We start from the raw sequence: 57,671 nt of genomic DNA on the forward strand, positions 1-57,671 counted from the left end.
TCGATTTGGAATGGACGACTCATAACAAAATTACTAAATGCACCCATCTATAAGTTTGACGTAGTTTGGCGCATCTTCATACAGAATTGGTATAAGCGCTAGTTAAAAAGCAGGAATTTTCTAGGCGAGTTTTAATTTCGCATTTCTTACCTCTAACAAATATGGGTTTAGAAGTGCTTATGCTCCTCTAAACCCATGTATTTAAGACCCTTCCTACTAAAACTTAGCTGTGCGGTTTAAGTTTAGGAAAGATTTTTTTTGTTTTTCTTCTGGAGTCCGAAAACACCCAAGCCTAATAATCCTAATGCTGCGGTTGTGCTAGGTTCAGGTACTTTTTTCGGTTGAGGTGCAGGGGGTTGATAGTAAGGCGGTACTGAGGGTGCTGGTGCTGGCGCGGGTGCTGGTGCAGGTGCTGGTGCAGGTGCTGGTGCTGGTGCTGGTGCAGGTGCTGGTGCAGGTGCAGGTGCTGGTGCAGGTGCAGGTGCTGGTGCAGGTGCAGGTGCTGGCGCTGGTGCAGGTGCAGGTGCAGGCGCAGGTGCAGGCGCAGGTGCTGGCGCTGGTGCAGGTGCAGGTGCAGGCGCAGGTGCGGGCGCTGGTGCTGGCGCAGGTGCTGGCGCTGGCGCAGGTGCTGGCGCTGGTGCAGGTGCAGGTGCAGGCGCAGGTGCTGGCGCTGGTGCAGGTGCAGGTGCAGGCGCAGGTGCGGGCGCAGGTGCAGGCGCAGGTGCTGGCGCTGGCGCAGGTGCTGGCGCTGGCGCAGGTGCTGGCGCTAGCGCAGGTGCTGGCGCTGGCGCAGGTGCGGGCGCTGGCGCAGATGCTGGCGCTGGCGCAGGTGCGGGCGCTGGCGCAGGTGCTGGCGCTGGCGCAGGTGCGGGCGCTGGCGCAGGTGCGGGCGCAGGTGCTGGCGCTGGCGCAGGTGCGGGCGCTGGCGCAGGTGCGGGCGCAGGTGCTGTGGCAGGTTTTATACTAGTTTCGCTTAGTGATGTACCGTACTGAAAACGGATGTTGCCAATCTTAGTGATGTCAAAGTCGGAGGTTAGCCCTGATAGTAGGAAAGTAGCTGAACTTTGAACAAAAGTCCCCGAACTCACAGCTGGATTTGCATCATTAGCGTAACCACTAATGATGCCGTAATTAAATTGCTGTCCACCACCACCTTGGAAAATGCCTAAGCCAGCAGTACCCAGACCGTAGTGTTGGTCAATGCCAGGAAGTCCTCCAGTATTACTAGTATTTGGCAATTTCCATTCATTTAGAGCTAGAAGATCAACATTCTTTGTAGTGGTAGAGCCTGCGCTTGAGGTCACTGTCGGAGCTAAAGCCGAAACCAGCGATAAGTTATTTAGGGGAGAACCAGCATAGTCCCAGAAGACTGATGTCAGAACATCAGAAGGGTTTGAGATTCCTACAGAAGATTTGTTAGTCAGGGTCAGTGACAATAAACCATTGTCTAGGAAATTAAAGAGGACTGACGCTGCCAGAGGATCATTAGATTTGTCGTAGGTATTGGTTCCTGTAGCTGAAAAACTTATAGACCCTAAACTCTTGGGTGCTGGTGCTGGCGCAGGTGCTGGTGCTGGTGCTGGTGCAGGCGCAGGTGCTGGTGCTGGTGCAGGCGCAGGTGCTGGTGCAGGTGCCGGTGCAGGCGCAGGTGCAGGCGCAGGTGCTGGCGCAGGTGCAGGTGCTGGCGCAGGTGCTGGTGCCGGTGCTGGTGCTGGTGCTGGCGCAGGTGCTGGTGCTGGCGCAGGTGCTGGTGCTGGTGCTGGTGTATTTTTATTGCCGTTGCCGTTGCCATTGCCGTTACCGTTACCGGCATGTGCTTGAGGTATTTGTGACCCTAAAGCTAAGGTGAATGATAGTAGACCACAACTTATATAACCTATTATTTTTTTTGAATATGCTTGAGACATGTAAATCAAACCTCTTTGTCTTAAACAAGATATGGAAAAGCTTCCTAATAATGATGTTTATATGAGCATCATTGACATCATTTGCTGATCTAAATTGACACAAAAAAAAGAGATATAGTACTGTTTTATTTAAGCTTTATCAAAAATTTAATAGAGTATAAATAAATGACATTAACGCGATCAAATTACGATAATTAAGTGTTTATACTATGAAAATGATTTTTATTTAATTACGTAATATCTCTAGTTTTAATTAGTTAGCTAAATCTTTATTTTAAACTTATAAATAAATTGCTTAAGTAATATTGACAGACTATTTATAATGCAATGAAATATATTACTCAGAAAGTCTATTGGCTATGAGTTTGCAATAAATTAGGTAAGGCGATCGCCTTACCTAAAGTTAAATATTCATGGTGGTAGTATACAGTAATTATACTGAATTTACTTATCGACGTACCCAGCCATTGATAGTAAATCGACTATCTCCAAAAGCTTGAGAGGGACAATTCACAGGCAGTACTTCGTGCATATAACGGCTAAGGAAAAATACAATGCTGTTGTTGCGAGGTTCGACGGTTTTGAATGTCTCAGCATTGACATATACGTTATTTTCAATTTTGCTGTCATATATCAACAACTCACCACCAGAAAATGATTTTGGTTCTTGATAAAAATAATAAACGTATGTTAATTCTCTAGTAGCAGTATCTGGACTGCCATTATCATTATGAAGTTTGTAATAGTTACCATCATTATGTGCAGTGAGTTGACTTTCAATTTGTGATATAGGAAATAATGGTAAGTTTAATTTGCTCATGATATCAGGAATCATTGCTTGAATTCTCTGTAATATTAGTTCAGAAAATTCAGGGAATGAGTAGATAACCATTGATTGGCGATAGTTAATATCCTTTGTAGAAGTATTGCTTGGCAAGAATTCCGACTCTTTATCTAGGACGTATTTGAGTAAGTGTTTGTGTTCTTCTGGTTGAAGAAAATTATCTATTTGTATATAATCAGAATCCAAAATATAATCATTTTGCAATTGTATTTTCTCTGATTGATGTACAAAGATTGGGGGTTCTGTAACCACCCCTATAAGATGTTCGCCAGGAAAACACAAAACCGAGCGACCTTCATTGATGGGAATTTGGAATAAATTCTGTAACTCAGATTCTTGTTTGTAAGCACGAGCCACAACTGTTGTTAAAAGGCTATGCAGTAAAGGTGCATCCGATTTTAAATAAACAGTATATTGATGTCCTCCAGTTAAAAGAAGCTGTACTTTGACATCTTTCGACTCAAATGGCTGTGAAGCTAATTGCATATACCTTTCTTTATATAATGTTGATAAATGAGATAACTCTAAAAGTCATGCTGAAAGGTTAATAGAGTACTTACAGCAGATTTAAAGTTGTGAGATACACAAGCTAAATCTGTTACCCAGAAATAAATCATGTTTTACTGCTAAATTCTAAATTCTGCTGTATAAAATTAATTAAGAACAAGTTCAATGCTTAAATCTTTATACGTAATTGAATTTATTTAGTGAATAAATTCAATTACTGTATCAGCTAGAAACAGAAAAATACCATTAATCAATTGTTCTAGCATGTCTTTTATAAAATTGTCATTCAGCAAATTCCACATAAACCGATAAAGCTTTAATAAAGTAGAAATATCTATTATTTTCAATAGAAAATGCCATAGTTACTATTAACTACGGCATTTTCAACTAGAAAATTAAAAATTTATTTCAGTATTTACTGAGAATCAACGGCGTATTCAATCAGCTTGGCAAGGCGCTGACGTAGGGTTTCTAATCCCAAACGCTGACTCGCAGAAATAAATACCGCAAGGGGGAATTCTTCTCTAGCTAGAGCTAATGTCTCACTATTGGCTTGATCGATCTTGTTAAAAATCACTAGCGCTGGGCCAGGAGTTATTGGCATTTGTGCCAAAATTTCTCTGACTGAGCGAATATGACGCAACCAAGCAGGGTGAGACAAATCCACCAAGTGTAGTAGGGCATCGGCTTCTGTGACTTCCTCCAAGGTGGCGCGGAAAGCATCCATTAACGATGCAGGCAGTTCGTGTATAAACCCTACTGTATCTGTAATCAGAATTTCCTGATGTTCATTGGTTTCGCCATAAGGAATCGCCAGACGGCGCGTGGTGGGATCGAGAGTGGCAAATAACTGGTCGGCTGTATAAACTTCTGCATTCGTGAGAGCATTCAGCAAAGTAGATTTACCAGCGTTGGTATATCCAACTAAAGCGACTGAAGGAACTTCTCGATGCTGCCGTCGCTGCCGTAACCGCGAACGATGGGCCTGCAACTGAGTTACTTCTTTTTGTAGTCTGGATATGCGCTGCCCAATGGCACGGCGTTCAGTTTCCAGTTTGGTTTCACCAGGGCCACGAGTCCCAATACCACCACCCAATCGGGACATGGTGCGACCTCTACCAGCTAATCGCGGTTGCATGTATTCTAACTGTGCTAGTTCTACTTGCAATTTTCCAGCGCGGGATTGAGCGCGTTGGGCAAAGATATCCAAAATTACTTCCGTGCGATCAACTACCCGGATACCAATCTGCATTTCTAAGTTGCGGACTTGGGAGGGTGAGAGGTCACGGTCGAAGACAACGAGGTTGACTCCTAGTGTTTGGGCAGTTAGGGCAATTTCTTGCACCTTACCTTCACCAACTACGGTTTGGGGATGAACGCGCGATCGCTTCTGCTGTATTGTCTGTAATACATCTCCCCCAGCTGTATCAACTAAACGTGCCAATTCCACTAGGGTGTCTTGGAATTGTAGGGGAGTCATCTCACTGGTCATCAGCCCCACAATCAGCACGCGATCGTGGTCAGCATCTACTTCCTGGGCGATAAATTCGCGCTGGAATTCCGCTTCCAGATTTTCTACCAAGTCTACTAAATCCTGGTCTGCCAGATCATCCAAATCCAAAGGTGGCGATATATTCCAACTTGGGGATTGGATTTGTTTAGAGTGAGCGAAGCCGAATTGGCTTTCCTCTACTTTGACAGCAGCAGGACTAGGAATCAGGGTGCGAGAGTCTTGGGGTGTGAGATGAGCTAAATAAGCTTCTTTGACATACCCAGTCGCACCGCCTCCGCGCCGTGTAAATCCGGTTCCGGTAATATTGAGGACAACTAGGGCATCTAAGCGTTGTAGTGCCATCGCCGTGAGCGCCGCTTCATTGGGCGGTTCTGGCTTGAGATGGGTGGCAATACAACGAATACCACTGAGTCGTTCTGCACCGTAACGGGGCAATTCCATCGGTGGTATTTGCGTTTGACGCGGTGTGCCTACCCCGACGCGAATCACTTGTCCGCGACGGTTGATGTAAGCGCACACAGGCTGATTCACTTCTGTGCTAATTGCTGCCAGACGCTGGGAAAACTCAGGCGTGGTGATGCGATCGCCTGGTATGCGCTGGTGGTACAGCCGCTGTAGTTGCTTTAGCTGGCTGGACTTCAGACCTTGGAGATTTCCAAAAATAGTTTCTATAGGCGTTTATGACCAGTAAAATGGCCCCCCGAATCCTTATATGTCTATTTTACAACAGGGTTTAGGCTCCTATCTCTCTCCTTTGAGGGATGCGTTAGGAATTTGTTCACGGTGGGTATTTATTTGAGGCTATTTTGATGGTTTTTAGTTGAGTGAAATAGTGACCTAACCCCCAACCCCTTCCCTACAAGGGAAGGGGAGTAAGATTCAAAGCCTCTCTCCTAAAAGGAGAGAGGTTTTGAGAGAGGTCACAGTGTATTTGCAAAGTTTCAAGCATTCGCTAAATCAGATATAAGTTCTTCTTCAGTTAAATCAATCATCGCTACACCATAACGGTGTAAATTAAGTAAAAAAGTTACCCTATCTATACCTGCTAACTGTGCAGCTAAACCAGAATAAATGCGTTTCATTTCAAATAGTTTAACTGCCATCGCCATTTTTGCTTCTTGTTCAAACTGTTCTCGCGTTTGCTGTAAGGCATCTGGTAAAGTTTCTGAATAGTCAATTTTAAGTTGTGACATGATTTTTATCAGGATGTTCCCTTTTAATTTTCAGTCGTCATAAAGTCCTTCGTCTTCTGGTGCGTAGCCGTTCAAAAAAGCGTCATAATTGCGGTTGCTTTCGGGTTCTTCTACATGAATTATGTTGTCATTCTCAGTTTCCCAATCTTCACCACCTAAAACTGAGAATTCTGTTAATTCAGGGTCATTTAAAAAATCTTTGGCTGTGGCGGCGATCAAAGGTTCTAGTATTTTGTGACGTTCTGCCAAAGATAGGCTAGCAATTTCTTTGAGAGATAGCTGTTTTTGCTCTTGGGCGTTTTCTGACATTTGATTTATGTTCTTGAAGATGGGTTAACTTTATATTTAGTAATGTATCGTATCGCTTTTAATTTCAGTTAGTATTTTTAGTGGAAGTGTGAAGGCGATCGCTAAATTAATCGCTACATTATTTTAGTATTTATAAGGGTTATTGAATCAAGGCTTGAAAGCGTTCATTTTCCCTAATACTATCAAAGTCTGAGTCAGATTTTACCCATTCACAACATTTTTCATGACTTAGATTAATTGCTTTTTGTAGGTTTTCTAGTGCCTTTTCAATATTACCTTGGAGAGCATAACAACAAGCTTTGTTGTACCAAGCTAGGTGGTAATCTGGTTTAAACTTCAGTGCTTGCTCGTAAGATGCGATCGTTTCTTCAAAGCGCCCTAATTCATCTAGCGCATAACCCCGATTGTTCCAAGCTTGGTGATCATCAGGTTTAAATTTCAGTGCTTGGTCGTAGGATGCGATCGCTTCTTCATTGCGTCCTAAATTGCCTAGTGCATCGCCCCGATTGTACCAAGCTTGGTGGTAATCTGGTTTAAGTTTCAGTGCTTGGTCGTATGATATGACCGCTTCTTCAAAGCGTCCTAATTCATCTAGTGCAATGCTCCGATTGTACCAAGCTAAGTGGTAATCTGGCTTAAATTTCAGTGCTTGTTCGTAGGATATAATCGCTTCTTCAAAGCGTCCTAATTCATCTAGCGCAATGCCCCGATTGTACCAAGCTTGGTGGTCATCAGGTTTAAATTTCAGTGCTTGGTCATAGGATGCGATCGCTCCTTCATATTCATTAGCAGTAGATAATAAATTTCCCAGTTTAAATAGTAAACTTGGCTTCTGATTCTCTAGCTGATGTTTTTCGGACAGCAAGTCTTGAATTCCTATAACTTTTTCAATTTTTTGTTCAGGAGTGAGTTTTAAATATTCTTCATAGTTTCCTTCCAACAACAAGCGATTTGATTCTTCTTCTACTACTTCTGGCGTTGTGGGTAATTCAAACACCCCAGAACGCCAATCAAAAAAATCTGGGGCGCGGTGAATAAAATAGTTGATTGAAAATGAACGCAAAAGAAAAACAAAGCTAATGGGAAAATCATCTCTAAAGCGTTCTCGCTGTTGGTTTAAGTGATTTAAAATATGCGGAACACTGGTTAAATTGCTAAACTGCCCTTCGGTAATTTCCCCAAAACTTCTTTTTTCATATTTATATAAAGAATACTCCAGACCTTTAATCAATAAAATATCAACTTGCTTGTCTTTAACAAACTCTGCCACTGGCTGATATAAATTATCAATCGCCTCAACAAAGCGCAAAACTGTAATCTTTTTCTGGGGAATCTCCTGGGGAAGTTTGACAATAAACTTGTCTGCTTCCATAGGTGTACATTGCACAAAAAACAAACCAAATCCTGATTTACGCTTCAGTGCGCGAAGTAAGTCTTGATAAGCTTCTTCTGGTTCTGGGGGTAAATCATCATCCCAATCACTTAAATTTGGGTTCATGAAAGTTTCGCTACAGCTTCTTTAAATTCTGGAATTCCTTGAATCAATGGATGAATATCATACCAACGCTGCATCTCTCCATCATCATCCAAATAGCGGTATTCTAAAAGACAACGGTTATACATCAAACTCCGATACAAGTCATCATTAATAATGCGTTTAGAACAAGACACTTCTGCTAACAGACACCATTGATGATTTTCCACAGCGCGGCGATAAGTATCTCTAGCTTGAGTAATTGCTCGTCGCACTGCCTTTTCTGAAACAGGTAACTCTTCAGTGCGTCCAAAGGCATCTTGAGTTAACAATAGCAAATTCCTCACATGACCTCCACTCATTAAACAAAGTCTGTCTAAGGTTTGGGGACTGTCGAAAATTTCTGTTTCTAGTGATAGTTCGGGTGCAATTTGCCGGACTCGCTTGTTAATTACTTCTTTAACTTTCTTAAGTCCTGGCTGGTAAACTTCGCCTTTGAGAGTGTTGACCATAATCATCGGCAAAATTTGGGGGTCGCCGTAGATATCTCTGAGGTCTGTTGCCCTTGTAGAATAGACCATTGAAATGGGGACAGTGTAAATCAAATGGCAATCTAAAGCTTGGAGTTGTTCGCTGCGGTCTAAAAAGACTTCCTCATAATTGGTGCGTTCTCCGTCTTTGACTAATACCATCCGGTCTAAATTATCGACAATTACCGCCAGTTGAGTTTTACCCGTAGGTAAGTTCTTTTTTGCATCCGCTAGAAACTCATTCAACACCTGAATTAAAGTGACAGTGTAAGGATCAATTTTTTGGCGAATCTTCTGGCGCAATTCAGGAACAGCTCTTAAATTTGCGGTCAACTTGGCAAACTGAGCAAGTTTGGCTTCTACTCCCAGACTCTCAAACTCTATGGGAGTCTGCGCCAAATCTTTTAAATCTTCCCAACGGCTTTTTAACCAGTTGAGTATAGGATCAGGACTGGCAATTTCTTTTAAATCTTTGAGCAAACGGCGGGTACAGGCGAGAAGAATATCTGTATATTGGGCATCTTCAGAATCGATATCCTCTTCATCAGCCGCAAAATAGACAACATAAAATTTCCGATTTTCTAAATACTTCTTTAATCTGAGTAATTCTGTAGACTTCCCCGCACCCCGATGACCAGAATACAATTGGCAAGTATTTGTATTTGCCAATTGCATCCGATTTCCCAACTCTTGCAAAATATCGGCATCTCCTCGCACATCCTGACAATCTACATATTTTGGATCGCCTGCGGGTAAAGGTTCAAAGGGGTTAAACGCGTTGTAGAGGTTTGCAAGTAAGTCAGTACTATTAACCATAGGTAAAAAATATAGCAATGATGCTCATAATAATCGAGATCATACAGAATTGAGGTAGATGAATCCAGTTCAAACACTCGTCAACGGAGTTCAAAGGTGGATTCATCCAGTTCAAAGACTCGTCAACGGAGTTCAGAGGTGGATTAATCCAGTTCAAATACTCATTAACGGAGTTCAGAGGTGGGTTAATCCAGTTCAAATACTCATTAACGGAGTTCAGAGGTGGATTAATCCAGTTCAAATACTCATTAACGGAGTTCAGAGGCGGATTAATCCAGTTCAAATACTCGTTAACGGAGTTCAGAGGTGGATTAATCCAGCCAGTTCAAATACTCGTCAGCAAAAAAACTACTACGAGATGGGAAATCTATACTTCCCTGTTCTTACAAAAGAGAAACTGGGGTTAGAGTCTTGCGCCAGCGCTTCACTGCTGTTTGCAACTCCCCCGACAACCAACTATCAAATTGCGGATAAACTGGCAAACGGGGCATCAATTCCCACCCCGCAGGCTGTAAAATTTCTCTCAATGTTTGCTCCTGAACATGAGGATAATCGGGATTCACTTCATCTTTTGGCCCAATTCCACCCAAATCTCGCGCACCAGCTTCGATACAAGCGAGTAACCATCGGTCATCTTTAACTAAATTCGGCGGAATTTGAATAGTAATATCTGGCGGTAAAATCTGACGTGCTTTAGCAATTACTTCTGGTAACTGATGAGGGTTAAAAGGTGGTGCATCAAAGGTTTGCTGATATCCTGGACTATGAGGTTGCAGGATAACTTCTTGAATATGGTGATAACGTTGATGCAATTGAGATATAGCTGTTAATGTTTCCCACGAATCATCTACAGTTTCCCCAATTCCCAACAGTAACCCAGTTGTAAAAGGAATCTGCAACTCTCCCGCCCATTGCAATTGCTGTAAACGAACTTCTGGTAATTTACTCGGTGCGTGCCGATGTACACTATTTAACAATGTTGGCGTTAACTGTTCCAACATCAGCCCCATCGAAATATTCACACGCTTGAGCTTTTGCATTTCTTCAAAACTCAGTGGCCCCGCGTTTGTATGAGGTAAAAACCCCATTGAAAGCGCTAATTCACACAAATCATAAATCCGCCCAAACCACGCCTGACGCTTTGGCGAATGGGGATGTACTTCACCGCTAAGTATGAGAATTTCACAGACTTTTTCGTTTTGAAGTGGTTTTAAAATACTGTCTGCATCTGAAAGACTCATCCAGGGACTTTTACCCGGTTCGCTGCGAAAGTTGCAGTAACTACAGCGATTAAAGCACTCGTAAGTGGGAACGATGGTATAAGCAGGGCTATAAGTGACAAGACGAGAATTATTAATTGACATAAGCAGAATAAATTTGCTCTTAGTAAGCAGCCCCAGACTTATTTTAAGGGCTGGAGACGCTGACTACAAACCTTTAATTATTCACGCCCACTTACTTATTAGATAAACAAAAACTATTTTGCTTTGTAAATTTCTGGTAACTGCCACCAAGGAATATGGGGATACTCGTGGTGTTCTTCGTGGTAGCCGAAATGATAGCACGTAATAAATGACCACCAAATTGGACGGTTAATCGTTTGGGCACAATGAGGCTGAATATAGCCTCCGATTGGTTCACTATGTGGGAGGAAAGTACCAAAATAAAATAATTGTAATGAACTTAGAAGTGAAGGAAATACCCAAAAATAGTTTAGATTATCACTCGGTATATGAAGTATATATTTTGCAAAGTTATAAATAATTGTTAGAGCAATTATTTGTCCCCAACTCCAGTAACCTTTCATAAAATGTAAATACCAAGCAAAGAAGTTTTTGTATTTACCATTATGAAAATCTGGGTCTATTTGAGTTGCTGGATTATGGTGGTGTAGCCAATGCTTTTTCAATAATTTTTTATATGGTAAAAGACCATAAAGAGATAGGGTTAATGTTCCAATCAAATGATTAATTTTGCTGTTTTGGGGAAAGACTACCCCATGCATAGCATCATGAGATGTAATAAATAATCCTGTATATAAAAATGTTTGCCAAGCTATGCTAGGCAATAGCATCCAAAGTTTTAACTTGGAGATGTCAAGGGGAAGTAATAAACTCAAGCTAATAACCCATGCACTCACAATGACAATAGCGATGAAAAGTCCTTTAAACTGAGATTTACTTTTTACTGCTGGAGTCAATTTTGTCTGATGACTGGGTGGTTGTTCTAATTGAATCACGCTTTTACTCCGCCTAGTATTCAAGTGAAAATTCCTAAAATATAATCACCACAAAAATCACTAACCACCAGACAGAAAGCTCTATTAGTGGTCAGCGTTTTACCTTGGATAGTGCCAACACTTTAAGATATTTAGAAATATTAAGATACTTGAACTATTATTACACATACAACCGCCATACCAACAACTGTTTTTGGTATGGCGGTTGGATTATGTAAGTTATAGTACTGGTAGCTTTGGTGATTATAAAAACTAGTGTTTTTAATATGGGGCTTTCTAAACAGCCGAAGTCTGGGGAAAAATCGGTAACACAATTAGCGGCAAAAGTAGGGAATGAAGTGGAGTAATTCGTGCATGACGCTGTAGCCGTTGAGATCCCAAACTAATGTAGGCTAGAAAGCGATCGTTGCCAAGCGATCGCACCAAAGTTCAGACTAAAGATTAAACTTCAACTCTGAGGATGAGATTTTCAAGCTTTTCAGGAAACACTTTGAAATTAGCGAAATAGTATTTATATTGTTAAAAAATCTAATGTCAATTAGAAAATTTACTGATTTTTATTATCCAAACTAACAAAGATAAAATAATAAACATGGCTCCTAGTAAGCTCAAAATCTGGAGCCACTTACTACAAGAGAATGCTCATAATTACTCGCATTCTCGTTTAGTCACATAGTGGCGGTAGCGAAACATCGCTTCTAATTGCGCTTGCACTAGCCAACCACTGACAAATTCAACTCCTCCTCCACCAGGCATAGAGAAGGAAATAGCGTCAGTTAATCTGGTTTTGCCATTTTCTGATTCAAATTCATGTCGATGTACCCAAGATTCAAAGGGACCAGATATCTGTTCGTCAGTAAACAGGCGATATTTTTCACATTCAGTATGACGCGCTAGCCAAGTTAAGGGTAATGGGCCGAGAAACAAGCGAAATTCGGTGATAGCGCCCACGTTCAACCCTCCTTCACGACGAACCACTTGGACTGGCTGCCAAGGTGGATTCAACAGTTGCAAAATATCTGGCCTTTCGTGAAATTTCCAAACTACTTCTGGTGAGGCATTAATGATTGAGGAATGTTTAAAGTGCAGCATGGAAAGAAAAACCTAAAATTCAGCTTTCAGATTCAGTATCAATTTCGATATCTAGGGTATCTTCATCAACCCGCACATACAAAATATTTGGGTTACAACAAACTTGACAATCTTCAACGTAAGATTGCTGTCCTCCAGCACTCAAATCAATAAAAGTTAAGTTAGGTTCGCCGCAATAGGCGCAGTAATACTCAGCTGTGTTTTGCATCAAGTTTTCAGCTATGAATTCAATGGCTGTAGTTCTTTGGGGGATGGATTAATATAACTTTTAGCATCAGCCAAATGCTTTAGTAGTGTAGACTGTGGCAGAGGCCCTTGCAAGTGGCTCCAGGGTAATACTTGTTCTGTTGACCATTCGGCGTGGACGTAGAAATCTAAGTCGGGGATTTGTCCTTTGAGTTGCTTGAAAGCACGTTTGTAGCTACCCAAGGAATCGCCAAAGTCACGAGTAAGTTCAAGAAGTTGGGAGAGTCTGCGATCGCCTCTCGATAACAAAGCCTGTATAATCGACCAATTATAGCTTTCTGGGCGAAATTCTATCCCCTGCGGTTTTAGCTGTTTTTGCAAAAACTGCAACCGCTTTTCTGCTTGCCGATTCACACCAAACCATTGAAACGGCGTATGTGCTTTGGGTACAAAGGTGCTGCATCCGTATGTTAAGCGCAATCCTGGCGCAGCTTTTTTGATATTACGCATCATCATCACAGTTTGCTCTAAATCTTCTGCTTCTTCACCAGGAATTCCTGCCATTCCGTAGAGTTTCAAGCTTTTTAATCCGCCAGCTTTGGCATTTATGGCTGCTTGGATAATTTCATCGTTATGCAGCTTTTTGTTGACGATTTGGCGGATTTTCTCGGAACCACTTTCTACTGCAATGGTAAGCGATCGCGTGTCTCGTTTCGTCAAAGTTTCTGCTAACTGGACTGTAACAGTATTGGTTCGCACTGAGGCAATACTGAGACGGACATCATCATACTTTGGCTGACTAAGATAATCTAGCAAAGTCTCAAATTCTGGATGTTGAGTAACTGAAGCTCCTAATAATCCTAGTCGATTTGTGACTTCTAAACCTTTTGCGATCGCTGGAATTAATGAATCTTCCAGACTGGCTGTTCTAAAAGGTAGTGTGAGATAACTCGCCAAACAAAAGCGGCACATTTCTGGACAACTTCTCACCACTTCCACCATGTAGATATTTTCCCATGCTGCTTTTTCGGTGACTACAGTAGAAGCCGAGAGAGTATTTCCTCTGTAAGTCTGCTTTTGCACCACTGCGGGAATTTCGGGAGAAATTGGTTTAATTGACTTTACTTCGCCATCTCTTGTGTGATATTCCACCTCATACAAACTGGGTACATAAATTCCTGGTATTTGTGCAAGTCTTTTTAGTTGAGTTTGTCTTGAGGCATTTCTTACTTCTTTATAAGCCTCAATAAAATTCCCTAACAAGATTTCGCCATCTCCCAGCAAAATTACATCAAAAAAATCTGCAAAAGGTTCGGGGTTAGCAGTGAGAACGGGGCCACCACCAAAAATTATCGGATGAGAATCATCACGATAGGTTCCTCGAATGGGAATTTCTAAAGATTCCAGTAAATTTAAAATATTCACATAATCCAGTTCCCACGAAATAGAAAATCCCACAATTTCCGGTGTTCTGGGGAGTTGTTCGTGAGTATCGGTAAACAGGCGACTCACCTGCACATCATCACGCATTGCCAAGGTTGCCCAAACTACCTGATAGCCAAGGCTAGTGATACCTACGCTGTACTCGTTGGGAAAGGCGAAGATTATGGGGATAGCGTTGGTGTCTGGGGTAGTGGGTGTAAAGAGAAGGCGTTCAGAGTCAAATACAGATGATGTCACAGGTGTTTGTTAGAGGCAAGTTTATCTATATTTAATTTTAAGCCATAGAATAATTAAGTTAAAAATCAATGTTATGGCGTTAGCAAGAATAATTGGCAAGGATTGTAAATAAATTCCATAGATTAGCCACAAAAAAACACCACTTATGAATGTAATTAGCGTAACTAAAGAAACATCTTTTGCTGATTTCGTTTGCCAAGTTTTAAACATCTGTGGCAAAAAAGAGATTGTGGTTATTGTGGCGGCAGCTAATCCTATAATTGTCAGAAAATCCATGCGATGCAAACCTATAAAATAAAGTTTTCATTGGTTAAAAAACTTATAAACTGATTTTGATTATCCTGTATCAATGTCTTTTATTTTACATTTTAACGTGAGGAAAAAAGTATAAAAAAGAAAAAAGGAAAAGAGTTTGACTCTGTTCCCTTCTGCTTTAAGCTCTACGCTAATCATTAAAGGATATATAATTGACACTCGTAAAAGCGATTACTTAATTCTTCACGGAATAACTGCAATAGTAAGCTGTAAACTCTTCTGGTGATAATTTGGCAAATTGGTTTTGAATAAATCTAGTCATGTTGGTAGTTTGTAGATGCAACCAGTTTATTTACAATTGTCTGAGGATTTTTTGAGATAAGACTTAGCCCAAGCATATCGTTGTAAATCTTTTTTCAGTAAATATTCTGCTGCTTCATGTCGTTTATTCTCATTTTTTGTACTCCTGACTACTCGTTTTCTTTCGTCATCTATATCTTCAGGTTTAGCACCGCGTTTTATTGCTTGTTCATACCAATAATCTCCTTTTGGATAGTTACTTTTGTCATAACATATAGCACCAATTAAGGTATAAGGTTGATGACTATCAGGGTGATATCCCATAGCTTTTTTCGCGCAAATCTCTGCATCAGCTAGGTTATCCATATCTCTGAATCCTGCACCTCTAGTAACTGAAATTGCTGACTTTAGCTTGCTTTCTTTGATTTGGCTTAAGTCTAAGTTAGTAAGTTTTAATGCCTGTTCAGGTTCATCTGCTTTGCGCCAATAACTACTAGCGGTGGGAATATCCCATTTATTTCCGGTGCGGTGAAATTCCTGCTCATAAAACTCTGCTTCTAGCCTGTAATGTGCAAGAGCAATTTTCCCACCAGGAGATAATAGTTCTTCTTCTATAAGCTGCAAAACCAACTTAGGATCTAGCCGTTCTTTTTTGTCTAATTTGACCATGATCGCGTAAAATGGCTCTAGCACAAGTGAAAGATATATCAATCCATATTTTCTCTTGAGAATAGCGAAGTGCTTTTGTTGAGCGAGAATAATAATATCTTCACGTCTATTATTTTGTAGCCAATCAATTTCTGATTCATTAAGTAGTTCTCCCAAATCTATCTTAGATTTTAGGGTAGAGGCGTATTTTTCATTTGCGATTTCTATAATCTCAGTCAGCTTGCGTTTTTTGAGAAAGTTAATATCCTGTTCGCCTAACTGATTAGAAAACTCAAGCCTTTTGAGAATTTTATACAGGTGACTCTTGGGCGATGAATCCTGATATTCAGTTGCTTTATACTTAAGTCTCAAGGCAGCAAATTCTCGTGTTTGTTCCAACTCTTGAGCAATGGCAATTGTTTCGCTCAGTTCTTGCTGTGCCAACCAGTTAATCTCGGAATCACTCAAATTATTTTTGGCATCAATATTTTGCAGTATTGGATATAGTGGACTCGACAATGAGAAGTTTAGGTGTTTATTTGCCTGGTATTTATCTCGTAATTGAGCAAAGTGAGTTTCTTTTACTGACTCTTGTTGTTGAAAAATTTCTGCTGTTTCCAAGAGTTGGTTATTGAGCAGCCAATTATATTCAGAATCACTTAAACGTTCTGTAACCTCTAACTTTTTTAGTATTTGATACAGGAAACTATCAGGATATGAGTCTTGATATTGAGTAGCTTTGTATTTAAATTTAAGTTGAGTAAATCGATTTACCTCTTGAGCAATTTTATTCGTCTCATGTAAACCGTTAGCTGTAAGCCATTTAATATCTGAATCAGTGACTAAATTTCCTGATTCAAGTTTCAAAAGTATGAAATACAGATGACTAGATTGCCAAGAAACATCATGCTTTGTAGCTTTATACTTAGATTGTAATTTGGTGAATTCAAATTCTAGATTTCCAAATTCTTGGAATCTATGTTGCTGCTCTTGCTTGATAGCTTTTAAAGTCTCAACAAGCTCACACTCTTTCAACCAATTAAATTCTAAGTGACTGAGTTCAATTCCTAAGTCAACTTTTCGCAATATGAAATACAACAGACTAGTAGGTGATGAATCTTGATATTGAGTTACTTGGTATTTGGACTTTAAAGCAACAAAGTGTTCTAAGCGATTTTGAGACTTTTTATCCATATTGATAGTAGATGCGATCGCACGTAGTCAAATGTGTTATCCGCTACTATAGCAATACAGATAAAAAAGGGCGAGTCAGACACCCACCCCCGAAGCATAAATATTTTCTGAAAGTCTTATAATCCCTACAACACCTTACACTGTCCATGATGTCGTAACAAATGGTCACACAATACTAGCGCCACCATCGCCTCTACCATTGGAACTGCACGCGGTAGCACACAAGGATCGTGTCTTCCTTTCGCAGCTAATAGCGTTTCCTCACCTTCACGAGTTACTGTCTTTTGCTCTTTTCTAATTGTCGCCGTTGGCTTAAATGCAACTCGTAAAATGATATTTTCCCCGTTGGAAATTCCCCCCTGAATACCACCAGAACGGTTAGTTACAGTGCGAATTTCACCATTTTCATCAATATAATATTCGTCATTATGCTCAATTCCCGTTAACAGCGTTCCGCCAAAACCGGAACCGATTTCAAAGCCTTTGCTAGCAGGGAGAGACATCACACCCTTAGCGATATCAGCTTCCAATTTATCAAATACTGGTTCGCCCAAACCTTTTGGTACATTACGCGCCACACATTCTACGACACCACCGATAGAATCACCAAGTCTCCCAACTTGCTCAATTAATTCAATCATGCGATCGCTACATTCAGCATCGGGACAGCGAACGATGTTGCTTTCCACTTGTTCTAAGGTGACGGTATTTGGATCGACTACACCTTCCAAGTCTTTGATGCGCTTGACGTAAGCGATAACTTCAACATTGGCAACTTGACGAAGAATTTTTTTTGCGATCGCACCTGCTGCTACTCTGCCAATTGTCTCACGCGCTGACGACCTACCCCCGCCTTGCCAATTGCGAATGCCATATTTTGCATCGTAAGTTGCATCCGCGTGAGAAGGGCGATACTTCTCGGCCATCTCGTCGTAGTCTTGCGAACGAGCATCTTTGTTCCGTACCAAAATTCCTATAGGCGTTCCTAGTGTTTTGCCTTCAAATACACCTGATAAAATCTCGCAAGTATCTGCTTCTTTGCGAGGTGTTGTAATTTTACTTTGTCCTGGACGCCTTCTATCTAATTCCACTTGAATTTCTTCTGCCGAAATTTCTAGTTGTGGAGGGCAACCATCAATCACAACCCCCACACCGCCGCCGTGAGATTCACCAAAAGTAGTTATGCGAAATAGATGACCAAAAGTGTTGCCCATGATCTTAAAGAAAAAGGATGAGGCTTATGTATTTTAACTAGAGTTTGTGCAAAAGTTAATTTATATGCTTTGGCACTGGGAATGTTTGACGTATAAACTATCTTTTACCTATACAAATAAGAAAGCGCCCTCCGTTACCAGAGGGCGCTTTCTCATTTAGTTAAACTTCAGAATTAACCGTTGATAGCAGGAGCGGTTAAAGCAACAGGAGCAGAATCGCCAGCAGCCAAATCCAGAGGGAAGTTGTGAGCGTTACGCTCGTGCATTACTTCCATACCCAGGTTAGCGCGGTTGATTACATCCGCCCAAGTTGAAATCACACGACCTTCAGAGTCAATGATTGATTGGTTGAAGTTGAAACCGTTCAAGTTGAACGCCATTGTGCTGACACCCAAGGCGGTGAACCAGATGCCGATTACAGGCCATGCTGCGAGGAAGAAGTGCAGTGAACGGCTGTTGTTGAAAGAAGCGTATTGGAAGATTAGACGACCGAAGTAGCCGTGTGCTGCAACGATGTTGTAGGTTTCTTCTTCTTGACCGAACTTGTAACCGTAGTTTTGTGACTCGGTTTCAGTTGTTTCACGAACCAAGGAGGAAGTTACCAAAGAACCGTGCATTGCACTGAACAAACTTCCGCCGAATACACCAGCTACACCTAATTGGTGGAAGGGGTGCATCAAGATGTTGTGTTCTGCTTGGAACACGATCATGAAGTTGAAGGTTCCTGAGATACCTAAAGGCATACCATCAGAGAATGAACCTTGTCCGATGGGGTATACCAAGAATACTGCACTTGCTGCTGCAACTGGTGCTGAATATGCGATCGCAATCCAAGGACGCATTCCTAAGCGGTAGGATAGTTCCCATTCACGACCCATGTAGCAGAATACGCCAATCAGGAAGTGGAAAATTACTAATTGGTAAGGACCGCCGTTGTACAACCACTCGTCTAAGGATGCTGCTTCCCAAATTGGGTAGAAGTGCAAACCGATAGCGTTAGAGGAAGGAACAACTGCACCAGAGATGATGTTGTTTCCGTAAATCAAGGAACCTGCAACTGGTTCGCGGATACCATCGATGTCTACTGGAGGAGCAGCGATGAAGGCGATTACGAAGCAAGCGGTGGCGGCTAGCAAGGTGGGGATCATTACTACGCCGAACCAACCGATGTAGATCCGGTTATTGGTGCTGGTGATCCATTCGCAGAATCGATCCCATACATTGGCGCTTGAGCGCTGTTGTAAGGTTGTTGTCATTGTTTTATAAATGCGATTATTTGCAGATGAATTTAGGTAGGTTTGACTACCTGTTACACATCTTAAAGAATTTATTGCGTTTTGTAAAGTACTTTCAGAAAAAACTTTCTCTTGGGATTTACGCACCGACAGAAAATCCCCAAACCTTTGAAAAAGTGGGGACTTTGGGTGATATGACTTTGGATTTTAGACTTCAGCTATGCTTAGTCGAACGATTTTGGATTGTGAAAAATGCACTTTATTCTTCAATTCGTTGCTGGCTGCTTGGATATGGACTCTATACCCACTTCTTGTAAAGGTGGACGCACAGATAAATAAATCAATGGGCCAAATAGCGGTATCAACGCTATTAACCAAAACAACTGGGGATTTTTCCAACCGCGACGCGCCATATCATCCCCCAGCAATGTGGGAAATAATAGGCAGAGTAAACAAAAATCTAAACTCATCACATGGATGAAGCGGTTAGTTTGCCACTCTTGCACAAAATTGCTCCAATCTCCACCTCTTATGCCGTAGGTAACTAGAATAACCGTGGCTACTGTCAATACAAAACCAGTCACACGAGAATCTAGTAATTTGAGCAAGATATTCTTTTTACCGACAAACTGATTATTTGGTTCTCTAAAGGCTAAGTACGGTAACAAGGCAAAAGCACCAACTCCGAAAGAGACAGTCGCAAACAGCCAAGCAGGTATTTTTTGTCCTCTACCATCAATAAAGACTACTGCACTGTAAATAAGAGGCCAGATGCCCATGAGGTTGAATAGTGCTACGACTAACGGGTTAATGCCTTGCCACTGCCCAATAGAAAGGTTTTTAATTAATTCGAATGTACCAGGTTGCTCAGGAGGCGCGAGGAAAAAGGCATAGACAACAAATCCCAGCCACAGTAGACTAAAGGCAATTTTTCTAAGCATGAAAGATTTAAGTAGTATTAATTATCGATTTTGCCGTTACAAATCCGGCTATCAGCTTGCTATGGTATTGTTTGCTCGCCTAGAGGCGTAGCGGCTTGTTCCTAAAGATTAATCGCTAATTAAGGATTGAAATAACTGAAAGCTTCTGAGAGATAATCAGCAGCAGATGCTACTACTGCGATCGCACTTTCATAATCTAGGCGCGTTGGCCCCAAAACTCCCACACTTCCTACGGGTATCGAACCTCGGCGATAGTTAGAAGAAATCAAGGTGCAGGTGCGTATCGGTTCTAATGGATTTTCTGCGCCAATGCGAACCGTTACTTTTGGTTTTCCACCATCCTCTGGTTCTGGTTGTTCAAATATTAATCGCCACAGTTGATCTTGTTCTTCTTCCAGCAGGTGGATAATTGTTTGTACTTGCTGTAACTGGGAAAATTCTGGCTGGCGCAAAACTTCTGACACACCCCGAACCATAATTTGGGTTGCAGTCGGTGCAAGAGTGCGACGAGCCAATTCGGCAACTGAGTTTTTCAAAAATTCCCCGTAGCGTTGAAATTCTTGATCTAGTTCGCTCCAGTTGAGGTGGCCTAATTCCAACAGACTTCGCCCCCGCAAGTGACTATTCAAAAAGTTAGAAACAATCTGCAACTCCCGATCGATTACCTCTGAATCCCGTTGTGTTTCTTCTGGTGTTGGCGACAAATCCATCAATTTAGAATGTGTCTCATAACTATCAGTCACCACAATCAGCATGATCCGCCCAGCCTCAATTTGCACTAATTGCAGATGTCGCAATAGCGCTGTAGTCGTCTGCGGCATAGCGATCAAGCTAATGCAACCACTCAATGTTGCTAAAATCTGCGCGGCTCCTTGCAGTAGGGTTTCTAAACTTCGATCTTGCCACTGTAGCTGCTTTTGCAATGCCACCTCTACTTCTCGCCCTAAAGTTTCCGTTCGCGTAGCATCTCGCAGAGAAGGAATTAGCTGGTCAACATAAATGCGATAGCCTGAATCTGAAGGTACGCGTCCAGCAGAAGCGTGTGGTTGGTAGAGCAATCCAGACTTTTCTAAAACGCCCATCACATTGCGAATTGTCGCCGAGCTTACACCCAGATCGTACTCCTCAACCAAAGCCTTTGAACCAACTGGCTCTGCCGTAGCAATATAGTGACGTACCGTTGCCCAAAGTATATGCTGTTGTCGATTTGTTAACTGAACTTCCATTATGGTATGTTTTGCTGAAGGCAAATTTTAATCAAACTCTCAAGAAATTTTTGGATTTAATCGAAAACAGAGAATATTAATAATTTTTAAGGTATCAAATTATATAACTATATTATGATAAGTATTTTTAAAGTTTATGTACAAAGGATTTTTTAAGAGTAGGGTTAGAATAGTAGCTCAATTTTTTTGCAAAAGCTGCTAGTTATAATGTACCCTTGTGATGCTTTTTCCTAACAGGACTTTTGCATAAATTTCTGCTTGCAACAGTATTATTAGATACTTATTCTCTTCAGAGGCATACTACCGAACTATAATTTAGAGCAATCCAACATTTTTGTGCAGATGTACTTGATGCCCAAATTTCAGGCTCTCCGGCAAGCCTCTAAATTGATGTACTTATATCTTTAGCATAGCAAAAGTCAGATGGAAGAGTAAGTTCCATCTGAATGATCTATCCGAGCAGAAGCTAATACTGGGGAATTGAAGGGTCTACTAATTGGGAATAGGCATCAATACCACCCGAAATATTTTGCACATTTGTAAAACCTTGAGCAATCAACCACTGGCACATTTGGGCAGAGCGGATGCCGTGGTGGCATAACACTAAGGTTTCGGCTTCGGGATTGAAGAGGGTAGGTACTTGATCTCCCCATTCGGCAAATTGACTTAAAGGTAGGTTGACAAAGCCCTCAATGCTAGCAATTTCCAATTCTCCTGGTTCACGCACATCTACTAGCTGAATACTTACATCACTAGAAGAAAGACGTTGCGCCAGTTCTTCTACACTAATTTGGTTCATGGGTTGACTAAAAGAATTCCCGATAAACAGTCCTAATCCTATTTATGGTGACAGAAAATCTCTGCCTTTGCATGAGTATCCATTCTCAAGGGGGTTGATTAATTCTGCTAGGCTTTCTGCTTAAATGGCTGTAAACCGTCTTTTTTAATAGGTTTAATGTGAATAGGCAACGTTCATTTATCGGTTTTATCGTCGCTGGGGCGATCGCACTGCTAGTAATGGCGATCGCAGGCTTTTACTGGTTTTTCGCTAAAAGTCCGGCTGGCCTCATTGCTTCTAGCTCTGGGCCTGGTGCAGCCATATTCGTGTCGAAACTTTCCCCTGCAATGGTTTCATTATTGACGAATCCTGACCGTTTGCAGGCGTTGGAGCGCGAAGAAGAATTATCTAAACTCAAAACCAGTTTATTCGCCAAGAGTGGCATAGATTACAAACAAGACATTCAACCCTGGTTAGGGGACGAAATTACATTAGCGATCGCAACCTTAGATATCGATCGCGATCCAGAAAACGGACAACAGCCAGGGTATTTGTTGGCACTAGCAACCAAGCAACCGGAGAAAAGCCGCGAGTTTGTCGAATTGCTGTTTTCTAAACGAGCTTTAGCTGGTGCAAACTTAGCTGTTGAACAATATAAAGGTGTAAAACTGATTTCTGACAATTCCCAGCCAGAACAAGATTTGCTTGCTGGTGCTGTTGTCGGTGAAAGCTTCGTCTTATTTGCCAACGATCCGAAAGTACTAAAAGATGCTATCAATAACGTCCAAGCGCCCGATCTGAATTTGACTAGCTCACCCGAATACCAAAAAGCTACCAAAGAAAGGCTCAAAGGGGGATTAGCTGTAGCTTTCTTGAATCTTCCCATCGTGGCAAAATGGCAAGGCTTAGAGTTACCAGAACAACTTTATAACAGCCAAATTATATCCTTGGTGTTAAATCCTAAAGGATTACTGGCAGAAACCAGTATTTTGACTTCATCGGAAATTGTCCCTCCATCTGCACCACTATCTAAACCTGTGGGAGCATTGCAATATGTTCCAGCATCCGCAGGTTTAGCAATTTCCGGCTCGAATTTGAGTAATTTGGCTGACAGTGACTTAGCCAAACTCTGGAGACAAGCCACAGCTACCATATATGGTTCTGGGGAAGATGTGGTTTCTCGGTTAGCAAAACCTTTGGCAGATGTTCAAAAACGCTGGGGTATAAACTTACCAGAGGATATTTTTAGCTGGGTACAAGGAGAATATGCCATAGCATTGTTACCTGATAAAGAGCAAACAACCCCACATTGGATTTTTGTGGTAGAAAAACCCGAGAGTGTAGAAAAAGGTGTTGCTCGATTAGATGCGATCGCCTCATCTAACGGACTCAGCATCAATACCCTGAATATAGACAAGCAAAAAATCTCCGCTTGGACAGAGTTAACCACAGCTACAAAAAAAAGTGATATTAAAGAAGGAGCATCTTTCAGCATTGAAACAAAAGTGCGGGGATTGCACACAACTTTCGGAAATTACGAAGTTTTCGCATCTGACTTGGAAACGATCAATGAAATTCTCACAACTAAGGATCATTCCATAATTGACAATCCCAATTTCAAAGATAGTATCGCTGCAATTCCTCTACCAAACCAAGGTTATGTATATCTCGACTGGACAAAGAGCCAGAATTTGTTAGAGCGTCAAGTACCGATTCTCAAACTAGTGGAAGTCTTAGGTAAACCATTTTTTAACAACCTGCGATCGCTCACAGTTAGTAGTTATGGAACTGACACGCGATCGATCAAAGGTGGCGTTTTCTTCAAACTCCATAATTCGTGAAATTTTCATAGAAGCTGAAAGTACAGAATGTAAAAAATTCTTTTATCTTCTGTGCTTTTTTGCCTCATGATATTTACTTAAATTTTATGTAGCATTTCCTAATCAATGGTTTGATTGCCAAAATGCTCCACTATCAACGAGCGCGATTTAATGCTGCTGTCTAGATCGAGAAACAACCTAGCAATTCGCTGTTTACTTTCCAAAACATTAACTGTGGCACATTTGAATGTGGCACAACCAACTGAAATTTCACTGGAATTTTTTCACTAGAATATGTATATATCATCACTAATTTAAAAGCCTGTTGGAGGGCTACTATGAAATACTGTTGCCCCCGACTTCAGTTTCGCGGCGGTTGGCTGTTAGCTATACTTACCGCCATCACCGCTACCCCTGCGATAGCACAGACAGCAAACTTTGCCAATTTGAATTTATCAACAAACTTTGATTCGTCCCAAGGAACAGTGCAGGGGTTTACAGGTGGTTCTTACTCATTGTCTGCCATAAGTAACCGCGATCGCGATCAAAAAGCCTGTATTGGCTTTGCCGATCCCAAACCCGATCACATTATGGTTTTGGAAAAGGACTTTCCCCAGCTAACAATCCAAGTTGATAGCAACAACAATGACACCACTTTGCTAATCCAAGGCCCGGATAAAACTACGATTCGTTGCGGCGATGACACTGGTAAAAGTAAAGATGCTAGCGTTAGCGATCGCAACTGGAAAAAGGGCACTTATCGGATTTGGGTAGGTACATTTAACCCTGGAGTCAAGTGGGATTATACTCTGAAAGTGGAACAGCAATGAATTAAAGAGTGGGGAGTGAGTGGGAAGCAGGGGGAAAACTCCTCTCCTCTGCACCCTTCCCCCTGCCCCTCTGCCTCTTATACCCAATCCCCCATTCCCAATTTTTAGGTGTAACACCTGAGAGGATAATATGGGAGAGTAGCTTGTTGTGCTTTCCGAGGGTGCTATCTCGTGCTATCTATACTGCGTGCTGACTTTCGTATCATATTTGAACGTGACCCAGCTGCCCGTAACTGGTTGGAAGTTTTATTTTGTTACCCTGGTTTGCAAGCCCTGTTATTCCATAGGCTGGCTCACTGGCTGTATAGTGTTGGTCTTCCCTTTATTCCGCGCCTGATTTCTCACTTGGCTCGGTTTTTGACTGGAATTGAAATTCATCCTGGTGCAACAATTGGGCAAAGTGTATTTATTGACCACGGGATGGGTGTAGTAATTGGTGAAACTGCGATCGTGGGAGACTATGCTCTAATTTATCAAGGTGTCACCCTTGGGGGTACTGGTAAAGAATGTGGCAAGCGCCATCCTACTGTGGGTGAAAATGTTGTAGTCGGGGCTGGAGCGAAGGTACTGGGCAATATCCAAATTGGCAATAATGTCCGTATTGGTGCTGGTTCTGTTGTTTTAAGAGATGTGCCTTCAGACTGTACTGTGGTAGGTGTGCCTGGGCGCATTATGTATCGTTCTGGAGTTCGGGTTTCTCCTCTTGAACACAATAACTTACCAGATTCAGAAGCTCAAGTAATTCGTGCTTTAGTAGACCGGATTGAAGCGTTGGAAGAACAAATACAAACTCTTCAGCGCACCAATTCTTCAGAAAAAACTCCTGTTTTAGTAGGTGGTTTAGCAACGAAAGAGGATGAGCTAACTCACGATACTCGCTGGTGCAACCTCAAAGATAAGACTATCCAGGAATTTCTAGATGGGGCTGGCATTTAAAAAAGTGAGAAGTTAAGAGTGAGGAGTGAAGAATAAAAATCATAAATGCAGGTTTGCAGTTTCCAACTCCTAACTCCTGTAGAGACGCAATTAATCGCGTCTCTATTCCAATATTTAAAATATTTAAGGATTAATCGCTTGGCTAGACCACTCTTGTTGGTTATCACGGTGGTAAAGACATCGATTTTGTGGTTCGCCGCGTAATTCTAAATGATCTACCTGCACCGGATCGAGTAGCAGTAAACAAAAATTAGGCACTGGCTGCACGGGTTCGGGTGATGGTGGTGCAAAAGCTTCTGGGTTTTCAACTCTGAGTTTTCCAGGATGCGGCCAAGCAAACTGTAAACGCGCCGCATCACTTAATTCTTGCCACATTGCAATCCTTGCTGGCTGTAAATCCCGGTCAGAATCATCACCGCTTACTAGGGTTAAACAGCCAGTGATGCGAAATTGTTCTCGTGTATTGGGGAAGTACCAGCAAACTTCTGCCCAAGGTTGTTGCTGTATCTGATCGGCTTTGGCGCTACGGTTATCGGTAATAAATTTTAGCTGGTTTGTATCTTCCAGAAAGCCACGAAAGACTAGGGTACGATTAGCAGGGCGACCATTCGCTTGTACCGTTGCTAGTTGCAGGTAACGGGCATAAACAAGGCTGCGGTTGCGATGGAGTGCATGAGCGATCGCACCTCGCCAAGGAGCAAGAGACATATCAATTAAAAATTAAAAATTAAAAAAGTCAGATTAAATCTGGGTTTTCAGGTTTGGGTCTGTCGTCTTATTTTAGACAATTGGTACAACACTAAGTAAATAATTTTGCAATCGTCTCTGTGTCTTTGCGTGAATATTATCCTCAATTCAACGCAGAATATACAGTATGTTGTATAAATTTGCAGATGAGCTATGGCAGAAATTCAAGTGGGAATTGAAGGGGAAGGCGCACCAGCCGCAGCCGAGGCTTTGCTAGAAATTCCTGGAATATCGGGAAGCTATGAAGTTCCGACGCAGAGAGAGGGAACTTTGGCGGCGATCGCTACTATTATTGGCATTGTGGGTGGTGTTGCGACTTTAGCTGAACAAATTCGCAAATGGTATCAAGAATGGCATAAATCTCATCCAGGGAAGCAATTTGATGTGGTAATTCTTGACCCTGATACTGGAAACAGGATTTTACTCGAAGAAGCTACCATAGAGGAAATCACGGAAATCCTCAAATCTCTCAGCAAATAAAGTGCAAACTATCCGCATTCAACTTCGGGAAAGTACGCAGGAAACAGTTGAACTCAGGTATTGGCTACCTCAAAAAAATCACTATGAATCACGTCGCCTGAAATTGGCAGAAATCGCTGATTTCCTCAAGCAAGGTGAACGAGATTACTATAAACTGCTGCCCAATTTACCAGGAATCGGGCAGCAGTTATTTTTTTGGTTGGATGGGGATGGACGGTGGTTGAGTCGGGGAATTGCTAACTGTCGCGGTGAGGGGTTGGTAATTGCCATTGATACCGATCAAAAATTGGCACATCTACCTTGGGAAGTGCTGCATGATGGTGAGGATTTTTTGGTGAAGCGGGTTAATCCAGTGGTGTTACCTCTGCGCTGGATTGAAAAAGAAACGGAACCGTTTTCTGTGGAAGCACGACAATTGCGAGTATTGTTTATGGCAACCGACCCGGAAGATTTGCAACCAAAGTTAGAGTTTGAACAGGAAGAGGCGAGAATTCTGGCTGATACGCGAGATTTTGCTGTTGATTTGCGGGTGGAAGAAAGCGGTTGCGTTAGCGAGTTGGGTAAGGTGTGGAGTCGCTATTTTAATGACTTTGATGTGTTTCACCTCACAGGACACGCGTCAATTAAAGATGAAGCACCTTACACGCCTTACTTTATTACTGAGACGGAAATCGGGGAACGCCACGAAACCACAGCCGCAGAACTCGCCGAAGTCTTCCGGTTTCGCTTTCCCAAATTGGTGTTTTTATCTGGGTGTCGGACTGGACAAGCAGCAGATAAAGGCGCTGTCCCTTCAATGGCTGAGGCGCTAATTGAACAAGGGGCGAGGGCGGTTTTAAGTTGGGGGCGGCCTGTGGAAGATCGGACAGCTACAGCCGCCGCCGCCCACCTATACGGCGAATTGGCAGCCGGATATCAATTAGCCCAAGCACTCGCTACCACCTACCAGCAGTTGTTTCAACAGAATGTGCGTGACTGGCATTTGTTGCGGTTATATGTCCAGGGAGAATGTCCCGGTGCGTTGGTGGAAGTGTTGAGAGATTTGCCACTCTCAGCGCCGGAACCTGCATACCAACAGTTTTTAGATCCCGATACCCAACAGGTGCGGGTGGCGAAACCCTCTGAGTTTGTTGGCAGACGGCGGACTTTGCAACGTTGTCTCAAAGCTATTCGCACTTCATTAGGGGTACTAATTCACGGACTGGGGGGTGTGGGTAAGAGTACTGTGACGGCGCGACTTCTGGAAAGGATGGTTGGCTATCACAGGCTGGTGAACTTTCGGCAACTGGATGAGGACAAACTGCTCAAAACCCTTGCTGAACAATGTACCTCGGAACGAGGGCATGAAATTCTCAATGGCAAGTTACCGTTGATGCAGCGCCTCACCAAGTTTTTCATAGAAGGACTGAATACCAAAGAACAGCGCTTTGCCTTTGTGCTGGATGACTTTGAGGCTAATTTGGATTTACGAAATGGGGTTTATGTCTTGCAACCACAAGTTGTGGATGTACTGCTGGCGTTGCTGAAGGCGATGCAAAATTCCCAACTTCCCCACAAGGTAATTATTACCTGTCGCTACAATTTCACTTTGTCGGAACTGAATCATCGTCTGTACCGCGAACCTCTGGGTGCTCTGGGTGGGGCAGATTTAATTAAAAAGTATAATCGTCTGGATTCGTTTAATGGCAGTTGGCAATTTCAGCCAGATTTGCCGGAACGTGCCAAAAAAGCAGCAGATGGAAATCCTCGGCTGTTGGAATGGTTAGATCAGATTTTGCAAAATTCCCCGAAGTCGCCGGAAGCGGAGAGGGGAGTTGAGATGATTCTGCAAAAGATGGCTGATAAGGAAAAGGAATTTCGTGAGGATATTTTGGCACAGGAATTGCTGAAGCAGCAAACTCCAGCTTTGCGTCTTATGCTGGGGAAGTTGTTGGTGTATGAGTTACCTGTTCCTCTAGCTGCTATTGACCCGATTTGTGAGGATATCTCAAGTTGGGAAAGTCATAAGCAACGCGCTGAAATTTTGGGTTTGTTGGAAGTTACCCTCACCAACAACACAGAGAGGTTGTATCGTGTTCCCCGGATTTTGTCACCGTTGCTAGAGTTTCCAGAAAACCCCAAGGGTGAAGAGTTGTATAAACAAGCTGCACAAATTTTGTATCGGCTGTGGAGGGAAGAGGCGGAAGGTGGCACGGAAGCACAAAAGTTAGAAATTCATCGCTTGGCGTTGTTGGGGAAGGATGAAGAAATTGCTGGGAAAATAGGTAATTCATTGGCGGAACACTTGCGGAATCAAAGTCGATTTCGGGAAGCAATACATCTATGCAAATCAACTTTAGAAATTACCAAAAACCATAGTGTTCTTAAAGAAATTGCTTATTGTGAACGCCAAATGGGTGAGATTGATCGAGCATTAAACTATTATCAACAAGCTTTGAATCTTTGTCCCGCAGAAGACGAAGCAGAATTAGCTTCAATTTATAATCATTTTGGGATGCTGAAAGCCAACAAAGGGGATGTGGATGAAGCGATCGCACTCTACAATCAGTCTTTGAAAATAACTGAACGCATTGGTAATTTCCAAGGGAAAGCGTTGACGTTGCACTGTCTGGGAAATATCTACGCTAATAAAGGGGAATGGGACAAAGCGATCGCACTCTACAATCAGTCTTTGGAAATAACTGAACGCATTGGTAATTTCCAAGGCAAAGCGGTGACGTTGCACTGTCTGGGAAATATCTACGCTAATAAAGGAGAATGGGACAAAGCGATCGCACTATTGAATCAGTCTTTGGAAATAAAAGAATGCATTGGAAATGTCCAAGGTAAAGCGGCGACGTTGCACCAACTGGCAGGTATCTACGCCAACAAAGGGGATGTGGATGAAGCGATCGCACTATTGAATCAGTCTTTGGAAATAGAAGAATGCATTGGAAATGTCCAAGGTAAAGCGGTGACATTGCACGAACTGGGAGTGATCTACGGCAACAAAGGGGAAGTAGATAAAGCTATCGCACTCTACAATCAAGTCCTTGAAATTGATGAACGCATTGGTTATGTCCAAGGCAAAGCGGCGACGTTGCACCAACTGGCAGGTATCTACGCCAACAAAGGGGATGTGGATGAAGCGATCGCACTCTACAATCAGTCTTTGAAAATAAAAGAACGCATTGGTTATGTCCAAGGCAAAGCGGCGACGTTGCACGAACTGGGATATATCTACGCCGACAAAGGGGAAGTGGATAAAGCGATCGCACTTTTCAATCAATCTTTGGAAATAGAAGAACGCATTGGTAATGTCCAAGGCAAAGCGGCGACGTTGAACCAATTAGGACTTATCTACGCCAACAAAGGGGAAGTGGAGCAAGCGATGGCACTCTACAATCAGTCTTTGGAAATAAGTGAACGCATTGGAGATGTGAAAACTAAAGCGGCGACGTTGCACAAACTGGGAATGCTCTACGCCGACAAAGGAGAAGTGGATCAAGCGATCGCACTTTTCAATCAGTCTTTGGAAATAGAAGAAGGCATTGGTAATGTCCAAGGCAAAGCGGTGACGTTGCACTGTCTGGGAAGTATCTACGCCAAAAAAGGGGAAGTGGAGGAAGCGATCGCACTTTTCAATCAGTCTTTAGAAATTGATGAACGCACTGGTCATGTCCAAGGCAAAGCAATGACTCTGCGGAGGTTAGGAGATTTGGCAGAACAGCAGGGTGAATACACTAAAGCGATATTCTATTTGCAACCAGCTTTAGAGATTTTGGAGCGATTGAAGTCACCGGATGCTGAAGGTGTGAGTGCAAGTCTTGATAGGATAATTCGTAATTCGTAATTACAGCACCAAAAGATTTTTTATCTCACGCAAAGGCGCAAGGACACAAAGAAGAACGCGAGAGTGTTTTCTAAATAAATGAAAATTGCTGTAATGAGTCTTTAATACTCGTAGACGAGTCTTTTATACTCGCGCAAGAGTTTTTGATACTCGTGGACGAGTCTTTGATATTCGTGGACGAGTCTTTTATACTCGTGAATGAGTCTTTGAACTCCGTTAATGAACCTCAGAGCTTCGTTCGTGAACCTTTAAGCTTCGTTGATGAACCTCGGAGCTTCATTTGTGAACTTTAGAGCTTCGTTAATGAACCTCAGAGCTTCGTTCGTGAACCTTTAAGCTTCGTTTGTGAACCTTTGAGCTTCATTTGTGAACCTCGGAGCTTCATTCGTGAACCTCGCAATGTTGTTCCATTAAGGCAAGAGACGCGATAAATCGCGTCTTCGTGATTATGGGATTTATTTCATTAATGAATTTTGATAGCAATTCAGGACAGAGAATCAGGATTTATGCCAAGCGATCGCTAACGATAAAAATATTTAAATGTTTGGACTCTACAACAAATCTCAATGTGTCGCGGTGTCCAGATCCCCGACTTCTTTAAAAAGTCGGGGATCTTTTGCTCATTGGGTATTAGTTTTCCACTTGTTTGAGTTTTTGAAAAATTTCATCAAGTGGTGACTCAGATTCATCAGGACAAAATTCTAAAGCAAGTCGAACTTTTCCTTTTTTCCATCCCAAAGTACTAAATTGCAAAACTTCACAAGTTAAGCCTTGGGTATATAAATTTACTTCGTCTGTTTCTTCTGCTCCAACATATTCTTTAATTGCTGTAATCAAATCACGGACTTTAAAAGTTTTGGCAATATTTAACTTATTAAAAGTGTCCGGCTCTATAGACACAACTTCATCATGGTTTAGTATCTCGAATCCATCTTCCATAAAAATCTCCTGTCAATAAATCTATATTTTCTAGAGATATAACAGTTCATCCGAAATAAAATGATAATTTAGTCATTGGTTATTGGTCATTAGAGGGTGTTTGAAAAGTGGTTGGCTGTGATTTGAGGCACTAACTGATCCCCCCTAACCCCCCTTAAAAAAGGGGGGAACCGGAATCAAAGTCCCCCTTTTTTAAGGGGGATTTAGGGGGATCTAGAACGTTTTGTTACCGAGAAGAAAACTTTTCAAACATCCTCTTAGTCCTTGGTTATTATCGTAATAATTTGTGTATTGCACAAAGGGGCGAAGAAAAACTCTTCACCCCTCTGCGTTTCAACTTAAATACTTAACTCACCATAGTTTTACGCGGGATTTTACTAAGTCCTGAGTTATGAGTAAAAATAAAGTACTCAATACTCAGTACTGTCTTAGTGAGGTTCTTAAAAAAACCAACCGTAAGAATGCAAACCTTTACCCAAAAGATTCACACCAAGATAGCAAACCCAAACCACAAGCAAGCCAGTGGAGGCTAAAATTGCGGGACTGCGCCCTTGCCAACCGCGAGTAATTCTGGCGTGAAGGTAGGCGGCGAACACTAACCAGGTGATTAATGCCCAAGTTTCTTTCGGGTCCCAACTCCAGTAGGAACCCCAGGCTTCGTTAGCCCAAACGCCACCGGCAATGATGCCAATTGTCAGCAGGGGAAATCCTAATCCAATGATGCGATAGCTGATGTTGTCGAGGGTTTCGGCAAGGCTAAGGCGCTGGGGTGAAAGAGGTTCAGCAGATGCAACGGCTGGAGATTCAGGGGTGGTTACTAAATTCAAAACAGCAGTGTTACCATTGCCGTTGCCGTTGCTACTAGTTTCAAAACGGGCAAAACCGTTATTTTCGATAGAGGGGGCTGGTGGTTGAGAAATTAGTTCAGATGCTTTGTGCAAGCGGTAGCCGTTGCTGCGATAGCCACCAGTACCGACGGAACTACCTTGTAGTTGAATATTTTGACCGCGAGTGACAATTAAGAAAGCGATCGCTAATAACGAACCCACCATCAAAGCAGAATAACTCAACATCATGACGCTGACATGCATCATCAGCCAATTTGACTTCAAGGCAGGTACTAGGGGTTCTGACGCTTGCATCTGGGATGGTAGTGTCATAGTAGCAAAAGCAGTAATAGCCATTGCCACCGGAGCTGTTGCAACTCCTACTAAGCGGCTACGGCTACTATTTTCAGCAATTAGATGGACGGCGGTAATTCCCCAAGTTAAGAAAAACAGGGATTCATAGAGATTACTTAAGGGAAAGTAACCAGCTTCAATCCATCGTGCCCCTAATAGAGTAGCAATGCCCAAATTTGCGATCGCCATTCCAGCTGTCCCCAAAGCGGCTAGATAAGGCAGATTCGGAAAAGCCGCTCCTCCCCAATACACCAGCATTGTCAGGAATAATATGGCAAAGGACGCATTGTCCAGCCAGTTCTGGAGTACAACCAAATTCATAAAGTCTTCTCTCCGTGGATAATTTAAAATATCGATTCTGACTGTTTTGATCCTATATGTTTAGAGGGGAATCGGGAATGGGGGATTGGGGATTGGGAAAGGGGTAAGGGGAAAAGGGTAAGGGGAAAAGGGGAAAGATTAAATTTATTCCTTTTCCCTTTAACCTTTAACCTTTTACCCTGCTCCCTACTCCCCATTCCCTATTTAACAGAATTACTCTTACTCCCCTCTGGACTAGGCAATGTAGTCGCGTTAGTAACTTTTTTAAGTTCGATAAAAATATCGTAACGGTTACTGCGATTGTCGCTGACAGCAGATGTCATCCCAATTGTGCGCGTTGCATCTAGCAAAGTTTGTTGATTGGGAATTAAAGTTGGTAAAGGGAAATTTTTCACAGTTCGTTCCACATCCAGGAAAAATTGACCGTTTGTCGGATTGGGTTCTGTAGGAACTGTTTGTTGAAAGGGAAGAGTACCAGCTAGTGTGTAGTTAGGTTTGGGAACAATTTTATCCGCGATCGGAGCGCCCACTATCAAAAAAGCGACATCTCCATCTAACCAACCGTGGGTAGCAGTTAACGTGCCATAAGGTGATACCCAGTTAACAACAGATTGACCTGCGACTTTCCCAGGTTGCACTTGGAACTGGTATTGATTTTTCATCACTTCATCCAGCTTACTGATGGATGCTTCAGCTGATTTGCGTAGGCTTTGCCCGCTGTAGTCATCGTTTGTCTGTACCATGAACAGCAAACCCGCACGAAAATCATTTGGTGAACCTTCTTTTGGAGTAGCAGGAATTACTGATAACGAAAACTCCCCTTTCATCCAACTAAGCAAATCCTTCTCTAAATCGAGATCGGTAAGAGATTTTATCCCACCTCTAATCTGTTCTGGTGCAATGGGTGATAAAGGATTTCCCTGAGATGTTAAAACATAGTCTCTCCACAACTTCTGTAAGTTACCGCCAGTAAGCATCATTAAGGTTTCCGCTGGTATGCGGCTTTGCATTTTCCCAGCTTTGTTTTCCACCACCAGCACACGTTGACTATTAGGATTTAACCAAGAAACGCCCTTGAAGCGGATTCCTTCTGACTCTAAAGTTATTGTCCCTGCTAAACCTTGGTTGTTTTGCAGTTGAGCCAAAACTTGAGCAGGTAAAGGACGGTTTGGAGAAACTGCGGCTATTTTTGCTGCTGTTGGCACATTTACATAAAACTGGGCAAAGGGTTGGTAGTTGGCAATTTTCGGGAAATTCTCAGTAAAGCCTCCTGTTGTGGCTAGAGATGTTTTATTTTTATAAGCATCGATCGCTCGTTCTGTGGCTTTGGGACTATCAGTTATGACTAAAAAACGCCCATCTAGTAATGCAGCTGAGAAGTTTTGCGCTGTTTGTCCCTCACTTTGTTTGATGGTAATCCCTTGATAAATACGGTCAATCCATTTGCCTTGTTTAAGGGTTTTAGGTTGTGCCAAAATGTTTTTGGCGATTTCTGAATTTTTTACTGGCAATACCATTACCATCGACTGCTGATCGCTAGCAGCATCTTCATTGGTGGTCACTGGTTTGGGTGCAGGTTTATTTCCTGTAGTTGGGGCAAGAATTGCGATCGTCACCTCATCGCCTACCCAAGGAGCGATATCTTTCTGGAAGTCGTAACCATTATTAGTCAGAAAGCGATCGCGTAACTGGACTAAATTTTTGTCCAGTTCTGTCTGGGTTTCTTTTGTCCCAAACTGCCGCAATTTCTGCCACTGTTGGGGATCTGTTGTTAAGGAAACTGCAAACAGGGCATCACCAGGAATAATATTTGCACCTACTAGCAAATTGCTAGAAGATATTTGTCTCTGAGCTAACAACCAGTATGCTACACTCCCCACACCAATCAATAATCCAGCAGCCGAGAGCGTCAGCACCAGAGACGGTTTCTTCTTTTTCTTCATCTGAACAGACACAAGAGGCGGTGCCATTGAAACCTGTACCTCATATTTCCAAACTCATTACTTACTAAATTGGTTAAGTCAACCAAAAAGTTTCTTGCGATCTAAGGTAGTTAATTTCATAAATTTTTCCACCATAGACATTGATGATATTTCCGTAATCAACCTTCTCTACTGTTTCAAAGCGGTGTTTTAGTGGTTAGTTACCTTTTTTAACACGCTTTGTTGAATTTCGCAGGACACTTCCTTTAAAGGGCTGTCTTTTTCGGAAAGTCTCCGAAAGTTAACATCCTTCATTTCAAGCACTTTGAGGATATAACTAACTTGAAAAAGCTGCAAGTAATTTGTAACCCAGACTACCTTCTATTTATAGAGCTTCCATCTGTGGTATTGACTCCATCTAAGCAAGATCAATTCAGTGTCCGGGATTTTACATAGATTACTCATCTTCAAAGTCATTAATGCAAAATTCCCATACTCTGGGGCACACTGTAAAAGATGCAAAACTTTTAAATAATACTATGTCTCAGCATTAACAGCATTCAGTTGCATAGGCCCCAAATATTTGGTTAAATAAGGCGAAAAAACTTCATAAATTAATGTCAGTGGCTGTCCATGATGCCAAAACAAGTAGTGGCGACCCCAAAAAGGCCCAGTTACACCAAAACCGGACTCTAGTGCCAATGAGTCACCGTAGTAAATTCCTCGAACATCTCGATACAATTCTGTGCGAAGACGAGCTAAACTTGCCCAAATTGGTAATGAACGGTTTTGTAAATACTCATCGACATGACTGGCTTCCCACCAAGAAGTAGCATAGGCTAATCGTTGCCCAGAAGCGGTACGCAGCCATACTTGTCGCCGTAATCGCGGTTCTGGGACAGCTTGGATTAACTCAGGAGCAGCATCCAAGTCGATGCCAATCAATGACATATCAATAACATCTACTTCTACAGGCTCACCTGTGAGCAATTCTAAGTGACGTGTTGGAGAGCCATCACCCAAGAGCATTAGCTGCCATGCAGGTGCTAGCTGAGTGTGAGGTAAACTTTGTTGAATTATTTCCTCCCCTCCTTGCCAAATCGGAGTGAGGCGATGCCAAGCTGGTGGCGATGTTAGGTTGTTTGTCGGCGTAAAAGAAATAGTCAATGCTTTTTACAAAACTTCACCTATTTCTATAAAAGCATAAAGAACTAGTACTTTGACAAGACAACTTTGCTTAATATCTAGTAACCACTGAAGTGCTTCCGAAGCAAACTTAATATTTAAGGGTCAATAGTCTAAGGTTTTTTGACCTATAACTATTGACCCTATGCTTAAACAAGCAAAAATGCGGATGGGGAGACTCGAACTCCCAAGGCAAAGCCACACGCACCTCAAGCGTGCGCGTATACCAATTCCGCCACATCCGCATGGTTTGTCTAAGAATAGACTATAGCATAAGAAAATAATTATAGTAAGGTGATATCTAAATTCAGTTGCTCAAAAATATAAATTTTCTCAAGGCGGTATCAGACTGACAGAAATTTAGCAGCTGTACAAGTGATATTGAAAAGGGTAAAGCTACTGTGTTCGGCGGGGTGCGATCGGTGTAGACGACGGACTATGACGCTCGATAGCGCAGCATAAAGCCTTCTCTACGAGAGGCTTCTCTTTCAGAGATGCTAAAGCGAACGCCAACGGCATAGCTTCGCTTAGAGTGAGAGCGACGTAGGAGCGTCTGACTCGCTATCGGCTTCGCAAAAGCCCAGCTTGGTAGTCTAGCCAAGACTTACAGCAGCAATGTTGTTAGTGTAGTAAGACCCGTAGAGGCAGCAAGCCTGCAATATGCAAGTTTGCTTAGAATCAGGGTGGCGAATCTCCTGCAATAATTTGAAATAATGTAGAAGCATTGTTTCAAGTTGGATCGGAGAAAATGTCAATCTACTGGTAATGATATCGAAACTAAAAAATGAAGTTTGACAAAATATTAATTGCCAATCGGGGAGAAATCGCCCTTCGCATTCTCCGCGCCTGTGAAGAAATGGGAATTGCCACAGTTGCGGTTCACTCCACCGTTGACCGTAATGCTCTCCACGTCCAACTTGCTGATGAAGCGGTTTGCATTGGCGAACCGGCTAGCGGTAAAAGTTATTTGAATATTCCCAATATTATTGCTGCTGCACTGACGCGCAATGCTACTGCCATTCATCCAGGTTATGGTTTTTTGGCAGAAAATGCCCGGTTTGCGGAAATCTGTGCCGACCATCATATTGCTTTTATCGGTCCAACTCCAGAAGCTATGAGACGGATGGGCGATAAATCCACTGCCAAAGAAACCATGCAAAAAGCTGGAGTACCGACGGTACCAGGTACTGAGGGATTGGTAGAATCCGAGCAAGAAGGATTAGGATTCGCCAAGGATATCGGCTATCCAGTGATGATCAAAGCTACAGCAGGTGGCGGTGGACGGGGTATGCGCCTAGTTCGTTCTGAAGACGAATTTGTTAAACTTTTTCTTGCAGCCCAAGGCGAAGCAGGAGCAGCTTTTGGGAATTCTGGCGTTTACATAGAAAAATTTATTGAACGTCCCCGCCACATCGAATTTCAAATTTTGGCGGATAACTATGGTAATGTCATCCACTTAGGCGAACGAGATTGTTCAATTCAGCGCCGGAATCAAAAGCTGTTAGAAGAAGCTCCTAGTCCGGCTCTCGACCAAGACCTACGTGAGAAAATGGGCCAAGCTGCTGTTAAAGCTGCCCAATTTATTAACTACAGTGGGGCGGGTACTATTGAGTTTCTCTTGGATAGATCCGGTAAATTCTACTTTATGGAAATGAACACCCGGATTCAAGTAGAACATCCTGTAACAGAGATGATTACTGGGATAGACTTAGTTGCCGAACAAATCCGCATTGCTCAAGGTGAAAGACTCAAGCTGACCCAAGACCAAGTAGTATTACGAGGTCATGCGATCGAATGCCGAATTAACGCCGAAGATCCCGATCATGACTTCCGCCCTTCTCCTGGACGCATCAGTAGCTATCTGCCCCCCGGAGGCCCTGGTGTGCGGATTGATTCCCACGTTTACACAGATTACCAAATCCCGCCCTATTACGATTCCTTAATCGGCAAGTTAATCGTTTGGGCGCCAGACCGACCCACTGCTATTAACAGGATGAAACGCGCGCTGCGGGAATGTGCCATTACTGGATTACCTACTACCATTGGGTTTCATCAAAAAATTATGGAAACTCCACAGTTTTTACAGGGTAATGTCTATACAAATTTTGTGCAGGAAATGAACGGGTAGGAGAGTAGGAAAGGAAAAAGGTTATAGGTTACAGGGGACAGGGTATAACCTGTAACCTGTACCCTAATTCACACGAGATAGCATAGTCAGCAATCCTTGTTGACCTAACAGAATTTCTCGCAGCAGGCTGAAGATACCAACCCAAATAATAGGTGTAATATCTACCCCACCTATAGGTTGCACCAGCTTTCGCAACGGGATTAAAAATGGCTCAGTGGGCCAAGCTATTAAATTAAACGGCAAACGATTCAGATCCACTTGCGGATACCAAGTGAGAATGATACGAAATATAAATAAGAATGTCATCACCCCTAACACAGGGCCAAGAATCCAAGCAGTCAGGTTAACACCAGTCATCGGTTTCAGGTACTATCTATCTGTAAAAAAAGAAAAAACTTAGGCAACGGCTATGTGCATTTTGCGACGCCGATTAGCCCATCGTAGACATCGTTAAAAAGTTTTAAGCTTTGTAAAGCACTCCGATCATCATTTTAACTAAATGCTGTCACTTCTTTCTGAAATAGAAAAGCGAACTCGCCCATGTGGTTAACTCAATAACTGGTGAAAGAAGTTACCAAGTTTGGCAGTTCAGAGTTAGAGGCTTCTCAAGAAAGTAATACACTATTAAAATTAGGATGAAGTGTGTAAAAAAAGGTTGAGAAGTATGACGCCTTCTTTAGCAAATTTTCTTTGGAGTCTGCTATGGGGTACAGCAATTGTTGTAATACCCGCTACTGTTGGTCTAATTTTCATTAGCCAAAAAGATAAAATACAGCGTTCATAATGCTTATGAGAGTTAAATTAGCTCTCGTAATCAATTGTCTGTCAGCTATCTACTTAATTGCACTAAAAGCAGCATAAACTGCGACTGGTGGCAGTTTATGCTGACAGACATAGACGTTTTTACTTTTCGGTGAATAGCTTCAGAGCTTCTTTGCCAGAGGCTTTGAAGCTTCAATATATCGTGACTAATTAGAGTAGTGATTTTAATTGTGACTCGCTAACATAGATGTGATATTGGGAAAATAGCAATGATAAATTTTGGGCTGAACTCAGCCAGTTTTCTGGCTCAGGTTAATTTTGGGGCAAACTCAGCCAGTATTCTAGGAATTTTCCTGGCTGTGGCTGGGGCAGCACTGTATTTTCTCCGCACTGTGCGTCCAGAATTGTCACGGGATCAAGATATCTTTTTTGCGGCAGTGGGCTTGCTTTGCGGCTTCATTCTTGTCTTTCAAGGATGGCGGCTTGACCCGATTTTACAATTTGGTCAACTGCTTTTAGTTGGTACAACTGTGTTTTTTGCAGTTGAAAGTATTCGCCTGCGGAGTATAGCTACCCAGCAAGCAAAGCGCAACACTCCGATTGTGGACGAAGATCGACCAGTTAGCGATCGCTATTCCTACAACGATCGCAGAAAGTATCAAGCTGAAATGGATGCAGATTTAGAGCCACTGCCTTATGAAGACGAGGAGGAACGCCCAGTGCGCGCCCGGATTCGGGGTAGCAGGGATGAGATTTCCACTCGTGATAACTACTACGAGGAGCAACCCCCCCGTCGTTCAGAACGCCGCAACAGCAGCAGTAGTGAAAGACAGGCTCCATCTGATAGAACGCGTCGGCGGACTTCTGGTCGTCCTGTAAACCGCCCTTCTGAAAGTTCTGAAGATGAAAATTGGGGTTCTTCATCTAGGCAAGTTGATGATTGGGAAAGTTCGGGTGGGGAAGTCAGAAAACCTTCTCGTCGTAGTAATAACGGGTCTGGGCGTCCTGAAAGTCGTGAAGATGATGTTTCTCCCAGACCAAGAAGGCGTCGCCCACCCGCTGACTCAACTCCTCGAAGACCCCGCGAAGATGATGATGCGATCCCAACTGATTATGTGCCGTACAATCCAATTGAAAAACCAAATGAGGGATCAGATAATTTGACCGATTTTGATGACGATGTTTAAAACAGTTGGCGTGCAAGTAGGTTTAGAGGCGACGGAAAACAGTTGAGGTGGAAAAATTTACGCCTACATTTTGGCTCCAAAGACCAATTCATTGGAGCCTGGTTTTTGGTTTAACAAGTTTGCTTGTATCTTGTGGTACTAGCGATATTCCCATAGGGCCTACTTCTCTTAACAGTCGCTACACCGAGGAGCAACCTGCTTTGAGTGGAAATGGGCGCTTTTTAGCGTTTGTATCTAATCGCAATGGTAATCAGCAGCTACTAGTGTACGATTTGGAGAGGCAAGTTTTTATTGGCACACCGGGGATAAACCGACAGGAGACAATTGCCGAAAGTCCAAGTTTGAGCTACACAGGGCGTTATATTTCTTATCTTACTAGTGACCAAGGTAGACCAGTGGTGGCACTTTACGATCGCGCTACGCAACAGTCGCAAATTGTCACACCAATTTATCGCGGCTGGGTCAGAAAACCAAATATTAGTCCAGATGGACGTTATGTTGTCTTTGAAACCGCCACTCGTGGTCAGTGGGATATTGAAGTTTTAGACCGGGGGCCAAATATTGAGTTAGATATTCCCAACGGTGCAACCGTAGGTTCACCTCCGTAGGGGAGAAAGTTAGGAGTTAGGAGTTAGGAGTTGTGAGACTATTGACTAATTACTAATGACTAATTATATGAAACGTGTTTTTTTTATACCTGTATTTTTCTGTTTAAGTTTATTGACTGGATGTTTTGGCTACCCTCGTATTTTGAGTTATCCATTTGATCCGGGGGGTCGGAGTCTCAATAGTTTAGCGTCGGAATTAAACCCCGAAATTTCTGGGAGATACATTGTTTTTATTACTGACCGACGCGGTAGCCAAGATGTTTATATGTTTGATACGGTAAATCGTGATTTGGTTGATTTGCCAGGTTTAAATTCCTTTGATGCGATCGCAAATCATCCTAGTGTTTCACAAGATGGTCGTTATATTGTGTTTGCGGCTAGTCGTCAGGGGCGATCGGCTATTTTTCTCTACGACCGAGAAACACGCCAATCGCGGAATTTGACCAATAACCTGCAAGCGGAAGTCCGCAACCCTACAATTAGCGCTGATGGTAGCAGGATTGCTTTTGAATCCAGTAACAACGGGCAATGGGATATTTTAGTATATGACCGCTATGGACAGCCATTGAATATACCTCAAGAGCCACGTTGAAGAATGAGAACTGGGGACTGGGGAAAGAAAATAATAATTCCCCCAATGCCCAATGCCCTATTCCCTATTTCCTTCCACCTGTTGAACAGATTCAATGAGCGATCGCACTTGTTCCGTCCCCTCAGAAGATTCAAATGATAGGGGAAACTTACCTCGGAGGATCATCCGCAAGCCGAGGGGTGCAAGACTGAGTAATCCTTTTAAATCCCGAAAGTAGTTACCAACTACTTGTAAACCAAATTGACGTTCATCAATCCAACCACCTTCTTTAACTAAATCTATCAATACTTTCCGGTGACGAATTGAACGACTATCACTGGTTTGTTTCTGGGTGAGAATTTCTTGTTTAACTTTGGTGATTTGTTCTAATGGTGCAACTTCCATTGGACAAACAGAATCGCAGTACAAACAACGGGTGCAACCCCATACGCCTTTAGTGCCTTCGTTATAGCTTGCTAAACGATTTTCGGTATCGCTATCGCGGGAGTCTGCTACCATTCGGTAAGCTTTAGCAAGGGCATGAGGGCCTACAAAGTCTGGGTTAACTTCACGAGCGTTACATTCAGAGTAACAAGCACCGCACATAATACAGTTACCAGTTTGATCGAGGCGCGATCGCTCTTGTGGTGTTTGCAAAAACTCTCTTTCTGGTACTTGTCGTGCTGCCGTACTCACATAAGGGGCAACTGCCTCTAGATTATTCCAAAAGCTGCTCATATCTACAACCAAATCTTTAATCACGGGCATATTGCCAAGAGGCGCGATCGTGATTTCACCAATAGCATTTACTTTACTTTGGGATGATGGTATTTGTTGTAATCTGGCAAGTTCGCTCCCAACATTTTCCTTACAAGCTAAAGCCGAACGCCCATTAATTCGCATAGCACAGCTACCACAAATAGTATTGCGGCAATTTTTGCGAAATGCCAAAGTTCCATCTTGCTCCCACTTAATCTGATTGAGGCAATCCAAGATTGTATTACCTGGTTCGGCCTCCACAAGATAGGTTTGCACAACAGGGGAGGAATTTTGTTGCTGTCGAATGACCTTAAAAATAACTTCCATAACTACTAACCAAAATTTTAAAATTACTTCACCAGCCTCAACAATCATGAGTCAAAGCAGGTAGTAGCGAAAAGTGAGTTATACTTTTTGCCCCTAATTCAAACCCTGGTGTTAATAGGCTGACGATTAAAGGGCGACTGATTCTAGTTTAAGGATAACCATTAAAATTTTACTTGTAGTAGCGTTGTAGGCAAGATTTTTGTCAAATTCTGAGTTAAAACGCCAAAAATGTAATCGCAGCTTTGCATTGAATTTACCTATTTGGCAATGTAAAGGAAAGAGAGTTTGCTTAAAAAGTAACTTAAGTTGATCTTTGACCTAGCGATCGTATCCAAATGAAATACATATGAAGTTAGCAACATGTCTTGATGTCAACTTGAGTCAAGCAGTCCTGACAGTAAAATTCCGCCTTCGCTACCACTTGAGGTAATTTTTTGATTATATAGAAGTCTGAAAGCTCATGTTTAATATATAGTAGTGGCAATCAAGCACTAGGCAGATGTTAAGAGATTTGTTCTTCCTATAGACAGACGTGCAAAATCCTTTAACCGCTTTTGACCTGAAGATAATAAACCGAGGAAAAAACCTCACCACTTTCAAAGAAAAGTTAGAGCGCCGCGAAACGCGGATGTGCGAGACTTTTCGCTTTTTGGCTTGCTCTCAATCAACAAAATATGGGATTGAACTCATTGGTCAAAACTGCTCGTATCAATTATATAAATTTTTATAAAAGCTAGATAGCAATGCTCGCGCTTGCAATAAAGGGTTAAGAAAATCGTCACTGCTTTTTTCAACTTTCAAGTCCAGGAATTTAAATAAAAATTTACCAGCAACTTTAATTCAAAATTAAACAACTATTTTGCTATTATTAGTCCATGCTAGTATTTAATATAAAATTACGAAGTAGCAAAACCAGAATCAATAGCCGTATCAGCGCGGTTACTACTGCTTTGTTGATTCGTAATGTAGAGACAAGAAAAATCGCGTCTCTACTGGTAGGACAAAAGGGTGTATGCCCGTAGGACTCTATTGAAATACTATGCTGTCCTAAGCTTGAAAAGACGAGTGGAGAAAACTCTACTTGCGCTTTAGCAAGAAAGGCAAGCACTGAAAGTGAAAAACCTGCAATTTTTTAGGTCTACGATTTATTTGCAGTAGAACCTAACCCCATTTGTAAAGGTGGCTGAAAGTTACACCGCTACAGTAGCGCCAAAAAAGAAAATAGTTTTCTTTCTGATGGCGAATAATGGTTAAAAGTGCCGTAACATCACCAAAATTAATGTCTGTGGCAACTATGGCCTCTAGTTGGTTGTAGACAACCATATATAGAAGTGCTTTTGGCTCCTATCGGCAGGAATTCACCCGTTACACTAGGGTCTTCAGTAGCTCTATGCGAATGCTAAAAAATTAAATGCTGGCATGAGACTACATAGTTTATCAGTTTGGAGAGAGTAAGGAAAATTTGAGCATAATGACTGAAACTGCAACCGCGCCATTAACTGGAAAAGCACTACTTGCTAAAGTAAAAGAACTTTCCACATTACCACGCCGAGAAAGAGCTAAACAGTGCGGCTATTACACTGTTACTAAGAATAATCAAGTTCGGGTCAATCTCACCGATTTTTATGACGCTTTGCTATCTGCTAGAGGAATTCCTCTAAGTCCAGAAGCACCTAAAGATGGCCGCGGTCGTGAACCGACATATCGGGTTAGTGTCCATCAAAATGGTCAGATTGTAATTGGTGCTACATATACCAAAGCAATGGGCTTGAAGGCTGGAGATGAGTTTGAAATTAGGCTGGGATACAAACATATTCACCTGATTCAACTAGGTGAAAGCGATAAAAAACTAACCTCACAAGACATAGATTCTGAGGAATCAGACGAAGATTTAGAAGACGAAGAGTAAATTTGCTGATGGTAAGGATAAGTTTCAGGTGATGATAACTTGTCCTTACCCCAACAGCAAACTGGTAGCTAGGTAAAAAATACGATCAGACCCCTTGCAAAAGTCACCAAATTTAGTAGAGTCTTGATTAATCAGCAAGAAATCTATAATGCAAGAAGTCTATCGTGTTTTTTTTGTTTATTTTGATAACTTTCTTTGAGTCTTCGGTCAACGCCTTACTGGCATTTATAGAAAATGCACCGTCACTAGTTATAGTGACGGCATTTTTTGTTTGTTGGATAGTTTGCTGGTTGCCAGTAGCAACAGTATCAGCAATATTGCTTAATTGGCAACCTCCTAAACCTTTACAGCCAGAGCAAAAAATGCCGTTATTGGTGTCACTTTACCTATTAGCTCCCCCGATCTTGTGGGGAGTTGTTTGGTTGACTAATAAATCTTTTTCAGATTACGGCTTTGTTGGCAATCTTTCAACTCTTGGTTTTTTAGCACTAGGTTTTGGTTTGGGAGTGCTGAGTCTAGCTATTGTATTTGGTGGGCAATTCGGATTAGGTTGGTGTTCTTTTGAAAAGTCTAATTTCAAGTTACTACTACCCATATTGCTACCGATTTTCTTGATAGCGTTATTAGTCGGTGGTATAGAAGAGTTAGTTTTTCGCGGTTTCCTGTTCACAGAATTAGCACAGGATTACCCAGTTTGGTTGGCAGCAGCAATTTCTAGCTTGATTTTTGCCTTGTTACACCTGGTTTGGGAGCAACGCGAAACCGCACCCCAACTTCCTGGATTGTGGCTGATGGGAATGGTGTTGGTGTTAGCACGGTTTGCTACAAGTGGTAATTTGGGTTTAGCTTGGGGATTGCACGCAGGATGGGTATGGGCGATCGCTACCATAGATACAGCAGAACTAATTACTTACACTGGTATTGTCTCTGACTGGTTTACAGGTAAAAATAAAAAACCCCTAGCTGGCTTGGCGGGAATTATTTGTGTATTGGGAACTGGGGTAATTATCTGGTTCAACTCTTAAGTATTTTAATTTCCCATAGATAATGTCTGTAAACGCAGATCCCCGACTTCTCGAAGAAATCGGGGAACTAAATCCAACGATTTAGCAGGCACTATTCCACCCTACTAATCTTTCTTTAGTACTCGAAACTACTCAGACCTTTTGATTCTGTCAATTTCTCGTTGTAATTCTTCAATTTGGCGGCGTAAAATTTCTGTTTGATTTTCGGAAGATTCTGCTGAAACATTTACCGATCCGGAAGCAGGCGATCGCTGATAATTTCCTCGGCGAATTTGCTGATATTCTTCGGATACAGCCCAGGATCGTAAGTAATGTAAGCGTTCAACAGGGAAAGGATGACTCAACATCATACCCTGAGCGCCATTGTAGATCAAGAATTTATATATCTGATTCAGTCCATCCTCATCCAGTGCCTGATAATTTTCTGACTGCTTGATAAACTCTTGTAAACTACATTCATTGGCATATTTGTTACTACCACCAGAGAGTTTCATCATCGTTGACATCACAGGATTCAAGTCATCCATCACTAGTAGTGCAGCGCGATCTGATGATAACTCGGCTTTGCGCCGCCATTCAAAAAAGGCGTAAATCAAGCCTTGGGTAACAATATTACCGATGCCGAAGGTCAATTCTCCCAATGCCGAAGCAGCACTCATCGCCCACATCGCCATTTGAATTAAAATAGTATGACCACATTTAATATGCCCCAGTTCGTGGGCTAGCACCGTCCGAATCTCGGCTTCGTCTAGTAAGTCTAGTATCCCTGTATTTATGACTATGTAAGGATTTTCTTGCCCCAAGGCATAGCTATTTACTTGGGGATTTTGCGAGACAAACAGTGTTGGTTCTGGGTAAATGTCCAAATCTCGGACGCATTCCCGAAACATCTGGTAAATAGTGGAATATTGACGCGGCCCGACTTGGATGCTGTTACCCATTAGATAGACTAATTGAGGGCGTTCGTAGATAAATTCCACAAATTTACGAGCGATTAAATCAAATCCTGGCAAATTTCGTAAAGCTTGCTCGGCTTGGCGATCTAGTGGATGCCTGAAGGCTTCGCTGGAAATTCCTGTGTAAGTTGGCATAATTTAGGGTATTGGATGATTGGTCATTGGTCATTAGTCATTGGTCATTGGTCATTGGTCATTAGCAAAGGACAAAAGACAAATGACAAATGACAAGATAATAGAAATGGGGCAATTGGAAGTAAAAATCACTTTGTATGGAATTGAAAGCGTGTGATTGAGGCAGAAGTTCATTTGTCACTACATAACTTTTTGCGATCGCAAGCGGGGTTCCCTTCCTGGCCCCATCATTTGACGATGGCACGGTTGGTAGCACGCGCCTTGCGCCTGGGACGTAGCGCCCTAATTCAAGTAGGGGCAGTTAGTGGCTATCAAGGGCGGTATCGTACTAGTTTTGTAGCATCAGCCCTGATGTGGCATGGCCCTGTAATTATTGTTGCTCAAGAAACAGTGCAGCAACTTATGCTGCGGGTGGAAATTCCCCGTCTACAGCAGTGGCTACCAACTAATAAATCGATTAGGACAGGTGATGCTTGGCCTGATGCTGAGTTCCAAGGGCTACTTTTGACCTCCCCAGAAGCTTGGTTAAAAGGACAATTGACTGGTGGCTCACCCTTTCCCCAAGGCATCCCCACAATTATTGATGGGGTAGACGATCTCGAAGATTGGGTGCGTCATCAACTTACCCAAGATATTCAACCCGATGATTGGGATCAACTCATACTGGCTTGTCCTAACCAAGCTGAGACAATTCGTGAAGTACGGATACAACTAACACACGAACTTTTTCAGCATCCTGCTAATCCATATCAGTGCTATCTAATTTCCCAGCCAGAAATAGAAATTTTAAGCCGTCTCTATTCTGCTTTAGAGTCAGTACAAGCACTGCCAGAACCTTGGAAACACTTCTGGCAACAATTTCAAACTCTCAACGAAAATCTTTTTTCTCCTGCTCCCTCATCTCCCCCTGCCTCCCCTGCTCCCTTATCTCCCCCTCCTCTCTTCTGGGCGACTATTGCCCATCGACAAGGTTTATTTTCTTTGCACTACGCCCCAATGGAATTAGGGGAAATACTCTCGCCGATTTGGCAGCGACAACCAGTAGTTTTAATTGGCAGCGCTCTCGAACCGGAAACTGAGGCTCCCCTTTTTCGCCAGCGCTTAGGTTTAGAAGATTTAACTTGCCTGAAGTTCTCTTCGGAGAGTCAAGCGGAAGCAATTCAACTGTATGTACCTTATAAGTTGCCTCTACCCAACACGCCAGAATTTCAAGCGGCCTTTATTCACAAAGTCCGCACACTAGTTTGTCTAAGTGCGACAGCACCAGGATTAACGGTTGTCTTGGTGGGAGATGTACCACTAAAGGCTCAAGTGGCGGCAATTCTGGCTTCAGAGTTTGGTTCGCGGGTGCAAGTAGAAAAAACTTGTTTAGATGAAAATGGTATTTTGATTAGCGGTTGGGAATTTTGGCGAGAACATCAACGAGTCCTGCCAGCACCCCATCTGTTAATCATTGCGACGTTGCCCCTACCATCTTTGGAAAATCCTTTGGTAGCTGGTAGGGTAGCTCTTTATAAGCGATCGCATCAAGATTGGTTCCGTTTATACTTGTTGCCAGCAGCTTTAAATGAATTACAACGAGCGATCGCTCCAGTCCGAGAAAGTCAAGGAATTGTGGCGTTGCTTGATAGTCGTGTTGTTAACCGCAGCTACGGCGCTCAAATTCTCGCAGCTTTAAGTCCTCTGGCACGCATCAACTATCTCGATCCCAGCTTGTTTTCCAATACCGAGGAGGAAAATTCTGCCTAAAGTTCAGTTACCAGTGCCCAATTTAAATTTTGTCAACCAAAGCGCGATCGCCTAAAAGCAAGCATTATTATCAGCTTATAGAAGGTGATGCGATTCATCGCCTTTCTGTAGGCATGATTCCTGGCAAAATAAATTTAGAACCTAAGTAAAATTTGAGTTGCTGATTATGGGTGAAGCAAAACGTCGTAAAACCACACTAGGGGAAACATACGGTAAAGAGACTCGGATCTTATCTTGGGTTCCAATTACAAAAACTCAAGGCGAACAATTTGTCACTTGGACTACTCGTGGTGCTTGGATAGGCATTGGTCTGATGATTGTAGGATGGGCAACAATCCGTTTTATCGGCCCAGCTTTCGGGTGGTGGCAAGTAGTCTCTTAATTCTTAATTCATAATTGAATTAGTTGGATATCTAGACTCCAACTAATTCAAGATTGCTAAAAAAGACAATAATGCCCAAGTGTCTCGTCAATAATTATGAATTACGTTAGCGCAACGGTGGAGAGTTTGCGTACCCTGTGGGAAAGCAAGCTAGGCGTAGTCTCTTAATAAAAAGCATTATGACGAATTACGAATTAGTTAACTGAGTTATTAATAAAAAATAATTACTCATTTTGGATAGATAATCGAAATATATTATATATGCATTAAATTGGGCAAAACCAAATTAAGATAAGAATCCTTCTAAATTATCGTGCTTTGGTTTGTGCAAGTTTTTGAAAATAATCCAAAAATAATTGGAAATATTGCCTAAATGGCAACATTGCTCTGCTGAGTTTAGATATTGTCAGTGTTAAGTTTTCCCATTCATTGTGGATTCTACACTCACACTTCTCTACTATATACGGCATTATTGTATAAACTATTGCATTTATGCTTTTGTAACTACTTAAGCTATAATTCGCACTGTCATCTGCTTAACTTTATCTATATAGGAGGAAGGAATTTGGTATAAGTAATCATTTGTCTATACCAAAATCTACGTTAAAAACAAAACAGATTAAACATCTAAGCAAGAGACAGTATAACGATGAAAAACTACATTATAGCGTTTAATAACAGTGTATTTGACTGCACATAGCCAATAAAAATCAAATATGTAGCTTTTCTGTAGTTGACTAGTGCTAAATTTAAGTTACTCTTAAAGCGGATCTCTTGCTCTAAGAATCTACCCTGACAGGAATGTATAAAGATATAGTTAAATTTAGCAATTCTGTCCGAGATTTTGAATTTGCAAACTGAATAGTTTGATACGGCCCTCAAAATCCCGATCCACTACCCTAAACAAAGTAGTCAATTTACGACTCAATATCATCTGTCTGGTAATTGTAATGAATAGTTTACAATACCAATGGGTGAGAAAATCTAAAGAAAATATAAAAGAAACTCAAATTACTGTGGTGTCTGGAGGACAAAAGTGTTTCTGAGACTAGCACATCAACATCGACAATTCGTCCAAGACTTAGTAATGAACCTGCAAGCCTTGGCGATTGTATTAGAGCGGCGTGGGTATCCCGCATCTTGCTATACCTGTGGCGATCAAATGAATAGTGCATCATTTATGGTTAGCTTGGGCGATAACCATCTGATTCGATTTTTAGTGTCCGATTACGGCATTACTTGGACGGAAATGCGGGATGACCGCGAATTAATGAAGCTAGAGGGTGCAGAGGCAATTAGCCAACTAGATGAATTGGCCGATCTTGTCAAGCAATCTATGCAAAGTGATACAGGCTCTAAAACTCTTGCCAAGAAGTATTAAGATTTCAGAGGTCGATAGCAAATTAGAAATTGCTTATCGGTAACTGTTAATCGGTGACACTGGCTTAGTTAGCGATCGCGCTTACCTATTTATCCATTATCATGAAGTGATTGGCTATGGCTAGCCCATCGCGTATTTTTTTGTATCTGCCAAAATCTCACAATCTTGATTTTCAGCCTCTAGCTAGAAGGTGTTAAAGCACAGCAAAGTCAGAGGTCATAACATTTTAGATTTTGGATTTTAGATTTTGGATTGGGAATTGCCTTGATGCTTCTGGCTTGGTGTGAATCCATCTGTCGCAATCATTTTTGAAAATGGTATTAGTTGAGTGCTGCTTTTTTGCCATAATTTCATCAAAACGCGATAACTTCTCTACGAGATACTGCGCGAATATCTAAAGTCCATTGCCAATTAAAATAAAGGGTGCCCAATAGTACGGATGACTAAAGTCATTAACTGCTGCTACGGGTGCATTATGACTTATTTCCTTCCAGTTTCCAGTAATTAATGAGATTTGAGCTTGGCGTAAAGCTTCAGTTTTAGTCAGCTTTTCAGTAGAGAGGATACCATAAAAAGCACTCATGAGTGCTTGCGTACCACCATCATCTACAGACCATAAAGAGGCGATCGCGGCTCTAGCACCGGTTTGTTGCATCTGATAGCCAAAGCCCAAAATTTCCTCACCGTTACCTAACTTGCCTCCTAAGCCGGTTTCACAGGCGCTTAATACTACCAAATCTACATTGGGGAGTGACCAAGTGGCGACATTTCTAAAATTAACGCGATCGCCATTCCCGAATAAAATAAACGAATCTTCTGGTTTACCCACCACAAAGGCTGCATGAGTCGCTAAATGGACAATTGTATAATCATCCATTTGGGGTACAGCGACTCTGGGAGTAAAGGCATCGTCTAAAAGCTTCGTAGTTTCAGGAACCGCTGCTGCTAGACTTTCCACCTCCCGCGTTGCAAAGGGTAAGCCAGCAAAAGCAACCTGTCGATTACCAACTTTAATTTGATAATTACCTTTAGTAAAAGCACCCGCTAAAACCCGCAAAGTAGATTGTTTTGGGGTGTTTAAGTTAGTCAGACTAGCAGATGTAATGTGATTTACATTGAAGCGCTGCACTAGCCATTGTTTGCCATCATATAAAGCAGTTAAAGGAATGTAGCGTAAGCGATCGTCTGGAGCGTAAATCAGAGTTTGCGTACCAGATAGCTTCAAGTCTTTCTCTATCGGTTTAATTAGCCAGTCATACAATTGGCGTGCAGGTGCTTTGATATTTCGACTGGGATTAATTAAAGCTTGGCGGAAAGCATCAATTGTTTGATAGAGGTTTTCGCGCTTGACAGCAACGGTGCGATGAATTGGTGGGGATTCAGGAGTTACCAAGACCAATTCCAAACTATCTTTTAAAATCAGTGGGTAGAGTAGTGCCGATTTTTGCGGTAATCGCGCCAAATTATCTCGAAGTTCGTTGAGACTTTCCAAATCCAAATTTTGCCGCCTAGCTGTACGGCTAATTTGCTCTACCTGTGCTTTCACTGAAGGACTATTGATAAATTGGTTAAATCCATCTAGAAGTTGCTGTTGATTTAAGACTAATTGCTCGATGCGTTGTTTCTGTTCGAGCGATCGCTGTTGGGGGGAAATTTTCCGTAGTGTTGTTAATTCTTTACCCAGCACAACAGCATTATCCACACTTTGATCCAACTTTTGTTTTATTGGTTTTTCTGTTGCCGCTATATTAATACCTTTGACAGTACGTTGATTACCTGGCACATTCTGGAGATATTCCTCTAGTTCTTCAACTTTGAGTAAATCCATTGTCCTTTGTGCTTCAGCAACACGTTCCTGTTTCAACAATTGTTCACCCAAAATACGATATGTCTGGCTAACAGTTATGCTGTAAGCATTTGGTTGCGGCGCACTCAGTGCTGATGGATTCAAGCGAGCTTTCTCACGATTAATCAAACAATGCTTATAGAAAAAAATTGCTAACTCTGGCTGGTTTTGGATATCGAATAAGTAACCTATGTTACTGTAAGTTTTGCCAAGTCGAACCAGATCCCCAAGTTCTTTGTTAATCAATAAGGCTTGCTGATAGGATTGAAGTGCTTCAGAATACTTTTTTTGACTTTGGTAGATTCTGCCAATATTGTTGAATGTTAACGCTTCCCAAGAGCGCTCTCCAAAGTCTCTACTGATGGCTAATGCTTTCTGTAATTTCTGTAACGCTTCTTTCAATTGACCTTGCCGAGATTCTTTGATAGCTTCTTCGTTGAGCCTTGCAATTTCTGAGAGTTGATTATTCTTGGGTAAAGCTTGAGCTTTTTCTCCAGATTCGTACCTCAATCTTGCATTTGTATTTACCTGGTTATTGTCTGGATACACCATCCCAAAACCTAGTAAGCTAAGTAGAGATAAAGTAACAACACTCACATGCCGGAGATTAGGCTGCATAACAAAACACTCCCTATGCTCGGAAGGTAAATATTAAATCAAGAAGTCCGGCAACGCAATTAATTTTTATGCTATTCAATAATTTGGAAAATTTATAGGTACTGAGAAATTTGAAGATGTCAGAAGAAAAACCCAGCCGACCAAAATTGCCACCAACCAGCGCCCTTGATAATCCATCAACTGATGAATTTGGGAATTGGTTTGAGTATCCTGTGAGAGTGCAACCTCACCACACTGACTATGCAGGTGTTGTCTGGCATGGTTCCTATATAGCTTGGATGGAAGAAGCGCGGATTGAATGTTTGCGATCTATAGGGATTGAATTTGCTGATTTAGTTGCTATAGGCTGCGATTTACCAGTTGTAGAACTGTCGGTGCGCTATCACCGTTCACTTCAATTGGGTATGGCAGTGCTGGTAAAAACCCGCATGGCTGAGGTAACAGGTGTACGAATAAATTGGGATTATGCCATTGTTTCAACTGATGGGCAACAATTATACGTCACGGCTAAGGTGACATTAGTGGCTTTAGATCGCGAAAGAGGCAAGATTATGCGTCAGTTGCCGCCGAGTTTTAAGGATGCCTTAGCTAAGATTTCAGCATTAAATAATGATTGACCAAGAAAGGTTGTCATTTAATATTTTATACTTCACCTTTCATTAGCAAAAGTGAAGTATATATTTTTACTTTCCAGTTTGGATCTGCGACAGATTTTGAGCAAACTGCGTTACGTAATGCCAAATATCTTGTGGAGTAATGCCAAAACTAATATTTAATAAAACAAGGATTGCCGCAAGAGTTAATGCAGTGCTCACGGTTGCTTTCAGCAACTTCCATAATATTATGAAGACTATCCAAGCTATAATCAACGTAATAATCATATATATTAATTCCTTAATAATTGCCCTTATTTGAGAGTGGGCCGATTCAGAAAGGGTAAGCTTTTGTTGTGGTAAGAATCACTGGTATAAAAGACGATCAAACCAATTTTTAATATTCACTAAAATGGTTTTTTATCATAATTAGCCTGGGGATATCTTACCTAAAAATGAGATAACTATTTATGTGCTATGCTGATTTTTTGCAAAGTTTTTGTAAATTTTTTAATTTTTATTTGAATATCAATTTATAGATATACATAAAAATTATGGCTGATCCGGAAGCCACCGACTATCTTTAATTGGTTTACTTTTTATAGTTCGGTGAGTATGTCTTTGCCATCAAGTGGAATGATTTCCATATTAATTGGATAAGAGGCTGGGGATTAGAGATTGGGGACTAGGCATCAATTTCTAATCCTCAGTCCAAACTGAACTGAAGGTTTTTATCGCAGAGAAATTATCCGCGAGTGGGTTTCTAACTTTTCAGTAGCTGTTAAAACTTCTTGCCTTGCCCATTTATCCGCTGCCAAAATGTCATCTAAAGAGGGATTAGCACGGTTATCATTTTGATGGCGATCGCACACCCATTCGATACACCGAGGAATATCTAAAAACCGAATTTTTTCATCTAAAAATAAAGCTACAGCTTGCTCATTGGCGGCATTCAACACCGCTGGCATCGAACCACCAGCTTTACCCACAGCATAAGCCAACTGCATACAAGGATACTTTTGGTGATCTGGTTCGCGGAAGGTTAAATTTCCAGCTTTGACTAAATCTAGTCGTTCCCAGTCGGTGTAGATGCGATCGGGCCAAGATAGAGCATACAGCAAGGGTAAGCGCATATCTGGCCAACCGAGTTGGGCTAAAACGGAAGTATCTTGCAGTTCAATCAGTGAGTGAATAATGCTCTGCGGATGAATGACAATTTCGATATTGTCATAATCCAACCCAAACAGGAAGTGAGCCTCAATTACTTCCAGCCCTTTATTCATCAAAGTAGCAGAGTCTACTGTGATTTTCCGTCCCATCGACCAATTAGGATGCTTCAAGGCATCAGCAACGGTTACATCTGCTAACTTTTCTACATCCCAGTCGCGGAAAGCCCCACCAGATGCAGTCAGCAAAATTTTCCGTAAGCCATCTTTGGGAACACCTTGGAGGCATTGAAAGATTGCGGAATGTTCGGAATCGGCAGGAAGTAATTTTACACCATGTTTTTCGACTAGGGGTAGAACCACAGGGCCGCCAGCAATCAGAGTTTCTTTGTTTGCTAAGGCAATATCTTTACCAGCTTCAATCGCTGCGATCGTCGGTAGCAAACCAGCACAACCAACGATCCCAGTAACAACGGTTTGGGAATCGCCGTAACGGGCAACTTCTATCACCCCGGTGTCACCTGCCAGTAGAATCGGTTGAGGATCGAGGTCAATGATTGCTTCTTTGAGCGCTGGTAATTTATCTTCTGAGCAAATGGCTGCTATTTCCGGTCGAAACTGCCGAATTTGAGCAGCCAACATCTCTACATTGTTCCCAGCTGCCAATCCCACAATCCGAAACTGATTTGGGTACTGAGTGACAATATCTAAAGTCTGAGTACCAATAGAACCAGTGGAACCAACAAGAGTAATCGCTTTCACAATTGCTTAAGGATTTACAGACAACTCCCACTATAAATTGTCGGGGACTCTTTAATAACAGGAATTACTATAATCGATACACTGACCAGGGGGGAGTGAGGGGCACAAGGAAGGTGCCGGCGTGTCTGTATCTCCTCTTGCCTTCCTCCCTGCGCCAGCCTCAATCCGTTAATTTCAAGGTTTTATAACAGATAAATGTAAAAAAATGCATGAATATTTGCTATGAAAAATAAACAACAAGATATGATAAATCTCCTAGATGAAATGTACTGTAATGCAAATTATTCTAGTCTAATAGATTACTTTAGTCAGTTTATAAATGAATTAAAAAAATATGAGCTTGCAGAAATATTAGCTTACCAAGCTAAGTTCCCTTTTAGCTATGTTATTAGCTTTTTTTATCGACTCCGCTGCTATGGATGAATAAGTCGGTTATGCAGTGGGTTGTAATTATGTCCGCATTGAACCCAAGACCAAAACCATTCAAAATAGATATTGAAGATGCAGGTTATATAGATATTAATTTTCTGTGTAAATATATGAGAGTTAATGCTATAGAACTATTTTTACAACAAGGAAAATTTAGTAATAAAGATAAGGAAAAGCTACTTCTATACTCCAATAAAGTAGCAGTAGATTTATTTATGGATGAGTTAGATAGTGAATTTCTAGATGGTGAGGATTGGGTACATCTGGAGCAAATAGAAGTTGCAAGATTAAATCTTGTTTTTAGTGGAAGAATTAATCAATTTCAATATACTGAAGATGAGCTTAGGGGATATATACAAAAAGAGCTAAAAGCCCTTTCTATACTTGAGGAATAATAAGGGTGTTTAATAGTAAGTATTATTTTATACGTTTTGTATGATGCGTAAGTCCTAAACTATTTCATTGGCTTTTAAAATACGTCTTCAATCTGCTAAATTTTTATATAACTAGACAAAAATTATATTTATAAATACTATATTTTAATGATAAATTCCAAGAAAATTGGCAAAAGTAACCAAATAAGAAATAATTTCAAGTAGTTGCCGATTTGTCCAGTTTGTTAATGATGTTGGTGGAGGATTTAATATGCAAAATATTACTCATAAATTGCTGTGTTGCAGCCATAAGTAAAAGGATGCATAAAGGAGTTTGTTGAAGCACTCAAGCTTATGGTCAAAGTTCAGATAGTTATAAAAAAAGTTTTATGGAAAAATGATTTCCTGTTTCCAGCAGCAATATGGCTTGCCAGTCGAATATTCATCTGGACTGCTATGTTGCTGGTTGCGCCAAAACTATCATTACCAGTAGAGGAATTTTTGCCCCGTTTTGGCTGGGGGGTTTTTGATGCTTGGGATAGTATCCATTATCGAGCGATCGCAACTTCTGGTTATGAATTTGTGAATGACGGCAAGCAACATAATTTGGCCTTCTTTCCCCTGTTTCCCTTAAGCATCTGGATTTTGATGGAGTTGGGCTTACCCTTTGAATTGGCAGGCACATTAATCAATAACTTGGCATTTTGTGCAGCACTTTACTGTTTGTACTTTTGGGTCAAGGATTGTTATGGCATCAATGCAGCACACTGGGTAACTGCTGTGCTTTCTTTGTATCCAGCTTCGATGTTTACAGGAGTGATTTATACAGAGGGGCTGTATTTGTTTTTGAGTACGGCGACTTTATGGGCGTTCGATCGAAAGCAGTATGCCTGGACTGCTTTTTGGGGCGCGATGGCGACAGCAACACGTCCTACAGGTATGGCACTAATTCCAGCCTTGGCGATCGCAGCGTGGAAAGAACGCCGACCACCCGTTGCCTATATAGCTAGTTTCACTACTGCTATTGGCATACTTCTATTCAGTTTGTATTGTGCGATTTATTTTGGCGACCCTTTAGCTTTTATCGAAGCACAGCGGGGATGGCGACCAACTCTAGGATTTGATTGGCAGGGTTGGTTAAATATGTTCATGCAAATTGCCGTTGGCAGTAAAAATTGGCAGTTTGGTTGGGTTCAAAACTCCTCTGGTGCGATTCAAGACCCCTGGTATATCTTGTTATTTGGCGCGATCGTTTCTAGTGGCTATCTTTTATGGCATTTCCGTCAACGTTTTAGTTCTGTAAAATTATTTTATGGGTTTTATGGTTTAGTCTTATTTTTGTTGATTTTGGCAAGCGAACAGTGGATTAATAACTTCCTCAACTTGTTCATGGTCTTAGGTGGTGGCTATGTGTTGTGGCGCTTACACACCCAACTGACGCCAGTTACAGTTATTTATGGCTTTTGTGGTATTGGTTTGTTGCTAGCTTCTGGAGGCACTATCTCCTTAAGCCGTCTTGCCTACGGTATTGTGCCTTTGAATATAGCTATTGGTGTGCTGCTATCTCGCCATCCTCGTCAAGGATATTTAATATTGGGCGCTTTTGTGACACTATTAGCCAAAATAGCTGTAGGATTTGCCCAAGAGCATTGGGTTGGTTAGAGGGTTCGATCCATTATTGCTAAGAAATTGAATTTAAATTTCCTAATGAATGTATCCAATCAAACGAA

Annotated in this window: 55 protein-coding genes, 1 tRNA gene and 2 pseudogenes (1 of these 58 running past the window's edge); 23 read left to right on the plus strand and 35 right to left on the minus strand. The window is 41.9% G+C overall.

Annotated elements, in window-relative coordinates; translation table 11 throughout:
- Positions 1–242 precede the first annotated feature (242 nt).
- Positions 243–326, minus strand: a pseudogene (locus V7K45_RS32945) (PEP-CTERM sorting domain-containing protein); the annotation flags it as partial.
- 53 nt (positions 327–379) lie between these two features.
- Here V7K45_RS32945 and V7K45_RS32950 point away from each other — a divergent pair.
- Positions 380–967, plus strand: coding sequence for a hypothetical protein (locus V7K45_RS32950; protein WP_442941980.1), 588 nt, complete (start codon positions 380–382; stop codon positions 965–967).
- A gap of 61 nt (positions 968–1,028) precedes the next feature.
- Here the strand turns inward: V7K45_RS32950 and V7K45_RS10440 are convergent.
- Positions 1,029–1,529 (minus strand): annotated as a pseudogene (locus V7K45_RS10440) (XDD4 family exosortase-dependent surface protein); the annotation flags it as partial.
- On the opposite strand from V7K45_RS10440, the gene V7K45_RS10445 reads away from it, so the two are divergent.
- Entirely contained in the window at positions 1,504–1,821 is a 318-nt protein-coding gene (locus V7K45_RS10445; RefSeq protein WP_335003373.1) for a hypothetical protein, read from the plus strand. The pseudogene V7K45_RS10440 and the gene V7K45_RS10445 overlap by 26 nt on opposite strands.
- A 534-nt stretch (positions 1,822–2,355) precedes the next feature.
- Here V7K45_RS10445 and V7K45_RS10450 read toward each other — a convergent pair.
- Together V7K45_RS10450 and hflX are read right to left on the minus strand one after the other, a co-directional pair.
- Positions 2,356–3,237, minus strand: coding sequence for a 2OG-Fe(II) oxygenase (locus V7K45_RS10450; RefSeq protein ID WP_335003037.1), 882 nt, complete (start codon positions 3,235–3,237; stop codon positions 2,356–2,358).
- Between the two features lie 436 nt (positions 3,238–3,673).
- Positions 3,674–5,302 (minus strand): GTPase HflX, encoded by a 1,629-nt coding sequence (hflX, locus tag V7K45_RS10455; protein ID WP_335003039.1) that lies wholly within the window; start codon positions 5,300–5,302, stop codon positions 3,674–3,676.
- A 4-nt stretch (positions 5,303–5,306) separates the two neighbouring features.
- Here hflX and V7K45_RS10460 point away from each other — a divergent pair, with 4 nt between their 5' ends.
- Complete coding sequence (locus tag V7K45_RS10460; protein ID WP_335003041.1) at positions 5,307–5,462, plus strand: hypothetical protein; 156 nt, start codon at positions 5,307–5,309, stop codon at positions 5,460–5,462.
- A 250-nt stretch (positions 5,463–5,712) separates the two neighbouring features.
- On the opposite strand, the gene V7K45_RS10465 is transcribed toward V7K45_RS10460, so the two are convergent.
- From V7K45_RS10465 to V7K45_RS10550, 18 genes are all read right to left on the minus strand, one after another.
- Complete coding sequence (locus V7K45_RS10465) at positions 5,713–5,967, minus strand: UPF0175 family protein (RefSeq protein WP_335003354.1); 255 nt, start codon at positions 5,965–5,967, stop codon at positions 5,713–5,715.
- A 27-nt stretch (positions 5,968–5,994) separates the two neighbouring features.
- Positions 5,995–6,273, minus strand: a complete 279-nt coding sequence (locus V7K45_RS10470; RefSeq protein WP_335003043.1) for a hypothetical protein — start codon at positions 6,271–6,273, stop codon at positions 5,995–5,997.
- Positions 6,274–6,412: 139 nt separating this feature from the next.
- Positions 6,413–7,771 (minus strand): tetratricopeptide repeat protein, encoded by a 1,359-nt coding sequence (locus V7K45_RS10475; RefSeq protein ID WP_335003045.1) that lies wholly within the window; start codon positions 7,769–7,771, stop codon positions 6,413–6,415.
- Positions 7,768–9,093 carry an ATP-binding protein gene (locus tag V7K45_RS10480; RefSeq protein WP_335003047.1) on the minus strand — a complete coding sequence of 442 codons (1,326 nt, stop codon included), beginning with the start codon at positions 9,091–9,093 and terminating at the stop codon, positions 7,768–7,770. Before V7K45_RS10480 ends, V7K45_RS10475 begins: the two co-directional genes overlap by 4 nt.
- Entirely contained in the window at positions 9,086–9,376 is a 291-nt protein-coding gene (locus tag V7K45_RS10485) for a hypothetical protein (protein ID WP_335003049.1), read from the minus strand. Before V7K45_RS10485 ends, V7K45_RS10480 begins: the two co-directional genes overlap by 8 nt.
- A 100-nt stretch (positions 9,377–9,476) precedes the next feature.
- Positions 9,477–10,457 (minus strand): 7,8-didemethyl-8-hydroxy-5-deazariboflavin synthase subunit CofG, encoded by a 981-nt coding sequence (cofG, locus tag V7K45_RS10490; RefSeq protein ID WP_335003051.1) that lies wholly within the window; start codon positions 10,455–10,457, stop codon positions 9,477–9,479.
- A 113-nt stretch (positions 10,458–10,570) separates the two neighbouring features.
- The gene (crtW, locus tag V7K45_RS10495; RefSeq protein ID WP_335003053.1) at positions 10,571–11,332 is read right to left on the minus strand and encodes a beta-carotene ketolase CrtW; all 762 of its coding nucleotides are present in this window, start codon (positions 11,330–11,332) and stop codon (positions 10,571–10,573) included.
- Between the two features lie 276 nt (positions 11,333–11,608).
- Entirely contained in the window at positions 11,609–11,758 is a 150-nt protein-coding gene (locus V7K45_RS10500; RefSeq protein WP_335003055.1) for a hypothetical protein, read from the minus strand.
- A gap of 222 nt (positions 11,759–11,980) precedes the next feature.
- Positions 11,981–12,424 carry an SRPBCC family protein gene (locus V7K45_RS10505; protein ID WP_334705326.1) on the minus strand — a complete coding sequence of 148 codons (444 nt, stop codon included), beginning with the start codon at positions 12,422–12,424 and terminating at the stop codon, positions 11,981–11,983.
- 19 nt (positions 12,425–12,443) lie between these two features.
- Entirely contained in the window at positions 12,444–12,632 is a 189-nt protein-coding gene (locus tag V7K45_RS10510; RefSeq protein ID WP_012411100.1) for a CPXCG motif-containing cysteine-rich protein, read from the minus strand.
- 11 nt (positions 12,633–12,643) lie between these two features.
- Positions 12,644–14,290, minus strand: coding sequence for a B12-binding domain-containing radical SAM protein (locus tag V7K45_RS10515; protein ID WP_335003058.1), 1,647 nt, complete (start codon positions 14,288–14,290; stop codon positions 12,644–12,646).
- A gap of 21 nt (positions 14,291–14,311) precedes the next feature.
- A complete protein-coding gene (locus V7K45_RS10520) occupies positions 14,312–14,566 on the minus strand; it encodes a SemiSWEET transporter (protein WP_322739705.1) in 255 nt (84 codons plus the stop codon).
- A gap of 327 nt (positions 14,567–14,893) precedes the next feature.
- Positions 14,894–16,687, minus strand: coding sequence for a hypothetical protein (locus tag V7K45_RS10525; protein ID WP_335003062.1), 1,794 nt, complete (start codon positions 16,685–16,687; stop codon positions 14,894–14,896).
- 125 nt (positions 16,688–16,812) lie between these two features.
- The gene (aroC, locus tag V7K45_RS10530; protein WP_335003064.1) at positions 16,813–17,901 is read right to left on the minus strand and encodes a chorismate synthase; all 1,089 of its coding nucleotides are present in this window, start codon (positions 17,899–17,901) and stop codon (positions 16,813–16,815) included.
- 173 nt (positions 17,902–18,074) lie between these two features.
- Positions 18,075–19,157: a photosystem II q(b) protein gene (gene psbA / locus V7K45_RS10535; RefSeq protein ID WP_335003066.1), complete on the minus strand. Its 1,083-nt coding sequence runs from the start codon at positions 19,155–19,157 to the stop codon at positions 18,075–18,077.
- A 245-nt stretch (positions 19,158–19,402) separates the two neighbouring features.
- Positions 19,403–20,077 carry a DUF2834 domain-containing protein gene (locus tag V7K45_RS10540; RefSeq protein ID WP_335003068.1) on the minus strand — a complete coding sequence of 225 codons (675 nt, stop codon included), beginning with the start codon at positions 20,075–20,077 and terminating at the stop codon, positions 19,403–19,405.
- Positions 20,078–20,196: 119 nt separating this feature from the next.
- Positions 20,197–21,303, minus strand: coding sequence for a heat-inducible transcriptional repressor HrcA (gene hrcA, locus V7K45_RS10545; RefSeq protein ID WP_335003070.1), 1,107 nt, complete (start codon positions 21,301–21,303; stop codon positions 20,197–20,199).
- Between the two features lie 466 nt (positions 21,304–21,769).
- Positions 21,770–22,102: a rhodanese-like domain-containing protein gene (locus tag V7K45_RS10550; RefSeq protein WP_335003072.1), complete on the minus strand. Its 333-nt coding sequence runs from the start codon at positions 22,100–22,102 to the stop codon at positions 21,770–21,772.
- Between the two features lie 158 nt (positions 22,103–22,260).
- On the opposite strand from V7K45_RS10550, the gene V7K45_RS10555 reads away from it, so the two are divergent.
- The 3 genes from V7K45_RS10555 to cysE all read left to right on the plus strand — a co-directional run bounded on the left by V7K45_RS10555 (position 22,261) and on the right by cysE (position 25,667).
- The gene (locus tag V7K45_RS10555; protein ID WP_335003074.1) at positions 22,261–23,922 is read left to right on the plus strand and encodes a DUF3352 domain-containing protein; all 1,662 of its coding nucleotides are present in this window, start codon (positions 22,261–22,263) and stop codon (positions 23,920–23,922) included.
- 317 nt (positions 23,923–24,239) lie between these two features.
- Positions 24,240–24,731 carry a hypothetical protein gene (locus tag V7K45_RS10560; protein WP_335003076.1) on the plus strand — a complete coding sequence of 164 codons (492 nt, stop codon included), beginning with the start codon at positions 24,240–24,242 and terminating at the stop codon, positions 24,729–24,731.
- A 171-nt stretch (positions 24,732–24,902) separates the two neighbouring features.
- Entirely contained in the window at positions 24,903–25,667 is a 765-nt protein-coding gene (cysE, locus tag V7K45_RS10565; protein ID WP_334897725.1) for a serine O-acetyltransferase, read from the plus strand.
- A 123-nt stretch (positions 25,668–25,790) separates the two neighbouring features.
- On the opposite strand, the gene V7K45_RS10570 is transcribed toward cysE, so the two are convergent.
- Positions 25,791–26,375 (minus strand): Npun_F5749 family FMN-dependent PPOX-type flavoprotein, encoded by a 585-nt coding sequence (locus V7K45_RS10570; RefSeq protein WP_335003079.1) that lies wholly within the window; start codon positions 26,373–26,375, stop codon positions 25,791–25,793.
- Positions 26,376–26,567: 192 nt separating this feature from the next.
- Between V7K45_RS10570 and V7K45_RS10575 the strand changes: the two genes are divergently transcribed.
- Positions 26,568–26,894 (plus strand): hypothetical protein, encoded by a 327-nt coding sequence (locus V7K45_RS10575; protein WP_335003081.1) that lies wholly within the window; start codon positions 26,568–26,570, stop codon positions 26,892–26,894.
- A 1-nt stretch (position 26,895) separates the two neighbouring features.
- Positions 26,896–30,726, plus strand: a complete 3,831-nt coding sequence (locus V7K45_RS10580) for a tetratricopeptide repeat protein (RefSeq protein ID WP_335003083.1) — start codon at positions 26,896–26,898, stop codon at positions 30,724–30,726.
- A 630-nt stretch (positions 30,727–31,356) separates the two neighbouring features.
- On the opposite strand, the gene V7K45_RS10585 is transcribed toward V7K45_RS10580, so the two are convergent.
- The 5 genes from V7K45_RS10585 to V7K45_RS10605 all read right to left on the minus strand — a co-directional run bounded on the left by V7K45_RS10585 (position 31,357) and on the right by V7K45_RS10605 (position 36,519).
- Entirely contained in the window at positions 31,357–31,665 is a 309-nt protein-coding gene (locus V7K45_RS10585; RefSeq protein WP_335003085.1) for a KGK domain-containing protein, read from the minus strand.
- Positions 31,666–32,105: 440 nt separating this feature from the next.
- Complete coding sequence (ccsB, locus tag V7K45_RS10590) at positions 32,106–33,167, minus strand: c-type cytochrome biogenesis protein CcsB (RefSeq protein WP_335003087.1); 1,062 nt, start codon at positions 33,165–33,167, stop codon at positions 32,106–32,108.
- A gap of 200 nt (positions 33,168–33,367) precedes the next feature.
- On the minus strand, positions 33,368–35,137 hold the full coding sequence (locus V7K45_RS10595) for a DUF3352 domain-containing protein (protein ID WP_335003089.1): 1,770 nt from the start codon (positions 35,135–35,137) through the stop codon (positions 33,368–33,370).
- Between the two features lie 489 nt (positions 35,138–35,626).
- Positions 35,627–36,256 carry a chorismate lyase gene (locus tag V7K45_RS10600; protein ID WP_335003091.1) on the minus strand — a complete coding sequence of 210 codons (630 nt, stop codon included), beginning with the start codon at positions 36,254–36,256 and terminating at the stop codon, positions 35,627–35,629.
- Between the two features lie 182 nt (positions 36,257–36,438).
- Positions 36,439–36,519: transfer RNA gene (locus tag V7K45_RS10605), tRNA-Leu, on the minus strand.
- A 539-nt stretch (positions 36,520–37,058) separates the two neighbouring features.
- Between V7K45_RS10605 and accC the strand changes: the two genes are divergently transcribed.
- Entirely contained in the window at positions 37,059–38,402 is a 1,344-nt protein-coding gene (gene accC / locus V7K45_RS10610; protein ID WP_335003093.1) for an acetyl-CoA carboxylase biotin carboxylase subunit, read from the plus strand.
- Between the two features lie 63 nt (positions 38,403–38,465).
- Here the strand turns inward: accC and V7K45_RS10615 are convergent, their stop codons facing one another.
- On the minus strand, positions 38,466–38,759 hold the full coding sequence (locus V7K45_RS10615) for a YggT family protein (protein WP_094350101.1): 294 nt from the start codon (positions 38,757–38,759) through the stop codon (positions 38,466–38,468).
- Positions 38,760–39,066: 307 nt separating this feature from the next.
- On the opposite strand from V7K45_RS10615, the gene psbX reads away from it, so the two are divergent.
- The 4 genes from psbX (at position 39,067) to V7K45_RS10635 (ending at position 41,551) form a co-directional block, all read left to right on the plus strand.
- Positions 39,067–39,186, plus strand: a complete 120-nt coding sequence (psbX, locus tag V7K45_RS10620; RefSeq protein ID WP_174709687.1) for a photosystem II reaction center X protein — start codon at positions 39,067–39,069, stop codon at positions 39,184–39,186.
- Positions 39,187–39,433: 247 nt separating this feature from the next.
- A complete protein-coding gene (locus V7K45_RS10625; protein WP_335003096.1) occupies positions 39,434–40,351 on the plus strand; it encodes a Ycf66 family protein in 918 nt (305 codons plus the stop codon).
- 47 nt (positions 40,352–40,398) lie between these two features.
- On the plus strand, positions 40,399–40,959 hold the full coding sequence (locus tag V7K45_RS10630) for a TolB family protein (RefSeq protein WP_335003098.1): 561 nt from the start codon (positions 40,399–40,401) through the stop codon (positions 40,957–40,959).
- A 67-nt stretch (positions 40,960–41,026) separates the two neighbouring features.
- A complete protein-coding gene (locus V7K45_RS10635; RefSeq protein ID WP_335003100.1) occupies positions 41,027–41,551 on the plus strand; it encodes a TolB family protein in 525 nt (174 codons plus the stop codon).
- A 57-nt stretch (positions 41,552–41,608) separates the two neighbouring features.
- Here V7K45_RS10635 and V7K45_RS10640 read toward each other — a convergent pair whose 3' ends face one another.
- Positions 41,609–42,616, minus strand: coding sequence for a succinate dehydrogenase/fumarate reductase iron-sulfur subunit (locus V7K45_RS10640; RefSeq protein WP_335003356.1), 1,008 nt, complete (start codon positions 42,614–42,616; stop codon positions 41,609–41,611).
- A 1,161-nt stretch (positions 42,617–43,777) separates the two neighbouring features.
- Complete coding sequence (locus V7K45_RS10645) at positions 43,778–43,939, minus strand: hypothetical protein (RefSeq protein WP_335003102.1); 162 nt, start codon at positions 43,937–43,939, stop codon at positions 43,778–43,780.
- Between the two features lie 148 nt (positions 43,940–44,087).
- On the opposite strand from V7K45_RS10645, the gene V7K45_RS10650 reads away from it, so the two are divergent.
- Complete coding sequence (locus V7K45_RS10650; protein ID WP_335003104.1) at positions 44,088–44,525, plus strand: AbrB family transcriptional regulator; 438 nt, start codon at positions 44,088–44,090, stop codon at positions 44,523–44,525.
- 164 nt (positions 44,526–44,689) lie between these two features.
- Positions 44,690–45,550, plus strand: coding sequence for a CPBP family intramembrane glutamic endopeptidase (locus tag V7K45_RS10655; RefSeq protein ID WP_335003106.1), 861 nt, complete (start codon positions 44,690–44,692; stop codon positions 45,548–45,550).
- 128 nt (positions 45,551–45,678) lie between these two features.
- Here V7K45_RS10655 and V7K45_RS10660 read toward each other — a convergent pair whose 3' ends face one another.
- Positions 45,679–46,641, minus strand: coding sequence for a M48 family metallopeptidase (locus tag V7K45_RS10660; RefSeq protein ID WP_335003108.1), 963 nt, complete (start codon positions 46,639–46,641; stop codon positions 45,679–45,681).
- A 153-nt stretch (positions 46,642–46,794) separates the two neighbouring features.
- On the opposite strand from V7K45_RS10660, the gene V7K45_RS10665 reads away from it, so the two are divergent.
- The 3 genes from V7K45_RS10665 (at position 46,795) to V7K45_RS10675 (ending at position 50,153) form a co-directional block, all read left to right on the plus strand.
- Entirely contained in the window at positions 46,795–48,390 is a 1,596-nt protein-coding gene (locus V7K45_RS10665) for an ATP-dependent DNA helicase (protein WP_335003110.1), read from the plus strand.
- A gap of 166 nt (positions 48,391–48,556) precedes the next feature.
- The gene (locus tag V7K45_RS10670; RefSeq protein ID WP_335003112.1) at positions 48,557–48,772 is read left to right on the plus strand and encodes a DUF2839 domain-containing protein; all 216 of its coding nucleotides are present in this window, start codon (positions 48,557–48,559) and stop codon (positions 48,770–48,772) included.
- Positions 48,773–49,808: 1,036 nt separating this feature from the next.
- Positions 49,809–50,153: a DUF1815 family protein gene (locus V7K45_RS10675; RefSeq protein ID WP_094350113.1), complete on the plus strand. Its 345-nt coding sequence runs from the start codon at positions 49,809–49,811 to the stop codon at positions 50,151–50,153.
- Between the two features lie 394 nt (positions 50,154–50,547).
- On the opposite strand, the gene V7K45_RS10680 is transcribed toward V7K45_RS10675, so the two are convergent.
- Complete coding sequence (locus V7K45_RS10680) at positions 50,548–52,617, minus strand: CHAT domain-containing protein (protein ID WP_335003114.1); 2,070 nt, start codon at positions 52,615–52,617, stop codon at positions 50,548–50,550.
- 116 nt (positions 52,618–52,733) lie between these two features.
- Between V7K45_RS10680 and V7K45_RS10685 the strand changes: the two genes are divergently transcribed.
- Entirely contained in the window at positions 52,734–53,234 is a 501-nt protein-coding gene (locus V7K45_RS10685) for an acyl-CoA thioesterase (RefSeq protein ID WP_335003116.1), read from the plus strand.
- Positions 53,235–53,300: 66 nt separating this feature from the next.
- Here V7K45_RS10685 and V7K45_RS10690 read toward each other — a convergent pair whose 3' ends face one another.
- On the minus strand, positions 53,301–53,498 hold the full coding sequence (locus tag V7K45_RS10690) for a hypothetical protein (protein WP_118162507.1): 198 nt from the start codon (positions 53,496–53,498) through the stop codon (positions 53,301–53,303).
- Between the two features lie 443 nt (positions 53,499–53,941).
- Positions 53,942–55,138: a 1-deoxy-D-xylulose-5-phosphate reductoisomerase gene (dxr, locus tag V7K45_RS10695; RefSeq protein ID WP_335003121.1), complete on the minus strand. Its 1,197-nt coding sequence runs from the start codon at positions 55,136–55,138 to the stop codon at positions 53,942–53,944.
- Between the two features lie 222 nt (positions 55,139–55,360).
- Between dxr and V7K45_RS10700 the strand changes: the two genes are divergently transcribed.
- The 4 genes from V7K45_RS10700 to V7K45_RS10715 all read left to right on the plus strand — a co-directional run.
- Entirely contained in the window at positions 55,361–55,561 is a 201-nt protein-coding gene (locus tag V7K45_RS10700) for a hypothetical protein (RefSeq protein ID WP_335003123.1), read from the plus strand.
- Between the two features lie 29 nt (positions 55,562–55,590).
- Positions 55,591–55,962, plus strand: a complete 372-nt coding sequence (locus tag V7K45_RS10705) for a hypothetical protein (protein ID WP_335003126.1) — start codon at positions 55,591–55,593, stop codon at positions 55,960–55,962.
- 333 nt (positions 55,963–56,295) lie between these two features.
- On the plus strand, positions 56,296–57,603 hold the full coding sequence (locus tag V7K45_RS10710; RefSeq protein ID WP_335003128.1) for a mannosyltransferase family protein: 1,308 nt from the start codon (positions 56,296–56,298) through the stop codon (positions 57,601–57,603).
- Between the two features lie 45 nt (positions 57,604–57,648).
- Positions 57,649–57,671, plus strand: partial view of a DMT family transporter gene (locus tag V7K45_RS10715; RefSeq protein WP_335003130.1) — the 5' end (the start) only. Its footprint extends 1,963 nt past the window's final position; 23 of the gene's 1,986 nt are visible here — the first part of the coding sequence; the start codon lies at positions 57,649–57,651; its stop codon lies beyond the right edge, outside the window.

Source organism: Nostoc sp., assembly GCF_036917375.1.
GTDB lineage: Bacteria > Cyanobacteriota > Cyanobacteriia > Cyanobacteriales > Nostocaceae > Nostoc.

What these genes read in the sequence shown, in the direction of transcription:
- V7K45_RS10450 (WP_335003037.1), bottom strand. Translation starts at nt 3,237, where the DNA reads ATGCAATTAGCTTCACAGCCATTTGAGTCGAAAGATGTCAAAGTACAG.
- V7K45_RS10470 (WP_335003043.1), bottom strand. Translation starts at nt 6,273, where the DNA reads ATGTCAGAAAACGCCCAAGAGCAAAAACAGCTATCTCTCAAAGAAATT.
- V7K45_RS10475 (WP_335003045.1), bottom strand. Translation starts at nt 7,771, where the DNA reads ATGAACCCAAATTTAAGTGATTGGGATGATGATTTACCCCCAGAACCA.
- V7K45_RS10480 (WP_335003047.1), bottom strand. Translation starts at nt 9,093, where the DNA reads ATGGTTAATAGTACTGACTTACTTGCAAACCTCTACAACGCGTTTAAC.
- cofG (WP_335003051.1), bottom strand. Translation starts at nt 10,457, where the DNA reads ATGTCAATTAATAATTCTCGTCTTGTCACTTATAGCCCTGCTTATACC.
- V7K45_RS10505 (WP_334705326.1), bottom strand. Translation starts at nt 12,424, where the DNA reads ATGCTGCACTTTAAACATTCCTCAATCATTAATGCCTCACCAGAAGTA.
- V7K45_RS10510 (WP_012411100.1), bottom strand. Translation starts at nt 12,632, where the DNA reads ATGCAAAACACAGCTGAGTATTACTGCGCCTATTGCGGCGAACCTAAC.
- V7K45_RS10520 (WP_322739705.1), bottom strand. Translation starts at nt 14,566, where the DNA reads ATGGATTTTCTGACAATTATAGGATTAGCTGCCGCCACAATAACCACA.
- V7K45_RS10525 (WP_335003062.1), bottom strand. Translation starts at nt 16,687, where the DNA reads ATGGATAAAAAGTCTCAAAATCGCTTAGAACACTTTGTTGCTTTAAAG.
- aroC (WP_335003064.1), bottom strand. Translation starts at nt 17,901, where the DNA reads ATGGGCAACACTTTTGGTCATCTATTTCGCATAACTACTTTTGGTGAA.
- psbA (WP_335003066.1), bottom strand. Translation starts at nt 19,157, where the DNA reads ATGACAACAACCTTACAACAGCGCTCAAGCGCCAATGTATGGGATCGA.
- V7K45_RS10540 (WP_335003068.1), bottom strand. Translation starts at nt 20,077, where the DNA reads ATGCTTAGAAAAATTGCCTTTAGTCTACTGTGGCTGGGATTTGTTGTC.
- hrcA (WP_335003070.1), bottom strand. Translation starts at nt 21,303, where the DNA reads ATGGAAGTTCAGTTAACAAATCGACAACAGCATATACTTTGGGCAACG.
- V7K45_RS10550 (WP_335003072.1), bottom strand. Translation starts at nt 22,102, where the DNA reads ATGAACCAAATTAGTGTAGAAGAACTGGCGCAACGTCTTTCTTCTAGT.
- V7K45_RS10560 (WP_335003076.1), top strand. Translation starts at nt 24,240, where the DNA reads ATGAAATACTGTTGCCCCCGACTTCAGTTTCGCGGCGGTTGGCTGTTA.
- V7K45_RS10570 (WP_335003079.1), bottom strand. Translation starts at nt 26,375, where the DNA reads ATGTCTCTTGCTCCTTGGCGAGGTGCGATCGCTCATGCACTCCATCGC.
- V7K45_RS10575 (WP_335003081.1), top strand. Translation starts at nt 26,568, where the DNA reads ATGGCAGAAATTCAAGTGGGAATTGAAGGGGAAGGCGCACCAGCCGCA.
- V7K45_RS10585 (WP_335003085.1), bottom strand. Translation starts at nt 31,665, where the DNA reads ATGGAAGATGGATTCGAGATACTAAACCATGATGAAGTTGTGTCTATA.
- ccsB (WP_335003087.1), bottom strand. Translation starts at nt 33,167, where the DNA reads ATGAATTTGGTTGTACTCCAGAACTGGCTGGACAATGCGTCCTTTGCC.
- V7K45_RS10595 (WP_335003089.1), bottom strand. Translation starts at nt 35,137, where the DNA reads ATGGCACCGCCTCTTGTGTCTGTTCAGATGAAGAAAAAGAAGAAACCG.
- accC (WP_335003093.1), top strand. Translation starts at nt 37,059, where the DNA reads ATGAAGTTTGACAAAATATTAATTGCCAATCGGGGAGAAATCGCCCTT.
- V7K45_RS10615 (WP_094350101.1), bottom strand. Translation starts at nt 38,759, where the DNA reads ATGACTGGTGTTAACCTGACTGCTTGGATTCTTGGCCCTGTGTTAGGG.
- psbX (WP_174709687.1), top strand. Translation starts at nt 39,067, where the DNA reads ATGACGCCTTCTTTAGCAAATTTTCTTTGGAGTCTGCTATGGGGTACA.
- V7K45_RS10625 (WP_335003096.1), top strand. Translation starts at nt 39,434, where the DNA reads ATGATAAATTTTGGGCTGAACTCAGCCAGTTTTCTGGCTCAGGTTAAT.
- V7K45_RS10635 (WP_335003100.1), top strand. Translation starts at nt 41,027, where the DNA reads ATGAAACGTGTTTTTTTTATACCTGTATTTTTCTGTTTAAGTTTATTG.
- V7K45_RS10640 (WP_335003356.1), bottom strand. Translation starts at nt 42,616, where the DNA reads ATGGAAGTTATTTTTAAGGTCATTCGACAGCAACAAAATTCCTCCCCT.
- V7K45_RS10645 (WP_335003102.1), bottom strand. Translation starts at nt 43,939, where the DNA reads ATGGTTGTCTACAACCAACTAGAGGCCATAGTTGCCACAGACATTAAT.
- V7K45_RS10650 (WP_335003104.1), top strand. Translation starts at nt 44,088, where the DNA reads ATGACTGAAACTGCAACCGCGCCATTAACTGGAAAAGCACTACTTGCT.
- V7K45_RS10660 (WP_335003108.1), bottom strand. Translation starts at nt 46,641, where the DNA reads ATGCCAACTTACACAGGAATTTCCAGCGAAGCCTTCAGGCATCCACTA.
- V7K45_RS10670 (WP_335003112.1), top strand. Translation starts at nt 48,557, where the DNA reads ATGGGTGAAGCAAAACGTCGTAAAACCACACTAGGGGAAACATACGGT.
- V7K45_RS10680 (WP_335003114.1), bottom strand. Translation starts at nt 52,617, where the DNA reads ATGCAGCCTAATCTCCGGCATGTGAGTGTTGTTACTTTATCTCTACTT.
- V7K45_RS10685 (WP_335003116.1), top strand. Translation starts at nt 52,734, where the DNA reads ATGTCAGAAGAAAAACCCAGCCGACCAAAATTGCCACCAACCAGCGCC.
- V7K45_RS10690 (WP_118162507.1), bottom strand. Translation starts at nt 53,498, where the DNA reads ATGATTATTACGTTGATTATAGCTTGGATAGTCTTCATAATATTATGG.
- V7K45_RS10700 (WP_335003123.1), top strand. Translation starts at nt 55,361, where the DNA reads ATGAAAAATAAACAACAAGATATGATAAATCTCCTAGATGAAATGTAC.
- V7K45_RS10705 (WP_335003126.1), top strand. Translation starts at nt 55,591, where the DNA reads ATGTCCGCATTGAACCCAAGACCAAAACCATTCAAAATAGATATTGAA.
- V7K45_RS10710 (WP_335003128.1), top strand. Translation starts at nt 56,296, where the DNA reads ATGGTCAAAGTTCAGATAGTTATAAAAAAAGTTTTATGGAAAAATGAT.